This is a genomic window from Mycobacterium sp. 1165196.3, assembly GCF_001673415.1.
Classification (GTDB): Bacteria; Actinomycetota; Actinomycetes; order Mycobacteriales; family Mycobacteriaceae; genus Mycobacterium; species Mycobacterium europaeum_A.
Genome location: NZ_LZLU01000268.1, coordinates 1 through 53,026, shown reverse-complemented (window position 1 = coordinate 53,026; position 53,026 = coordinate 1). Strand labels below are relative to the sequence as shown.

58 protein-coding genes, 4 tRNA genes and 3 pseudogenes are annotated in these 53,026 nt (G+C 66.9%); 35 read left to right on the top strand and 30 right to left on the bottom strand.

The features are described from left to right. Positions 1 to 397, top strand: a pseudogene (locus A5659_RS27495) (glycosyltransferase family 2 protein); the annotation flags it as partial. Here the strand turns inward: A5659_RS27495 and A5659_RS25675 are convergent. From A5659_RS25675 to A5659_RS25660, 4 genes and pseudogenes are all read right to left on the bottom strand, one after another. Continuing rightward, positions 394 to 765, bottom strand: a pseudogene (locus A5659_RS25675) (glycosyltransferase); the annotation flags it as partial. The pseudogenes A5659_RS27495 and A5659_RS25675 sit on opposite strands and share 4 nt — an antisense overlap. Beyond that, a complete protein-coding gene (locus A5659_RS25670; protein ID WP_066873034.1) occupies positions 758 to 1,597 on the bottom strand; it encodes an ABC transporter ATP-binding protein in 840 nt (279 codons plus the stop codon). The gene A5659_RS25670 and the pseudogene A5659_RS25675, both read right to left, overlap by 8 nt. A gap of 20 nt (positions 1,598 to 1,617) precedes the next feature. Next, on the bottom strand, positions 1,618 to 2,073 hold the full coding sequence (locus tag A5659_RS25665) for a bacterial proteasome activator family protein (protein WP_231998015.1): 456 nt from the start codon (positions 2,071 to 2,073) through the stop codon (positions 1,618 to 1,620). 78 nt (positions 2,074 to 2,151) lie between these two features. Next, a complete protein-coding gene (locus tag A5659_RS25660; protein ID WP_067185174.1) occupies positions 2,152 to 4,149 on the bottom strand; it encodes a DUF6541 family protein in 1,998 nt (665 codons plus the stop codon). A gap of 117 nt (positions 4,150 to 4,266) precedes the next feature. Here A5659_RS25660 and A5659_RS25655 point away from each other — a divergent pair, with 117 nt between their 5' ends. Then, a complete protein-coding gene (locus A5659_RS25655) occupies positions 4,267 to 5,463 on the top strand; it encodes a cysteine desulfurase-like protein (protein WP_066882421.1) in 1,197 nt (398 codons plus the stop codon). Here A5659_RS25655 and A5659_RS25650 read toward each other — a convergent pair. After that, on the bottom strand, positions 5,460 to 6,428 hold the full coding sequence (locus A5659_RS25650; protein WP_067185177.1) for an NAD(P)H-quinone oxidoreductase: 969 nt from the start codon (positions 6,426 to 6,428) through the stop codon (positions 5,460 to 5,462). The genes A5659_RS25655 and A5659_RS25650 overlap by 4 nt on opposite strands. Positions 6,429 to 6,465: 37 nt before the next feature. On the opposite strand from A5659_RS25650, the gene A5659_RS25645 reads away from it, so the two are divergent. Next, positions 6,466 to 6,552: transfer RNA gene (locus A5659_RS25645), tRNA-Ser, on the top strand. A gap of 7 nt (positions 6,553 to 6,559) precedes the next feature. Here the strand turns inward: A5659_RS25645 and A5659_RS25640 are convergent. From A5659_RS25640 to A5659_RS25625, 4 genes are read right to left on the bottom strand one after another with little or no spacing between them, the layout of a single operon-like run. Continuing rightward, positions 6,560 to 7,678 carry a hypothetical protein gene (locus tag A5659_RS25640; RefSeq protein WP_067185171.1) on the bottom strand — a complete coding sequence of 373 codons (1,119 nt, stop codon included), beginning with the start codon at positions 7,676 to 7,678 and terminating at the stop codon, positions 6,560 to 6,562. A gap of 37 nt (positions 7,679 to 7,715) precedes the next feature. Further along, complete coding sequence (locus tag A5659_RS25635) at positions 7,716 to 7,904, bottom strand: hypothetical protein (protein WP_066873023.1); 189 nt, start codon at positions 7,902 to 7,904, stop codon at positions 7,716 to 7,718. 28 nt (positions 7,905 to 7,932) lie between these two features. Next, positions 7,933 to 9,171: a lipase LipE gene (lipE, locus tag A5659_RS25630; protein ID WP_067024055.1), complete on the bottom strand. Its 1,239-nt coding sequence runs from the start codon at positions 9,169 to 9,171 to the stop codon at positions 7,933 to 7,935. Between the two features lie 25 nt (positions 9,172 to 9,196). Further along, positions 9,197 to 10,021: a crotonase/enoyl-CoA hydratase family protein gene (locus tag A5659_RS25625; RefSeq protein ID WP_067185166.1), complete on the bottom strand. Its 825-nt coding sequence runs from the start codon at positions 10,019 to 10,021 to the stop codon at positions 9,197 to 9,199. 23 nt (positions 10,022 to 10,044) lie between these two features. Here A5659_RS25625 and A5659_RS25620 point away from each other — a divergent pair, with 23 nt between their 5' ends. Beyond that, the gene (locus tag A5659_RS25620) at positions 10,045 to 10,629 is read left to right on the top strand and encodes a TIGR03086 family metal-binding protein (protein ID WP_197498216.1); all 585 of its coding nucleotides are present in this window, start codon (positions 10,045 to 10,047) and stop codon (positions 10,627 to 10,629) included. Positions 10,630 to 10,783: 154 nt separating this feature from the next. Here A5659_RS25620 and A5659_RS25615 read toward each other — a convergent pair whose 3' ends face one another. Together A5659_RS25615 and hisC are read right to left on the bottom strand one after the other, a co-directional pair. Continuing rightward, entirely contained in the window at positions 10,784 to 11,245 is a 462-nt protein-coding gene (locus A5659_RS25615) for a DUF4334 domain-containing protein (RefSeq protein ID WP_066873011.1), read from the bottom strand. A 10-nt stretch (positions 11,246 to 11,255) separates the two neighbouring features. Then, the gene (gene hisC, locus A5659_RS25610; protein ID WP_067185159.1) at positions 11,256 to 12,323 is read right to left on the bottom strand and encodes a histidinol-phosphate transaminase; all 1,068 of its coding nucleotides are present in this window, start codon (positions 12,321 to 12,323) and stop codon (positions 11,256 to 11,258) included. A gap of 83 nt (positions 12,324 to 12,406) precedes the next feature. Here hisC and A5659_RS25605 point away from each other — a divergent pair. From A5659_RS25605 to A5659_RS28865, 3 genes are all read left to right on the top strand, one after another. Then, positions 12,407 to 12,495: transfer RNA gene (locus A5659_RS25605), tRNA-Ser, on the top strand. A gap of 43 nt (positions 12,496 to 12,538) precedes the next feature. Then, positions 12,539 to 12,611, top strand: a tRNA-Arg gene (locus A5659_RS25600). Positions 12,612 to 12,703: 92 nt separating this feature from the next. Then, entirely contained in the window at positions 12,704 to 12,832 is a 129-nt protein-coding gene (locus A5659_RS28865; RefSeq protein ID WP_255361718.1) for a hypothetical protein, read from the top strand. A gap of 96 nt (positions 12,833 to 12,928) precedes the next feature. On the opposite strand, the pseudogene A5659_RS29070 reads toward A5659_RS28865, so the two are convergent. From A5659_RS29070 to A5659_RS25585, 4 genes and pseudogenes are all read right to left on the bottom strand, one after another. Beyond that, positions 12,929 to 13,399, bottom strand: a pseudogene (locus A5659_RS29070) (N-acetyltransferase family protein); the annotation flags it as partial. Positions 13,400 to 13,408: 9 nt separating this feature from the next. Continuing rightward, a complete protein-coding gene (locus A5659_RS25595) occupies positions 13,409 to 13,897 on the bottom strand; it encodes a hypothetical protein (protein ID WP_066882429.1) in 489 nt (162 codons plus the stop codon). 19 nt (positions 13,898 to 13,916) lie between these two features. Further along, positions 13,917 to 14,915 (bottom strand): phosphotransferase family protein, encoded by a 999-nt coding sequence (locus tag A5659_RS25590; protein WP_369827526.1) that lies wholly within the window; start codon positions 14,913 to 14,915, stop codon positions 13,917 to 13,919. Between the two features lie 39 nt (positions 14,916 to 14,954). Continuing rightward, complete coding sequence (locus A5659_RS25585; RefSeq protein WP_067185156.1) at positions 14,955 to 15,314, bottom strand: nuclear transport factor 2 family protein; 360 nt, start codon at positions 15,312 to 15,314, stop codon at positions 14,955 to 14,957. Positions 15,315 to 15,438: 124 nt separating this feature from the next. Here A5659_RS25585 and A5659_RS25580 point away from each other — a divergent pair, with 124 nt between their 5' ends. From A5659_RS25580 to A5659_RS25560, 6 genes are all read left to right on the top strand, one after another. Further along, entirely contained in the window at positions 15,439 to 16,383 is a 945-nt protein-coding gene (locus A5659_RS25580) for a class I SAM-dependent methyltransferase (protein ID WP_067185152.1), read from the top strand. A 63-nt stretch (positions 16,384 to 16,446) separates the two neighbouring features. After that, entirely contained in the window at positions 16,447 to 16,857 is a 411-nt protein-coding gene (locus A5659_RS25575) for an MmcQ/YjbR family DNA-binding protein (protein ID WP_067143805.1), read from the top strand. A 104-nt stretch (positions 16,858 to 16,961) separates the two neighbouring features. After that, entirely contained in the window at positions 16,962 to 17,201 is a 240-nt protein-coding gene (locus tag A5659_RS25570; RefSeq protein WP_066873162.1) for a hypothetical protein, read from the top strand. A gap of 24 nt (positions 17,202 to 17,225) precedes the next feature. Beyond that, positions 17,226 to 17,381 (top strand): DUF6131 family protein, encoded by a 156-nt coding sequence (locus tag A5659_RS27985; protein ID WP_007771976.1) that lies wholly within the window; start codon positions 17,226 to 17,228, stop codon positions 17,379 to 17,381. Between the two features lie 150 nt (positions 17,382 to 17,531). Further along, positions 17,532 to 18,236, top strand: a complete 705-nt coding sequence (locus A5659_RS25565) for a response regulator transcription factor (RefSeq protein ID WP_064880192.1) — start codon at positions 17,532 to 17,534, stop codon at positions 18,234 to 18,236. Next, positions 18,214 to 19,725, top strand: coding sequence for a cell wall metabolism sensor histidine kinase WalK (locus A5659_RS25560; protein WP_066872985.1), 1,512 nt, complete (start codon positions 18,214 to 18,216; stop codon positions 19,723 to 19,725). The genes A5659_RS25565 and A5659_RS25560 overlap by 23 nt, the downstream gene beginning before the upstream one ends. 1 nt (position 19,726) lies before the next feature. Here the strand turns inward: A5659_RS25560 and A5659_RS25555 are convergent, their stop codons facing one another. Further along, positions 19,727 to 20,194, bottom strand: a complete 468-nt coding sequence (locus A5659_RS25555; RefSeq protein WP_066882439.1) for a lipoprotein LpqH — start codon at positions 20,192 to 20,194, stop codon at positions 19,727 to 19,729. Between the two features lie 177 nt (positions 20,195 to 20,371). Here A5659_RS25555 and A5659_RS25550 point away from each other — a divergent pair, with 177 nt between their 5' ends. Further along, a complete protein-coding gene (locus tag A5659_RS25550; protein ID WP_067185149.1) occupies positions 20,372 to 22,246 on the top strand; it encodes an alkyl/aryl-sulfatase in 1,875 nt (624 codons plus the stop codon). A 7-nt stretch (positions 22,247 to 22,253) separates the two neighbouring features. Here A5659_RS25550 and A5659_RS25545 read toward each other — a convergent pair whose 3' ends face one another. From A5659_RS25545 to A5659_RS25520, 6 genes are read right to left on the bottom strand one after another with little or no spacing between them, the layout of a single operon-like run. Further along, complete coding sequence (locus A5659_RS25545; RefSeq protein WP_067143800.1) at positions 22,254 to 23,222, bottom strand: NADPH:quinone oxidoreductase family protein; 969 nt, start codon at positions 23,220 to 23,222, stop codon at positions 22,254 to 22,256. Next, positions 23,222 to 23,845 (bottom strand): TetR/AcrR family transcriptional regulator, encoded by a 624-nt coding sequence (locus tag A5659_RS25540; protein WP_066882445.1) that lies wholly within the window; start codon positions 23,843 to 23,845, stop codon positions 23,222 to 23,224. Before A5659_RS25540 ends, A5659_RS25545 begins: the two co-directional genes overlap by 1 nt. Further along, on the bottom strand, positions 23,826 to 25,109 hold the full coding sequence (locus A5659_RS25535) for an acyl-CoA dehydrogenase family protein (RefSeq protein WP_067185145.1): 1,284 nt from the start codon (positions 25,107 to 25,109) through the stop codon (positions 23,826 to 23,828). Before A5659_RS25535 ends, A5659_RS25540 begins: the two co-directional genes overlap by 20 nt. An 18-nt stretch (positions 25,110 to 25,127) precedes the next feature. Then, positions 25,128 to 25,892: an SDR family NAD(P)-dependent oxidoreductase gene (locus tag A5659_RS25530; protein WP_067185143.1), complete on the bottom strand. Its 765-nt coding sequence runs from the start codon at positions 25,890 to 25,892 to the stop codon at positions 25,128 to 25,130. 1 nt (position 25,893) lies between these two features. After that, positions 25,894 to 27,012 carry a phosphotransferase family protein gene (locus tag A5659_RS25525; RefSeq protein WP_067185139.1) on the bottom strand — a complete coding sequence of 373 codons (1,119 nt, stop codon included), beginning with the start codon at positions 27,010 to 27,012 and terminating at the stop codon, positions 25,894 to 25,896. A gap of 13 nt (positions 27,013 to 27,025) precedes the next feature. After that, positions 27,026 to 27,697, bottom strand: a complete 672-nt coding sequence (locus tag A5659_RS25520) for a class I SAM-dependent methyltransferase (protein WP_067185136.1) — start codon at positions 27,695 to 27,697, stop codon at positions 27,026 to 27,028. Positions 27,698 to 27,773: 76 nt separating this feature from the next. On the opposite strand from A5659_RS25520, the gene A5659_RS25515 reads away from it, so the two are divergent. Beyond that, a complete protein-coding gene (locus A5659_RS25515) occupies positions 27,774 to 28,412 on the top strand; it encodes a histidine phosphatase family protein (RefSeq protein ID WP_067024052.1) in 639 nt (212 codons plus the stop codon). A gap of 63 nt (positions 28,413 to 28,475) precedes the next feature. Continuing rightward, complete coding sequence (locus tag A5659_RS25510; RefSeq protein WP_066882456.1) at positions 28,476 to 29,522, top strand: phosphotransferase family protein; 1,047 nt, start codon at positions 28,476 to 28,478, stop codon at positions 29,520 to 29,522. On the opposite strand, the gene A5659_RS25505 is transcribed toward A5659_RS25510, so the two are convergent. Then, complete coding sequence (locus A5659_RS25505; RefSeq protein WP_066872956.1) at positions 29,519 to 29,869, bottom strand: lipopolysaccharide assembly LapA domain-containing protein; 351 nt, start codon at positions 29,867 to 29,869, stop codon at positions 29,519 to 29,521. The genes A5659_RS25510 and A5659_RS25505 overlap by 4 nt on opposite strands. 99 nt (positions 29,870 to 29,968) lie before the next feature. Here A5659_RS25505 and A5659_RS25500 point away from each other — a divergent pair, with 99 nt between their 5' ends. From A5659_RS25500 to A5659_RS25480, 5 genes are read left to right on the top strand one after another with little or no spacing between them, the layout of a single operon-like run. Next, the gene (locus A5659_RS25500) at positions 29,969 to 30,916 is read left to right on the top strand and encodes an ABC transporter substrate-binding protein (protein ID WP_067185133.1); all 948 of its coding nucleotides are present in this window, start codon (positions 29,969 to 29,971) and stop codon (positions 30,914 to 30,916) included. Between the two features lies 1 nt (position 30,917). Beyond that, positions 30,918 to 32,030 carry an ABC transporter ATP-binding protein gene (locus A5659_RS25495; protein ID WP_067185129.1) on the top strand — a complete coding sequence of 371 codons (1,113 nt, stop codon included), beginning with the start codon at positions 30,918 to 30,920 and terminating at the stop codon, positions 32,028 to 32,030. A 3-nt stretch (positions 32,031 to 32,033) separates the two neighbouring features. After that, on the top strand, positions 32,034 to 32,720 hold the full coding sequence (locus A5659_RS25490) for an ABC transporter permease (RefSeq protein ID WP_067143785.1): 687 nt from the start codon (positions 32,034 to 32,036) through the stop codon (positions 32,718 to 32,720). After that, complete coding sequence (locus tag A5659_RS25485; protein WP_066872945.1) at positions 32,717 to 33,433, top strand: ABC transporter permease; 717 nt, start codon at positions 32,717 to 32,719, stop codon at positions 33,431 to 33,433. The genes A5659_RS25490 and A5659_RS25485 overlap by 4 nt, the downstream gene beginning before the upstream one ends. Beyond that, the gene (locus A5659_RS25480; RefSeq protein ID WP_066872942.1) at positions 33,434 to 34,033 is read left to right on the top strand and encodes a putative glycolipid-binding domain-containing protein; all 600 of its coding nucleotides are present in this window, start codon (positions 33,434 to 33,436) and stop codon (positions 34,031 to 34,033) included. Here A5659_RS25480 and A5659_RS25475 read toward each other — a convergent pair. Next, a complete protein-coding gene (locus A5659_RS25475) occupies positions 33,996 to 34,940 on the bottom strand; it encodes a prephenate dehydrogenase (RefSeq protein ID WP_197498218.1) in 945 nt (314 codons plus the stop codon). The genes A5659_RS25480 and A5659_RS25475 overlap by 38 nt on opposite strands. A 129-nt stretch (positions 34,941 to 35,069) precedes the next feature. Between A5659_RS25475 and A5659_RS25470 the strand changes: the two genes are divergently transcribed. The 6 genes from A5659_RS25470 to A5659_RS25445 all read left to right on the top strand — a co-directional run bounded on the left by A5659_RS25470 (position 35,070) and on the right by A5659_RS25445 (position 38,735). Continuing rightward, complete coding sequence (locus tag A5659_RS25470) at positions 35,070 to 35,591, top strand: tRNA adenosine deaminase-associated protein (RefSeq protein WP_066872937.1); 522 nt, start codon at positions 35,070 to 35,072, stop codon at positions 35,589 to 35,591. 38 nt (positions 35,592 to 35,629) lie between these two features. After that, positions 35,630 to 36,088: a nucleoside deaminase gene (locus A5659_RS25465; RefSeq protein WP_066882509.1), complete on the top strand. Its 459-nt coding sequence runs from the start codon at positions 35,630 to 35,632 to the stop codon at positions 36,086 to 36,088. Positions 36,089 to 36,117: 29 nt separating this feature from the next. Next, a tRNA-Ser gene (locus tag A5659_RS25460) sits at positions 36,118 to 36,207 on the top strand. A gap of 143 nt (positions 36,208 to 36,350) precedes the next feature. After that, positions 36,351 to 37,067: a cutinase family protein gene (locus A5659_RS25455; protein WP_067185122.1), complete on the top strand. Its 717-nt coding sequence runs from the start codon at positions 36,351 to 36,353 to the stop codon at positions 37,065 to 37,067. 87 nt (positions 37,068 to 37,154) lie between these two features. Next, the gene (locus A5659_RS25450; RefSeq protein WP_067185118.1) at positions 37,155 to 38,159 is read left to right on the top strand and encodes a glycoside hydrolase family 6 protein; all 1,005 of its coding nucleotides are present in this window, start codon (positions 37,155 to 37,157) and stop codon (positions 38,157 to 38,159) included. Between the two features lie 99 nt (positions 38,160 to 38,258). Then, positions 38,259 to 38,735, top strand: coding sequence for a CAP domain-containing protein (locus A5659_RS25445; RefSeq protein ID WP_197498215.1), 477 nt, complete (start codon positions 38,259 to 38,261; stop codon positions 38,733 to 38,735). Positions 38,736 to 38,816: 81 nt separating this feature from the next. On the opposite strand, the gene A5659_RS25440 is transcribed toward A5659_RS25445, so the two are convergent. The 4 genes from A5659_RS25440 to A5659_RS25425 all read right to left on the bottom strand — a co-directional run bounded on the left by A5659_RS25440 (position 38,817) and on the right by A5659_RS25425 (position 42,932). Further along, on the bottom strand, positions 38,817 to 39,338 hold the full coding sequence (locus tag A5659_RS25440) for a hypothetical protein (RefSeq protein ID WP_156749067.1): 522 nt from the start codon (positions 39,336 to 39,338) through the stop codon (positions 38,817 to 38,819). Between the two features lie 24 nt (positions 39,339 to 39,362). Further along, complete coding sequence (locus tag A5659_RS25435) at positions 39,363 to 41,000, bottom strand: DUF4185 domain-containing protein (RefSeq protein WP_067185115.1); 1,638 nt, start codon at positions 40,998 to 41,000, stop codon at positions 39,363 to 39,365. Between the two features lie 136 nt (positions 41,001 to 41,136). Further along, entirely contained in the window at positions 41,137 to 42,270 is a 1,134-nt protein-coding gene (locus A5659_RS25430) for a cellulase family glycosylhydrolase (protein WP_067143772.1), read from the bottom strand. A gap of 230 nt (positions 42,271 to 42,500) precedes the next feature. After that, complete coding sequence (locus A5659_RS25425) at positions 42,501 to 42,932, bottom strand: TM2 domain-containing protein (RefSeq protein WP_066868781.1); 432 nt, start codon at positions 42,930 to 42,932, stop codon at positions 42,501 to 42,503. 130 nt (positions 42,933 to 43,062) lie between these two features. Here A5659_RS25425 and A5659_RS25420 point away from each other — a divergent pair, with 130 nt between their 5' ends. The 5 genes from A5659_RS25420 to A5659_RS25400 all read left to right on the top strand — a co-directional run bounded on the left by A5659_RS25420 (position 43,063) and on the right by A5659_RS25400 (position 47,544). Then, positions 43,063 to 43,449 (top strand): DUF2237 family protein, encoded by a 387-nt coding sequence (locus tag A5659_RS25420; protein ID WP_064953898.1) that lies wholly within the window; start codon positions 43,063 to 43,065, stop codon positions 43,447 to 43,449. 97 nt (positions 43,450 to 43,546) lie between these two features. After that, complete coding sequence (locus tag A5659_RS25415; RefSeq protein ID WP_067185112.1) at positions 43,547 to 44,818, top strand: sulfotransferase; 1,272 nt, start codon at positions 43,547 to 43,549, stop codon at positions 44,816 to 44,818. A 15-nt stretch (positions 44,819 to 44,833) separates the two neighbouring features. Next, complete coding sequence (locus A5659_RS25410; RefSeq protein ID WP_067185108.1) at positions 44,834 to 46,072, top strand: MBL fold metallo-hydrolase; 1,239 nt, start codon at positions 44,834 to 44,836, stop codon at positions 46,070 to 46,072. Then, positions 46,069 to 46,560, top strand: coding sequence for a VOC family protein (locus A5659_RS25405; protein ID WP_067185105.1), 492 nt, complete (start codon positions 46,069 to 46,071; stop codon positions 46,558 to 46,560). Before A5659_RS25410 ends, A5659_RS25405 begins: the two co-directional genes overlap by 4 nt. Positions 46,561 to 46,572: 12 nt before the next feature. Next, the gene (locus A5659_RS25400; protein WP_067185101.1) at positions 46,573 to 47,544 is read left to right on the top strand and encodes an LLM class flavin-dependent oxidoreductase; all 972 of its coding nucleotides are present in this window, start codon (positions 46,573 to 46,575) and stop codon (positions 47,542 to 47,544) included. Between the two features lie 361 nt (positions 47,545 to 47,905). On the opposite strand, the gene A5659_RS25395 is transcribed toward A5659_RS25400, so the two are convergent. Continuing rightward, positions 47,906 to 48,556: a GntR family transcriptional regulator gene (locus A5659_RS25395; RefSeq protein WP_067143766.1), complete on the bottom strand. Its 651-nt coding sequence runs from the start codon at positions 48,554 to 48,556 to the stop codon at positions 47,906 to 47,908. 67 nt (positions 48,557 to 48,623) lie between these two features. Here A5659_RS25395 and A5659_RS25390 point away from each other — a divergent pair, with 67 nt between their 5' ends. The 3 genes from A5659_RS25390 to A5659_RS25380 are packed head-to-tail and all read left to right on the top strand — an operon-like array spanning position 48,624 to position 52,099. Next, positions 48,624 to 49,988, top strand: a complete 1,365-nt coding sequence (locus A5659_RS25390) for an LLM class flavin-dependent oxidoreductase (protein WP_066882483.1) — start codon at positions 48,624 to 48,626, stop codon at positions 49,986 to 49,988. Continuing rightward, positions 49,981 to 51,165: a CaiB/BaiF CoA-transferase family protein gene (locus A5659_RS25385; protein WP_067185096.1), complete on the top strand. Its 1,185-nt coding sequence runs from the start codon at positions 49,981 to 49,983 to the stop codon at positions 51,163 to 51,165. Before A5659_RS25390 ends, A5659_RS25385 begins: the two co-directional genes overlap by 8 nt. A gap of 16 nt (positions 51,166 to 51,181) precedes the next feature. Then, positions 51,182 to 52,099, top strand: coding sequence for a CoA ester lyase (locus A5659_RS25380; RefSeq protein ID WP_067143762.1), 918 nt, complete (start codon positions 51,182 to 51,184; stop codon positions 52,097 to 52,099). Here the strand turns inward: A5659_RS25380 and A5659_RS25375 are convergent. Continuing rightward, positions 52,096 to 53,026: biotin/lipoyl-containing protein (locus A5659_RS25375; RefSeq protein WP_304441600.1), on the bottom strand; the 931-nt coding region annotated here is incomplete at its 5' end. The two genes, A5659_RS25380 and A5659_RS25375, sit on opposite strands and share 4 nt — an antisense overlap.

Here is a 53,026-nt window from a genome sequence, read left to right as displayed (position 1 = left end):
GGATACGGGCGTGCTGGCCACCCTGCTGGCGTGTGCCGAGAAGTACGGCCTGGCCGAGGTGTCGCCGATGGTGTGCAACATGGCCGACCCGGAGCGGCTGGCGTTCCCGTTGCGTCGCGGTCTGGTATGGCGCAGGCGCACAAGCGAATTACGCACCGAGGCGGGCCAGGACCTGCTGCCCGGGATCGCGTCGCTGTTCAACGGCGCGTTGTTTCGGGCCGCCACCCTGGACGCCGTCGGTGTCCCGGATCTGCGGCTGTTCATCCGCGGCGACGAGGTGGAACTGCACCGCCGGCTGGTGCGATCCGGCCTGCCGTTCGGGACCTGCCTGGACACCGTCTACCTGCATCCCTGCGGATCCGATGAGTTCCGGCCGATCCTGGGCGGCCGGATGCACACCATCGGCGACACCTCGGCCAGGCCGTACTTCTCGGCACACGCCAGCAGGGTGGCCAGCACGCCCGTATCCTGCGGGCGCCCGTCGTCGTCGGCCAGCCACACCCAATCGGCGCCCTGGGCCAGCGCGTGCAGCATGCCGAGTGCGAAACCCCCTGCGCCGCCCAGGTTTCGGCGCGAAGCCAGATAGGTGGTGGGGATAGGCTGGCCGGCCACCAGGTCGCGCACCCGGCCGTCGCCGGAAAAATCGTTGTCCACCACGATCAGGTGATCGGGCAGCCGGGTCTGCGTGCTCAGGACATCGAGCGACTTGGCCAGCTCGTCGGGGCGCCGATGGGTGACGACGACGGCGAAGACGGTCTCACTCATCCCCGGATGCTCTTTGGGCCAGGGGTGTCTCGACCCGACTCGCTTGCTGCGTCTCTTCCAGCACCTCGCGGACGTGCCGGGCCGCGTCTTCGCCTTCGTACGCGCGCACCACGTCCTCGATGCCGCCCGACATGCGGATGACGCCGTGATCGATCCACATCGCCGTCTTGCACAACCGGGCCAGGAATTCGTTGGAATGGCTGGCGAACACCAGGATTCCGGAGCGCTCCACCAGACTCTGCAACCGCGACTGCGCCTTCTTCAAGAAGTCGGCGTCCACCGCGCCGATGCCCTCGTCGAGCAGCAGGATCTCGGGGTCGATGCTGGTGACCACGCCCATCGCCAGCCGAACCCGCATGCCGGTGGAATAGGTGCGCAGCGGCATCGACAGGTAGTCGCCCAGTTCGGTGAACTCGGCGATCTCATCGACCTTGGACAGCATCTGCTTTCGCGTCTGGCCCAGGAACAGGCCGCGAATGATGATGTTCTCGTAGCCGGAGATCTCGGGGTCCATGCCGACCCCGAGATCGAAGACCGGCGCGACCCGGCCGGTGACCGTCGCCCATCCGCGGGTGGGTTCGTAGATGCCCGAAAGTAGGCGCAGCAGAGTCGATTTGCCCGCGCCGTTGTGGCCCACCAGCCCCACCCGGTCGCCCAGCTCGAGGGACATGGTGATGTCGCGCAACGCTTCGACCACAACGACGTTGGAGCTGTTGCGGCCGATCGTGCCGCCGGCCTTGCCGAGGAAGGCCTTCTTCAACGAACGCGACTTCGCATCGAAGATGGGAAATTCCACCCATGCGTTGTGCGTCTCGATGTGAGGACCCGACACCGTCAACTACTCGAGTTCGCTTACAGGTACTGACCGTGCCCGGGCGCGCCGCCCGGCTTACCCATGCCCGGCGGCAGCGCGCCCTGGCGCATCTTTTCCAGCTGCGCGCGGGCGGCCATCTGCTGGGCGAACAGCGCGGTCTGGATGCCGTGGAACAGTCCTTCCAGCCAGCCGACCAACTGTGCCTGCGCGATCCGCAATTCGGCGTCGGACGGCGCCGCGTCCTCGTTGAAGGGCAGGGTCAGGCGGTCCAGCTCCTCGCGCAGCTCCGGTGCCAGGCCCTCCTCCAGTTCCCGGATGCTGGTCGCGTGGATCTCGCGCAGCCGGTTACGGCTGGCCTCGTCGAGCGGTGCGGCGCGCACCTCCTCGAGCAGTTGCTTGATCATGGTCCCGATCCGCATCACCTTGGCGGGCTGCTCGACCAGATCGGTCAGGGAACGCTCGTCGGCGCCGTCGTCCTCGGCCAGTGCCATCATCCGCGGGTCGACGCCCCCGATGATCTCGACGCCGTCGTCATCGTTGCGGGTACTCAACTCTTCACCATCCTTTGTGGACTATGAGTGGGGCGTCGCGCCGTTTCCGCGCCATTCATAAATTCGGGCACCGCCATTGTCGTAGATCAGCGCCCACGACTTCGACTTATCCAGTGACACTAGTCCTTCGGGTACGGCGAACCCCCGGACAGTCGGCGAGCTCGTGTAGATGTACCGAATATTGAGCGCTTTAATCGCCTCGAGGACCCGCGGATCTGAATCGCCTTTGCGGGCCGAGGTCCAGAAAATGTACCGGTTGGGACCCGGGCCCATCTGTTGCGGGTAGTCGTAGTGCGTCCACAGCGGATGCAGATCGGCGACGGCGTACATCCAGGCCGTGCCGTCGGTGTTGGCGTTGCCGATCAACGTCTCGTGCGCACCGGGCAGCTTGGCCAGATAGGCCATCGCCATCAGATCGCGCTGGTCGATCATCACCGAGTCGTACTTGTCGCCGAACAACACGATGTGCCGATAGAGGTAGTGACGCCCGGTGAGCACGGTGGCCACCACCAGCAGCGCCGCGGTGGCGGCGATCCACACCGGGACCGGCCCCAGGCGCCGATCGCTGGCCAGGGACGGTCTGACCCGGGCGGCCACTCGTTTCGCGACGCCCACGACGCCGACGACGATCGTGAACAGCGCGACGCCGGCCATCGGCTCGAGCAGCAGGGTGATGGCCGCCGAGATCCGGCGCGGATCTTTGTAGAAGAACTCGCCGAACATCCCGGCCACCGCGCCGACCGGACCGCCGAGCGGCGTCCCGGCGTCGACGTCGACCACCACGAGCAGCAGCCAGACCGCCAGTGGCCACCAGATCCTCTTGTAGGCGAAGAGCAGTCCGCCGAGGATCGCGAGCGCCATGAGCCCGTACTGGTACGGGAAGTCGTTGAGGTGCCGGGAGTGCTGGAAGACCGCGTCGAACAATCCCCGCTTCTTGCTGAGGTGGGTCAGAAACGAGTGCCCGGCGATGATGTCTTCCTGTCCCTGGACGCTGATGAACTGCGGCAGCAGGATCAGTCCGGTCAGCACCGCGACGCAGGCCAGCGCGATGAAATCGGCCAGCCTGCCGCGCACCGGATGCCACAACACGTCGATCACCCACCAGGCCACCAGGAACAACAACACGATCACGCCGCCGGTGATGTGCACGGACATGACCCCCACCCAGGCCAGCACGGCCGCCGGGATGCGGTCGCGGTGTCGCAGCGTGGAGGTGATCAGGACGAACGCGGGCACCGCGACCCCGTAGGCGGCCAGGTTGGGCATCGCGGCGACGCCGAATTCGACGTAGGGGATCGCGGTGAACGACGCCGACAGCGCGGCCGCGGTGGCCGCCGCCCCGGCGCAGCGCCACTCGGTGGTGCGCGCCCGCAGCAGATGCCAGGTCAGCATCGCCGCGCTGGTGGGAAACAGCCACACCGATGCGGCAACCGAGCTCAGCGTGTAGCCGGTCGTGGGCGCCGCCCCGGTCAGCTGGCAGAACACCGCGATCAGCGCGTGGAACACCGACGGGTAGTACAGCGTCTTGTGGGTCTCGACGTTGCGCAGCTCGCCCATGTGCGTCGACGACGCCTGGCCGGTGTCCAGGATGAACCGCACCTCGTTGGCGTGCCAGACGGCGTCCCAGGTGCTCGGGATGGTCTGCCAATGGGCGGCCAGCCCGCGGTAGGCGGCCCACATGACGAGCAGGGATCCCAGCGCCACCCCGGCCCCCACCGTGATGGCCGGCCACCGGCTGATCGCGCGGGCCTCGGCGTCGCGGTCGCGGTAGCGGGCGAGCAGCAGCGCTAAACCGGTCATCAGCAGGCACACCACCACCAGCGCCGCCAGCGCCGTCCACCCGTTCCACGGAATCCCGATGGCACCAAACGGAATAATGGCAAGGGCGACCATGCCGTAGGTCAGTGCCGGGCCGACCGCGACAGCGACGGGCCACGACAACTGACTGATACGTGCGATGATCGCCCCGGGCGCTATCAGCAAGAACAATGCAATGAGCGTTCCGAACCAGAGCCCCACTCGACTAGTATGGCTGGCCGGGTGCCCTGGCTCGGGAGGCCACCGACTGGCCGGAACGTCTGTGGCACCCGCTACCGTCACAGTTTCGCAAAAAGCGGAAGCTTTAAGGTGGCCCACATGGCATACGACGTCGCCCGGGTGCGCGGACTACATCCGTCGCTGGGTGACGGGTGGGTACACTTCGACGCCCCGAGCGGGATGCTGGTTCCCGATTCCGTCGCGACGACCGTGTCGACCGCCTTCCGCCGGTCCGGTCCCACCACCGTGGGCGCACACCCGTCGGCGCAGCGCAGTGCTGCCGTTCTCGAGGCGGCGCGGGCGGCGGTGGCCGATCTGTTCAACGTGGAACCCGCCGGCGTCGTGCTGGGCGCCGATCGGGCGATCCTGCTCTCAGCGCTGGCCGAGGCGTCGTCGTCGCGGGCCGGCCTGGGCTACGAGGTCATCGTCAGCCGCCTGGACGACGAGGCGAACATCGCCCCGTGGCTGCGCGCGGCGCACCGCTACGGCGCCAAGGTCAAGTGGGCCGAGATCGACATCGAGACGGGTGAGCTGCCGACGTGGCAGTGGGAGGGCCTGATCGGCAAGTCGACCCGGCTGGTCGCCGTCGCCTCGGCCTCCGCGACGCTGGGCACGGTCACCGACCTGCGCGCGATGACGAAGCTGGTGCACGACGTCGGCGGCTTGGTGGTGGTCGACCATTCCGCCGCGGCGCCCTACCGGTTGCTCGACGTGAAGGAGACCGACGCCGACGTGGTGGCGGTGAACGCCGCGGCGTGGGGCGGTCCGCCGATCGGGGCCATGGTGTTCCGCGATCCGGCGCTGCTCAACTCGTTCAGTTCCATCTCGCCGGATCCCAAGGCGACGGGGCCGGCGCGCCTCGAGATCGGTGCGCACCAATTCGGTCTGTTGGCCGGGGTGGTGGCCAGCATCGAGTACCTGGCCTCGCTCGACGAGTCCGCCCGCGGCAACCGGCGCGAACGCCTGGCGGTGTCGATGCAATCCGCCACGGCGTACCTGAACCGGATCTACGACTACCTGATGGTGTCGTTGCGCTCGCTGCCGTTGGTGATGGTGATCGGCCGTCCCGAGGTGCGCATCCCGGTGGTCAGTTTCGCGTTGAACGGCGTGCCCGCCGAACGCGTCGTGCAGCGGTTGGCGGACAACGGAATTCTGGCCGTCACCAACGAAAGTTCCCGCGCGCTCGACGTATTGGGCGTCAACGACGTTGGCGGCGCGGTCACCGTCGGCCTGGCGCACTACTCGACGACGGCCGAAGTCGACCAGTTGGTCCGCGCGCTGGCCTCGCTGGGCTAGACCGTCAGGACGACCTTTCCGGTCACCTTGCTCGACGTCAGCTGTTGGTGTGCCTCACCGGCTTGCTGGATGGGCAGGCGGGCGCCGATGATCGGCCGGACCCGGCCGTCGGCGATCATCGGCCACACCTTGGCCGTCACGGCCGCGACGATCTCGCTCTTGCTGTTCGGGCCGCTGACTGGCCGCCCGCGCAGCGTGGTGCCGATGACGTGCGCCCGCTTGGCGAGCAGCTTGCCGATGTTGAGCTCGCCCTTGATGCCGCCCTGCATGCCGATGATGACGAGCTGCCCATCGGTGGCCAGGGCGTCGATGTTGCGGTCCAGATAGGAGGCGCCCATGATGTCGAAGATCACGTCGGCGCCGCCGTGCTCCTGCAGCCGGGCGACGAAGTCCTCGTCGCGGTAGTTGATGGTGATCTCGGCGCCCAGGTCGCGGCAGGTCTGCAGCTTTTCCTGCGATCCGGCGGTGACGGCCACCCGCGCACCCAGCGCCCGGGCGATCTGGATCGCGTGCGTTCCGATGCCGCTGGCCCCGCCGTGCATCAGCAGCAGCTGGCCCTTGCTCAGGTGGGCGGTCAGCACCAGGTTCGACCACACCGTGCAGGCCACCTCGGGCAGCCCGGCCGCGTCCACCAGATCGACGCCGTCGGGAATCGGCAGCAGCTGGCCGGCGGGGACGGCGACGTACTCGGCGTAACCACCCCCGGCGAGCAGCGCGCAAACCTCTTGTCCGACAGACCATCCCGTCACGTCGGCGCCGACCTCGCTGATGACACCGGACACTTCCATGCCGATGATCTCGCTCGCCCCCTGCGGGGGCGGGTACTTGCCGGCCGCCTGCAGTAGGTCGGCGCGGTTCACGCCGGCGGCGGCGACCTTGACCAAAACCTCACCGGTCCCGGCGGAAACGTCGGGCACATCCTGCCAGGAGAGTTGATCGGAAGATTCGGCGACGATGGCGCGCATGGTGGCCACGCTACCGAGTCCCGCTACCCTGATCAGCGGTGGCGTGGCAGAGCGGCCTAATGCACTCGCCTTGAAAGCGAGAGACGGCTAAAACCGTCCGGGGGTTCAAATCCCTCCGCCACCGCTCCTGATCACTCAACGCTCTGGTGCAGCGTGGGTGCGTAGCGCAGCACCGCGCCCACCCCGTCGGCGGGGGAGATGCGCTCGTCGGTGCGCACCAGGGCGGCGCCCACCGAGATCGCCGAGAACGGCAGCGCCTCGTCGACCCGCAGCGTCTTGGCGGGAGCGGCGCCCTGCTCGGACAACACGTTCTCGTTGGGAGCGAGCGTCGTCAGGCCTTCGTCGGCGACGACGGTCGCGTCGCCGATGTCACCGATGATCAGCGTCTCCACGGCGCCCTGACGCAGCGCCGAGCAGACCGCGCCCAAGCCCTCGGCCGCCAGCCCGGACTGCCGCCCGATCTCGGCGGTGAAGCGCTGCGCGGCGTTGTCGATGGTGCGCAGCTGGCGCTTGACGAACTCAGCTTCGATGGCCTGCTCGATCTCACCGAAGTCGTGCCCGCTGTGCCGGGCTCCCACCTCGAGTGCCACCGTGCGCTCGCGTAACCGTTCCGGCAACTCGGCCAGCAGATCGGATCGCGAGCGCACCTCGCCCACCACAAAGATCACCTCGATGGCCTTGCCGTCGGCCAGTTCGGCGACGCGGTCGGCGACGGCGCGCAGGTTCTTACGTGCGGCCTCTTCGGTGCGCAACTGGGGATCGCCGTAGCCCGCGGTCTCCGCACCGGCGGCTTTATGCACGGGATGACCACCGCCGTCCACGGTCTCGTCGCGCAGCGTTCCGCCGATGTGGGTGGTGATGTCGGCACCGCTGTGATCGACGACCGCCAGCACATAATCGGGATGATCGAAGCTTTGCTCGAGAATCGGTACCAGATAAGGCAATTCGGATACCCGGACGACATCGGTCGCGGCGGGGCGGGCCAAATGTTCGTTGATCACCACGCCGTCGGCGCTGGCGATCACCGCCCGCCCGCTGCGGCCGATCGGCGGCCGCAGGTTCTTGATCGCGTCCTCGATCTTGTCGACGACCGTCGCTGCGGCGTGTAAACGTTCCAGTTCTTCTTTGATCGCCCGCCACTTGAGCTCGAGTTGCGCCTCGGCGTCATGGGTGTCATGTGAGTCATCGAAGTAGACCGAAGCGAACGGCCCCGGTGCGTCCAGCAGCTTGCGGAAGCGTTGCGAGTCCATGCGTTGTTGGTTGCCCCGCCAGCCGGGGGACAAACACCTAGCTTCGGTCGCCCTCGGTGTCGTCGAAGAAATGCCACTCGCCGTCGTGTTCGACTTCCATGCGCCAGCCGAGCTCGCTGTTGTCGGCCTTCTGGTCGACGAACCACGCGTGTGCGTCGTCGGCGCTTTCGATGTCTTTGGTCGCGACGACCTCGCCCTTCGGGTCGAGCACTCGATAGGTAGCCATGAGGGCAGTGTTCCCACTGCCGTCGTCGTCAACCGGATGGGATTTCGGCGGTGATCGTGTCCAGCAGGGCGGTGTACCGGCGGGCCTCGGGATCGCGCCCGGGTTTGCCGCTGCTCACCACGCCGGCCGACAGGCCGCGCGCGGGGTCGGCCCAGATGGCGATGTTAACCAGGCCCAGGTTGCCGAACGCGTGCGGCGCGTTACGCCCGAACGGCCCCCACCGGTTGGTGCCGAGGATGTAGCCGGTACCCCAGCGGGCCGGCTGCAGCCCGACCGCGAAATCCGGTCGTAGCCTTCGGCATTGGGTCACCGCGCCGTACATGGTCTCCGGGCTGATCACCCGCACACCGTCGAGTTCGCCTCCGCGGCGCCATATCTCGGCGAAACGCGACATCTCCTGCGCGGTCGACACCGTGTTGGACGACGGAATGATGGTGGTCAAGAACATCGGCGAATTCGTGTACGGGATCATCTCGTGCACGGTCCCGCCGATCGCCTTGCGGAAGATCTGGGCGACCACCGGCGGGAGTGTTCGCCCGGTGGCGTGGCTGGGCGCGACCAACGGGACGTCCTGCTTGGCGACGCCGAAGTTGGTCCAGCGGAAGCCGAGTGGGTCGAGGATCTCGGTGGCCAGGATCTCGCGAATCTCCTTGCCCGTTGCCGCGTAGACGATCTCGCGCACCAGCGGACCCCAGGTCAGCGCGTGGTACATGTGCATCAGCCCCGGACGGTAGAGGGGCCGCAACTCGCTTAGCTTCTGCTGCGCGTACTCGTGGTCGTCGGCGCGAGTGACGTCGGGTCGGGGCCCGGTGGGAAAGGGCAGTCCGGCGCTGTGCGTCAGCACGTGCCGGATGGTGATCCGGTGCTTGCCGTGGCTGGTGAACGTCGGGATGTATTCGCACACCCGGTCGTCGAGCGAGAACACGCCGCGCTCGACGAGCATGTGCACGACGGTCGCCGCCATGCCCTTGGCCGCCGAATACACACAAAACGGTGTGTCGGGGGTGACGACGATCTTCTCCGCGTCGGGCGGGTCGCTGGGGGCGTTGCCCCAACCGTGGCCGATCGCCCGGTTCAGCACGACGCGGCCGTGCCGGCGGATGCACAGCTGGATGGCGGGGTGGAAGCCGGCTTGGTACCAATGCCGGGCGGCCTGCCAGATCCGGTCGACGGCGGCGCTGTCGATTTCGGAGTGGTCCTCGGCGCCGATCGTCGTCACGGAGTCCAGGTCGGCCGGGAGGCGGATCTTGCCGTCTGGTGTCGTCACCTCAGCGAGGGTACGTGGCGCGGGACTACTCGCCGGTGAACTGCGGCGGCCGCTTTTCGAAGGTCGCCGAGATGCCCTCGGTCAGGTCCTTCGACGGCAGGAAGGCCGCGTTCCAGGCGGCCACGTACCGCAGGCTCTCCGAGACGGCCGCGGTTCGTTGCTGGTCGAGCACGTCCTTGATGCCGTGCACGGTCAGCGGGGGATTGGCGGCGATCTCCGCGGCGGTGGCGTGTGCGGCGGCCAGGGTGGCGTCGGCGTCGGCGTACACGTCGTTGACCAGACCGATCTTCTCGGCGCGGGCCGCGTCGATGTCCTTGCCGGTCAGCGCCAGCTCGCGCAGGTGTCCGTCGTTCAGGATCATCGGCAGGCGGGCCAGGCTGCCGACGTCGGCGACGATGGCCAGCTTGACCTCACGTACCGAGAACTTGGCGTCGGCGCTGGCGTAGCGGATGTCGACCGCCGAGATCAGGTCGACGCCGCCCCCGATGCACCAGCCGTGCACCGCGGCGATGGTCGGGGTCCGGCAGTCGGCGACCGCGGTGATGGCGCCCTGCATGCGCTTGACCTCCCGATGGAAGACCGCGCGGGGACCGGCCAGCGCGTCGCCGGACAGCAGCGGGGTGAACGAGCCGCCCATCGCCGGCACGTCCAGGCCGTAGCTGAAGTTGCGGCCCGAGCCGGTCAGCACGATGGCCCGCACCTCGGGGTCGGCGTCCAGCGCGGCGAACAGTTCGGGCAGCTCCGACCAGAACGCCGGTCCCATCGCATTGCCCTTGCCCGGCCCGATCAGCGTCACCTGGGCGACGTGGTCTTTCGTCTCGACGGTGACGGATTCGTATGCTTGCGCCATATCGAGACCGTAGCGTGGCGAATATGGCTCCTGACTTGCGACCCGGACCGCATTCCCCGCCCACCGACGAGCTACACAGCGCCGAGGACACGCTGGGGGTGCTGCAGCGCGTGGTGCACACCATCGCCGCCGACGATCTGTCGCGACGGACGCCGTGCACGGAATTCGACGTCTCAGCGCTGACCGGGCATCTGCTGAACTCGATCTCGGCGCTCGGGGGCATGGTCGGCGCCCAGATCCCGGAGCGCGACGAGGGCGATTCGGTGGAGCGTCAGGTGATCGCCGCGGCCCGGCCCGCGCTGGACGCCTGGCACCGCCACGGCCTGGACGGCTCGGTCCCGTTCGGCAAGGGCGAGATCCCCGCCAAAAGCGCGTGCGGCATCCTGTCGGTCGAATTCCTGGTCCACGCTTGGGATTACGCCGCCGCGGTGGGGCACGACATCAATGCGCCCGAGCCGTTGTCTGAATACGTGCTGGGCCTGGCGCGCCAGATCATCAGGCCGGAGCTACGCGGTCAGGCCGGATTCGACGACCCGGTCGACGTCCCCGAGGACGCCGGTGCGCTCGAACAATTGGTCGCGTTCACGGGTCGCAACCCGGCGGGCTAGCTCGGGCTGCCTAGCCCTTTAGCCACCGACTGTGAAGCCTGGGCATTGAGTGTGAGGCCACGGCGGGTTCGCACGGCGCGTCGCCGCCCTGGATGCACACTCAACGCCGTCAATTCACACTCTGCGGCACGAAGGCACACTCGAGCGCCCAGACCTACTCGCGTTCCAGGTAGAAGTAGTAGTACTTGCCGTTATCCCGGACGCCCTTGCCGTTCATGATGCCCATCACGGCGTCGTCGTCGATCTTCTTGAAGTGGTCGTGCACCGGCTGGCCGTCGTAAACCATGGTGGCGGTGACCTCTCCGCGGAAGTCCTCCAGCCACAGGCTCGCCTCGCCCTTACCCATCTCCACGTTGGAGAACTTGTTGCCGTCGGCGTCCAGGCAGACCAGCGGCTGCACGTCGCGGGCGGACTTGAAGGTCTTGCCGTACCAGCCGGCCTTTTCCAGCTGGCCGTTCATCTTGTGGCCGGTCTGGAATTCGCCGCCCTTCCATTCGCCGAGCATGCCCTCGATGGTCGCGGGTGCCAGTTCGGCCCAGAAGTCGTCGAGCTCGGAATCCGCGATGTCGCCGCTGCGCTCTTTGAACTCGGTGAACTTCTTCCGCGCAAGGTCCACGGGCGACTCCTTACGATTCGGTGCGGGCAATCCAATCGCGGGCAAAATGCAGCAGGGCGTCATTTTCCTCCGGCGCACCAATGGTGACACGCACGCCCTCGTCAGCAAACGGCCGCACCACCAGGCGCGCCTCCGCGGCCTGCTCGGTGAAGTCGGTGGTGCGCTCACCCAGCGGCAGCCAGACGAAGTTGGACTGCGACGCGGGTAGCTCGAACCCGGCCTCGCGCAATCCCGCGCTGACCCGGGCGCGCTCGAGGACCAGCGCATCAGTGCGGGCCATCAGCTCGTCGGAGGCCTCGAGCGACGCGATGGCGGCCGCCTGCGCGACGTTGGTGACCGCGAACGGCATGACGACCTTGTCCAGCGCGGTGATCAGGTCCGGATGGGCTACCGCGTAGCCGACCCGCAGGCCCGCCAACCCGTAGGCCTTCGAAAAGGTCCGCAGCACAACGACATTGCTGTGGGTCAGGGCCAGCTCCAGGCTGTTGGGCAGCAGGCCGTCGCGGATGTATTCGGCGTAGGCCTCGTCGATCGCGATCAGGACGTGCGGCGGCACGGCCTCGACGAAGCGCGTCAGTGCGTCCGGATCGACGACGGTGGACGTCGGGTTGTTCGGGTTGCACACGAAGATCAGCCGGGTGCGGTCGGTGATCGCGGCGAGCATCGCGTCGAGGTCGTGCGTGTGGTCGGTCAGCGGCACCTTGACGGTGGCCGCGCCGGACACCTGAATGATGGGCAGGTAGCACTCGAAGCTGCGCCAGCCGATCATCACCTCGTCGCCGGCGGCCGAGGTGATCTGAACCAGCTGCTGGCACAGCGTGACCGAACCGCTGCCGACCGCGATGTGCTCGGGCGCGACGTCGGAACCCAGGTGCATGGCCAGCGCGGCCTTGAGGTCGACGCTGGCGTTGTCGGGGTAGCGGTTGACGACGGCTACCGCGCGTTCGATGGCGGCGTGCACGCTGGGCAGCGGCCCGTGCACGGTCTCGTTGCTGGCCAGTTTGATCGAGCCCGGCACGTTCTTGCCGGGCACATACACTGGCAGTCCGGCCAGTTCGTTGCGCAGGCGGGCAGTCACTTCGACAGTTTACGTGTCAGCTGTGTACAGTATGGCCGGTTCCGCGAGACCGGAAAGGGGTCGGTACCCTCAGAAAGTCCAAGGGAGGCGTGCCAGAGCGGCCGAATGGGGCTCACTGCTAATGAGTTGTCCCCCTCAAAGGGGACCGGAGGTTCAAATCCTCTCGCCTCCGCTAGATCCTTTAGCGGCAACACGGAACGACAACTGAAGAACAGGCGCCCGTAGCTCAACGGATAGAGCATCTGACTACGGATCAGAAGGTTAGGGGTTCGAATCCCTTCGGGCGCGCTCACTAGCTCAGGGTTGGGCAACCCGAAATGATTCGAATCGTTCAGACCCAGTTTCTTGTCGGCGCGGTTTTCCGTCGATACCTTCCGCCCATGACAATCAGCATTGAGCAAATCGGTGGTGGCGCCGGCGGCGGTTTCCTGGGTGGCGGCGGTGCCGGTGGTTTCGTCGGTGGCGGCGGCGCGGGTGGCTTCCTGGGCGGTGGCGGCGCCGGCGGCTAGGCCCCCGACTCGCGCCCGGCCCGGCGAGACGATGGGGCCGGGTGGCTCATCCGGCGCGGTGCCGGGCTTCAGGTCCAGCTGCATCCACGCGACGTCGTGCCAGTCGCCGTGCTTCCATTCGACGCGGCGGTACAGGCCCGCGTCGATAAAGCCGAACGCGCGGTGGAAGCAGGTGCTGGCCTCGTTGGGTTGGGTGATGCCGGCGAATGCCTGCCGGTAGCCCCGCTCGGTGAGCCTGCGCAACAGCTCGGTGTAGAGCGCGCGGCCCCCGCCGGTGCGGCGATGGCCGGCCTCTAAGTAGATCCCGGTCTCGGTCGACCACCGGTACGTGGCAAGGCGATTGAACGCGTGCCCGTAGGCGAAGCCGATCACCCGGCGATCGCGTTCCAGCACAAGCCATTCGTGGCTGGCCTGCGCGGCGGCGATGCGCGCGGCCATCTCGGTTTCGGTCGGGACGTCGATCTCCCAACTGATGACCGTGTGCTCGACGTACGGCCGGTAAATGGCAAGGCACGCGGCCGCATCCGGCGCAGCTGCCGGCCGGACCAGGCCGGCGCTCGCGTGCATGTCGCCGCGCTAGGGGCGGGGCTGGAAGGGTCCGCCGAACGGTCCCCGTCTGGGCGGTTCGGTCACGGTCTGCGTGACCGTGCTGGTTTCGGTGCTCGGCGAAACGGTGACGGTGCTCGGTGGCTCCGTCGTCGTGGGAGTGTCCGTGCTGGGCGGCGGGGCCGTTTCGGTCACCGTCTCGGTGGGCGCGCCGCCACCGCCGCCGTGGTGCCGCGGCGCGTGCGTCGTGGTGGTCACCGGCGCGGTGGTGGACGGGACGGCCGTCGTGGTGGTCGCGGGGCTGGGCGCCGGTGAGCCGCTGGTCAGCTTGACCACCGCGAACACCAGCGCGGCCAGCAGGATCACCCCGAGCGCGCCGGCCGCGACCAGCGCCGCCGGACGGCGATACCAGGGCGTCGGCGGCTCGGGCGGTGGGGCCTCGGGCTCGTAATATCCGCCGTACCGCGCGGCCGCGGTGGGCTCGGAGTAGAAATCCGGTTCCTCGGGATAAGGCGGCACGAGAGGAGATGTTAGTGGGTCAGGCCGCGCTGGAGATGAGGCCCAGCGCCCGCTCGAACAGATGCACCGTGGCCGCGTGCAACTGGTCGCCGACCTCCTTCTCCGCCTTCCCGGCGCACGCCCGGGCCAGCGTCCCCTCGATCACGATCCCCAGCTTGAAGCAGGCAAGCACGGTGTACCAGGTGATGTGGGACAGGTCGCGGGTGGTGTTGGCGGCGTAGCGCTCGAAGAGCTCATCGGTGCTGGCGAGCCCGTCCTGGCCGCCCAGGGCGTGACTGAACACGCTGGAACCGTCGGGCTGGCGCCAGGTGGCCAGCAGCCAGCCCAGGTCCAGCAGCGGATCCCCGATCGTGGACATCTCCCAGTCGACGATCGCGACCACCTCTGGCCCGGTCCGGGAGAACATCACGTTGGCGGCGTGATAGTCGCCGTGCATGATGCCCGGGGTCCAATTGGCCGGCCGATGCCGTTCCAGCCAGGTGGACACCTCCTCGATGCCGGGGATGTCGGGCCCGGGGTAGCCCTCGTACTCGTTGTAGGACTCCAGCTCCGAAAGCCAGCGTGGCACCTGGCGTTCCAGGAAACCCTCCGGCTTGCCGAAGTCGGCCAGCCCCACCGCGACGTGGTCGACGGCGCCCAGCTTGGCCAGCGCGTCGGCCATCGACAGGCCCATCCCGTGGCGCACCTTGGCGTCGCCGGCGTGCAGCGGCGGCAGGCCCTCGCCCGCGTTGAAGCCGTCGACCGGGTCCATCAGGTAGAAGACGGCGTCGCCCAGCACGCTCGGGTCCTCGCAGGCGGCGATCAGGTGCGGATGCGGGACATCGGAACCGGCAAGTGCGGCAAGGACTTTCGTCTCCCGCAGGATCACGCTGTTGCTGCGCGGGCGCAAGTGCCGTGGCCCGCGCCGCAGCACGTATTGCCGGCCGGCCCGGGTGAATCGCAGCATCACGTTCTGGGTGCCGCCGGTGACGTTGGAAACGTCCTGCAGGGGCCCCTCACCGAGCCCCTGCCCGGACATCCACTGCGCTACGGCTTCCAGGTTCACGGGTTCCACTCGTCAGCCCTTCGGGTGCGGCGTGTATCGGACGGTTTGCGCTCGGATCATGCCATCACGGAACACGAAGGTGTCCACGCCGTCGTCGACCCGGTTGACGGCCGAATCGGCGGTCCACACCAGGAACAGCACGTCTTCGTGGTAAAGGCGAGTTCTCAAGTCCCACTGCGCATTCGGCAGGTCGGCGAGCAACTCCTCGAACACCTGGCGGATGGCCTGCGTGCCGCGGGCGATGCCGGCGGGGCTGATCACCACGGCATCCTCGGCGTAGTCCGCGGCGATCTCGTCGAGGTCGCCCGCGGCCAGTGCGGCGCCGTGGTGGGCGAACACCTCCTGCGGCGTGCGCGGCGGGATGGGCGTCATGGCACTCCCTTGCAACCTGTGGACCGTCTGGGAAAAAGACTAGGACAGCGGCGACGGGCGGCCCCGGGCGGCGGGGGCTGGAAGAATAGTGTGCGTAACTTACTTTCTGGGGAAGGAACTGGCCATGCCGCGGACCGACGATGATTCCTGGGAGATCACTCAAAGCGTGGGCGCCACCGCGCTGGGTGTCGCCGCGGCTCGCGCGGCCGAGACCGAGAGCGAGAACCCGCTGATCAGCGATCCGTTCGCGCGGGTGTTCGTCGACGCCGCGGGGGAGGGGATGTGGAGCATCTACGCCAACCCCGCGCTGCTGGCCAAGGCCGGTGACATCGAGCCGGATCTGCGCGACCGGCTGCAACTGATGGTCGACTTCATGGCCACCCGGACGGCGTTCTTCGACGAGTTCTTCCTCGGCGCCGCCGACGCCGGCGTTCGGCAGGTGGTGATCCTGGCGGCCGGCCTGGACGCCCGCAGTTGGCGGCTGCCGTGGCCCGACGGCACGGTCGTCTACGAGCTCGACCAGCCCAAGGTGCTGGATTTCAAGTCCGAGACACTGCGCGCGCACGGCGCGGAACCGAAGGCGCGGCTGGTCAATGTTCCGATAGATTTGCGCCAGGATTGGCCGAAAGCGCTGCAGGAGGCGGGGTTTGACGCGTCGGCGCCGGCCGTCTGGTCGGCCGAGGGCCTGGTTCGCTACCTGCCGGCGCGGGCCCAGGACCTGCTGTTCGAGCGGATCGACTCGCTGAGCGTCGCGGGCAGTTGGCTCGCCTCCAACGTGCCCGACTCGCGGTTTACCGACCCCGGGCGGGTCCAGCGGCAGCGCGACGACATGCGACGGATGCGGGCGGCGGCCGCCGAGCTGGTCAACGCCGAGATCACGGACTTCGACGACCTGTGGTACGCCGAGGAGCGCACGCCGGTCGACGCCTGGCTGCGCGAGCGCGGCTGGGATGTCACGACGGCGTCGTTCGCGGAGTTGATGGCGCGGTATGACCGCAGCGTGCCGCAGGGTTCGGAGGACTCCATGCCGCCCACCCTCTACGTGTCCGCGCAGCGAACGGCGGGGTAAATCAAATCCCCTTAGGGGCAACGTCTCTCACCACCGGCGCCGGCCATCGGTACGCTCGCGGTCATGGCTGCCCGACGCGCCCGGCTCAGCGACGTGCACGAGATCGCCGCCGCGATGCCGCACGTTCAGCGCCTGGAGGGGCCCAAGGGCAACGCCATTTACCAGGTGGGCGGGAAGTCGTTCGTCTTTTTCCGCACGCCCCGGCCCGACGCGACCGATCCGGACACCGGCGAACGCTATGCCGACGTGATCATGCTCTGGGTGGAATCGGAGAGCGACAAGTTGGCGCTGGTTTCCGATCCCGAATCGCCGTTTTTCACCACGAACCACTTCGATGGGCACCCCTCGGTCCTGGTGCGGGCCAGTCGGTTGGGCGAAATCAGCAGAACCGAATTAGCTGAGCTGATCCAGGACGCCTGGCTGTCCCGTGCGTCGAAGAAGCGGGCCGCGACCTGGCTCGCTGATCACCTCTGACGCGGCGAGTTGTGCCGACAAGCACTGCCGCATAACCCATTGCATGTTTAGACATAAGTCGAATGGGTAACTTCACGTCCACGAGAAACTTCTTCTCGTCCACATTGGAGGTCGCGATGCGTGGCAGCGGGATCATCGGAACGGTTGCGTTGGTGTGGTTGCTGATCGGAGTCTTCGCGGCGTGGCAGCGCGACTACTTCAAAAACGACAACACATCATGCGCCTCGGCGGGCACGGTTGCGGTGACCGTGATCGCCGGACCCTTGAATTACTTCGGTGTCAATCCGAAAGTCACGGATTGCCATCTGCCGCAACCAAGTTCAATGCAATCGATCAACCTCTAACCGCTCACTCAAAAGGAAGTTGACATGGTTATCTTAGGGATTGTCCTGCTTATTCTCGGATACTTTTTCCACGTACCGATCCTGACCACGCTGGGCATCGTGCTGCTGGTCATCGGAGCGATCCTGTGGATCCTGGGCTCGGTCGGCCGCCCGGTCGCCGGCCGGCGCTATTGGTATTAACGGCTTGACTGAAGAACGAATCGCGCGACTGCTGAGCAGTCGCGCGATTCGTTTCACAGGCTACGCATAGGTTTGGCATAGCCGCGGCTCAGCCGTCGGCGGATACTGGAACTTGTGACGCAGCCCCGAGCCTCGGTAGAGCGGGTTGTCATGTGCCGTGCGGACGGCAACCCCATCAACGTTTTGGTCGTCGACGACGAATCCGTCCTGGCCGACATGGTGTCAATGGCACTGCGGTACGAGGGCTGGAACATCTCCACCGCCGGTGATGGCGCGTCGGCCATCGCTTCGGCCCGCTCGCAGCGGCCCGACGTGGTGGTTCTCGACGTGATGCTGCCCGACATGAGCGGGCTCGACGTCTTGCACAAACTGCGCGAGGAGAACCCGCAGCTGCCGGTGCTGCTGCTCACCGCCAAGGACGCGGTCGAAGACCGCATCGCCGGCCTGACCGCCGGTGGCGACGACTACGTCACCAAACCGTTCAGCATCGAAGAGGTCGTGCTGCGGCTGCGGGCGCTGTTGCGCCGCACCGGGGTCACCACGGTGGACAGCGGCGCACAGCTGGTGGTCGGGGACCTGGTGCTCGACGAGGACAGTCACGAGGTCACCCGCGCCGGCGAACCAATTTCGTTGACCTCCACCGAGTTTGAGCTCCTGCGCTTCATGATGCGCAACTCCAAGCGGGTGCTGAGCAAGGCCCAAATCCTGGACCGGGTATGGAGTTACGACTTCGGCGGCCGATCCAACATCGTCGAGCTCTACATTTCCTACCTGCGCAAGAAGATCGACAACGGCCGAGAACCGATGATCCACACGCTGCGCGGCGCGGGTTATGTCCTCAAGCCGGCCCGCTGACACGCGGCGGGTCTGGTCGCTGCGGCTGCGGCTGCTGGTCGGACAGATCGTCGTGCTGGCCATCGTCTGCGTGGGCATCACCGCGGCGACCGAGCTGGCGTTGCTCCACCACCTGGTGGCACAGCTCGACGGACAGCTGGCCGGCACCTCCTATCGCTCGGCGCTGATGTATCCCGAGCCGCCGCATTCGGGCTGGCGGCATCAGCACGTCTATCCACGGCCGGGCCCCGGTCCGCGGTTCCTCGATGCCCCGGGCCAGCCGGCGGGCATGGTGGCGGCGGTGGTCAGCCACGGCAACACGGTGGACGCCGGTTACACCACGAGCAGCGGCGACCGGGCCGAGCTGAGCCCCACCGCCCAGCAGCAGCTGTCCGCGATCGCCGACCGTCGCAAGCCGGTGACGCTGAACCTGGACGGGCTGGGCCGCTACCGGGTCGTCGCCGCCCCGAGCCGAAACGGCGGCGACGTCATCGTCACCGGCCTGTCGATGGCCAACATCGACACCACCCTGATGCGGATGCTGGTCATCTTCGCCATCGTGACGGTCATCGCGCTGGTCGCCGCCACCACGGCCGGCGTGATCATCATCCGGCGGGCGCTGGCGCCGTTACGCCGCGTCGCGCAGACCGCGAGCAAGGTAGCCGGCTTGCCGCTGGCACGCGGTGAGGTCGAACTGCCGGTGCGCGTGCGTGAGTCCGACGCCAATCCCTCCACCGAGGTGGGGCAACTCGGCGCCGCCCTCAACCAGATGCTCGACCACATCGCCGCCGCCCTGTCGGCGCGGCAGGCCAGCGAGACGCGGGTCCGCCAGTTCGTCGCCGATGCCAGTCACGAACTGCGCACGCCGCTTGCGGCGATCCGCGGCTACACCGAACTGACGCAGCGGATGGGCGACGATCGCGAGGCGGTGGCGCAGGCGATGAGCCGGGTGGCGTCCGAGACCGAGCGGATGACGCGCCTCGTCGAAGACCTGCTGCTGCTGGCCCGGCTGGATTCGGGCCGGCCGTTGGAACGCGAACCGGTGGATCTGTCGCGGTTGGCCGTGGACGCGGTCAACGACGCACACGTCGCCGGACCCGATCATCAGTGGGAACTCGACCTGCCCGAAGAACCGGTGGTCGTCACCGGGGATGCGGCGCGGCTTCACCAGGTGCTGACCAATCTGCTTGCCAACGCCCGCGTCCACACCGGGGCGGGCACCGTTGTCACCACGCGGTTGAGCACCGAGCCGTCGCACACCGTGCTGCAGGTCATCGACAACGGCCCCGGCATCCCGGCGGCGCTGCAATCCGAGGTCTTCGAGCGGTTCGCCCGCGGCGACTCTTCGCGCTCGCGCAAGGGCGGTAGCACCGGGCTGGGTTTGGCGATCGTCTCCGCGGTTGTCAAGGCGCACAACGGGACGATCGAGGTGGACAGCGCGCCGGGCCGGACCGAGTTCACGGTGCGGTTGCCACCCAATGGATGGCAACCGCCCGCCCACGATTCTTAGCTCAGGAGCAAGTCGCGTCGATTTCGAACGGCTTGTTCACCTGTTGCATCGGGTTGGCCATGTCGACGCCGCTGGCGGTGCCGGTGACCTTGTAGGTGTTGCCGTCCTTGGTCGCCGAGGCGTTGCCCTGGCTACCTTGCGCGTACTGAAGCGTCACGCCGTTGACATTGCCGAGCTGGACCGCCTTCACTGCGAGCGGATTGGCGTCGGCGAGCACGACACTGATCCCGGTCTGGTTCCCACCGACCGCGATTGAGATGTTGCCGCCAGCCTTGGTGCAGACAGTGGTGCCTTGGACGTTCTGGTCCTTGCCGTCGATGATGACCTTCGACGAGTTGTTACCGCCGGCAGACACGGAGCCTCCCGGCACCGAGGTCGAAACGCCATTTGATTTGCTACTCGAACAGCCCGAAATACCCGCGGCAAGAATGGCCGCTCCAGCAAGCGCGACCGTCAGTTGACGCTTCACCTGTTCTCCTTTGCCCGATAGTTGCGGTCCTCGGCATTGAGGGCCGTCTGGGCAGTATGCGGGTTAACTGAGTCGGGATCCAGAACCCGCAGAAATTGTTGCTGTGTTCATTAATTGGACGGCGAAAAGCCGCCCGAACCACCTTGATCGAGGCCGCTTTGATGGCAAGGTACGACCGTGGACCACAAGCCTCCCAGCGCAGTCATCGAGTCGGCCCATCGCGACCACGATCTGCCATTGCATGACCAAACGGACTTCGCCGACGCCGACCGCGGATTCATCGCCGCCCTGTCTCCGTGCGTGATCACAGCGGCCGACGGGCGGGTGGTGTGGGACAACGACGCCTACTCGTTTTTGAGTGATGCCGCCCCGACATCGGTTCATCCCAGCCTCTGGCGGCAGTCGACGCTGGCCGCCAAGCAAGGACTCTACGAAGTGGTGCCCGGCATCTATCAGGTTCGCGGACTGGACATCTCCAACATCACCTTCGTGGAGTCCGACGGCGGCATCATCGTCATCGACCCCCTGGTGTCCACCGAGGTGGCTGCGGCCGCGCTCGCGTTGTACCGCAGCCAGCGTGGCGGTGACCGTCCCGTGGTGGCGGTGATCTACACCCACAGCCACGTCGACCATTTCGGCGGCGTACTGGGCGTCACCTCGCAGGCGGAGGTGGATTCCGGTGCGGTGACGGTGTTGGCGCCGGACGGCTTCGTCGAGCACGCGGTGTCCGAAAACGTCTATGCCGGTCCGGCGATGCTGCGACGCGCGACGTACATGTACGGCGTGACGCTGGAGCGCGGACCGCAGGGCCACGTGGGTTGCGGGCTCGGGCAGGCCACGTCCACGGGCGAGGTGTCCCTCATCGTGCCGACCGTCGACATCCGCGAGACCGGTGAGAAGCACACCATCGACGGCGTGGAGATCGAGTTCCAGATGGCGCCCGGAACCGAGGCGCCCGCCGAAATGCATTTCTATTTCCCGCGTTTCCGCGCGTTGTGCATGGCCGAGAATGCGACGCACAACCTGCACAACCTGCTGACCCTGCGGGGCGCGCTGGTGCGCGATCCGCACGCGTGGTCCGGTTACCTCACCGAAGCGATCGACACCTTCGCCGAGCGTGCCGACGTGGTCTTCGCTTCGCATCATTGGCCGACCTGGGGACGGGACAGCATCGTCGAATTCCTGTCACTGCAGCGCGACATGTACGCGTATTTGCACGACCAGACACTGCGCTTGCTGAACCAGGGCCACACCGGCGTCGAGATCGCCGAAATGTTCCAGATGCCACCGACTCTCGAGCGGGCCTGGCACACACACGGGTATTACGGATCGGTGAGCCACAACGTGAAGGCGATCTACCAGCGCTACATGGGTTGGTTCGACGGCAACCCCGGCCGGTTGTGGCCTCATCCGCCCGAAGCGTTGGCGCCGCGGTACGTCGAGGCGATGGGCGGAATCGACCGAGTGGTCGACCTCGCGCGGGATGCGTTCGCGGCCGGCGACTTCCGTTGGGCCGCGACGCTGCTGGACCACGCGGTCTTCACCGACGCCGAGCACGCCGGCGCGCGAGATCTCTATGCCGACACCCTCGAGCAGCTGGCCTACGGGGCCGAGAACGCGACCTGGCGCAACTTCTTCCTGAGCGGGGCAACGGAATTGCGCGACGGAACCTTCGGCACCGCGGGCCAGGTCACATCGCCCACCCTGCTGTCCCAACTGACGCCGGAGCAGATCTTCGACAGCCTGGCGATCCGCGTCAACGGACCGCGCAGCTGGGATCTGGACATCGCCATCGACATCGCCTTCGCCGACACCGCGGTCAACTATCGGCTCACCCTACGCAACGGGGTGCTGGTTCGGCGCAAGGCGGCGCCCGATCCCGCCACCGCCACCGTTACCGTCAAGCTGGCAAACAAGATTCGGCTGCTCGCCGTGGCAACGGGGGATTTCAGCTCACCGGGCCTGGAGCTATCCGGGAATCAGGGCGCGCTGCAGGCCCTGCTGAGTGTGCTCGACGACCCGGATCCGAATTTCAACATCGTCACGCCATGACACCGCGTCACGCGACGTCGATCACCACCTTGCCGAGCACCTTGCGGTCGGCCACATGCCGTAACGCCGCCGCGGTCTCCGAGAGCGGGAATCGCGCGCCGATGTACGGCCGCACCGTGCCGGCGGCGAACATCTGCGCCAACTCCGCCAGGTCGCGCACGGCGTCGTCGGGCCTGTCGGCCATGAAGGTCCGGATCTCCATGCCACGCACGCAGATGTCTTTCAGCAGAATGAGATTGAGCGGAATCGCCGGGATGGAGCCCGCGGCGTAGCCCAGCGTGACGAAGGTGCCGCCACGCGCGAGACCGCGCAGCGCCGGCTCCGAATACGGTCCGCCCACCGGGTCCAGCACCACGCGGGCGCTGTCCCCGGTGAGTTCACGGATGCGGGTCTTCAGGTCCTCGCGGTCATAATCCACGGTCACCTCCGCCCCGCGGCGCCGGCACAGCTCGAGCTTCTCCGGGCTCGACGCCGCCGCCAGCACCCGAGCCCCCATCGCGACCCCCAGGTCTACCGCGGCCAGCCCCACGCCGCCGGCGGCCCCGAGCACGACCACCCAATCGCCCTGCGTGACAGCGGCCGTCGAGCGCAGCGCGTGGTAGGCCGTGCGGTAGGTGACGCCGAAGGCGGCGGCCGAGGCGAAGTCGGCGTCGTCGGGCATGAGCTCGGCCTGGCTCGCGTCGAGCAGCGCCTGTTCGGCGAACGCCCCGAAGGTGGTCCCGGAAACACGCTGCCCCGGACGGAACGGCGCACCCTCGCCGACGGCGATGACCTCCCCGGCGATCTCGTTGCCGGGTATGAACGGGGGCGGGATTTTGACCTGGTACTTGCCGGCGATGAACAACACGTCGGGAAAGTTGACCGCCGCGGCGCGCACCCGCACCAGCAGTTGGCCGGGAGCCGCAACGGGATCGGGCACGTCGTCGATCACCAGGTCCTCGGGCGTGCCATAGGAACGACAGATCACCGCGCGCATCAACTGACCCCCAATCCCCGTAAACAGAACCGCACCACGTGGGCGATGTCGTCGGCGCCGGGCTGCTCGACCGAACCCACGTAGCGACGCATCGTTGCCGCGGTGCAGCTGAACACCGCCTCGACATCCCGCTCGATGTCGGTACTGCCCAGCGCCGCAATGGGTTCGACGAGCAGCTCGCGAAGCGGCCGCATCATCTCCTGATCGGCCGCGCGCCAACTGGTGCCGGCCGACATCTGGCCGGCCGCCGCACGGGTCATGCTGATCAGGTGCGGGTCGGCCACCTGCGCCAGCGTGCCCTCGATCCACCGCATGACCTTGTCGCGCGGATGCGATTCCTTGGCCATCTGGTGCTCGAGATAGGACACCACGATCGCCACCCCGCGTTCCATCACCGCCAAAATCAGGTCGTCCTTGCCGGCGAAATAACGGTAGAACGCCTTGTTCGATGAGCCCGCCTCGGCGACGATGTCGCTGACGCGGGGCGGTTCGGGCGCGACGCGTTCCATGACGCGCACCGCGGCGGCCAGGATGCGTTCCACCTCCTCGGTGGCCCCGCGCTGGCGGTCGTCGAGCGCCCGCTCGACCGCCGCGGTCACGCGGTCAGAGGTCAACGAGCTCACCGTATTTGGCGCGCGCCGCAGCGCGCCGCACATCCAGCATCTCGCTGGGCCAGTCGCCTTCCTCGGCCTCGTAACCCTTGAGCAGCATTCGGGCCAGGTTCACCTTGTGCACCTCGGTGGGCCCGTCGGCCAGGCCCAGCGCGATGCCGCCGAGCAGGACGTTGACCAAGGGCAGTTGATCGGTGAGCCCCAGCGCCCCGTGCACCTGGATCGCGCGCAGGGCAATCGATTTGAGCACCTGCGAGGCCAGGATCTTGCATGCGGCGATCTCCGCCCGGGCGGCGCGCTCGTCACCCTGGTCGATCAACCACGCCGCGTGCAGCACGGTCAGCCGGAACGGTATCAACTCGGTGTAGGAGTCGGCGACGAATTCCTGGACCAGTTGTTTGTCGGCCAGCAGGCTGCCTTGGGTGAAGCGGCTTTTCGCCCGGCGCGACATGATCTCGACGGCGCGTTGCGCCATCCCGATGGAGCGCATCGCGTGGTGCAGCCGCCCACCGGCCAGCCGGGTCTGCAATATCAGGAAGCCCTGTCCGGGCTCTCCGAGCAACGCGTCGGACGGCACTCGCACGTCGTTGTAGTGCACCAGGGAATGGCCCGGCTCGTGCGGGTCGGCCCCGACCAGATGGTGGTTGGCCTCCAACACCAGTCCCTCGGTGCCGGCGGGGATCAGGAACGTCGACGCGCCGGTATGCACCGGCACGTCGGGGTCGGTGATCGCGACGACGATGAAAAAGGAGGCGACGGAGGCGTTGGAGGAGAAGTACTTTCGCCCGGTGATCACCCAGTCGTCGCCGTCGCGCACCGCCCGGGTGGTGAAGACCCGCGGATCGGCGCCGCCCTGCGGCTCGGTCATCGAGAAACACGAGAAGATCTCACCGGACAGCAGGCCCGCCAGGTAACGGTCCTTTTGCTCCTGGGTGCCGAAGCGGGCGATGATCTCGGCGTTGCCGGTGTCGGGCGCCTGCGTCCCGAACACGATCGGCGCCCAGGGGCTGCGGCCGAGGATCTCGTTGATCAGCGTCAGCTTGACCGCGCCGAAGCCCTGCCCACCCAGTTCCGGCCCCAGATGCGGTGCCCACAAACCCTTGTCGCGCACCTGCTGTTTGAGCGGGTCGACGATGCGGCGCCGCTCGTCGTTCAGCGGCAGAAACTCACACCCGGGAAACAGCACCTCGAGCGGTTCCACCTCGTCGTGAACGAACCCGCGGATCCATTCGAGCTTCTCCTCGAACTCGGGCTCGGTAGAAAAGTCCCAGGGCATGGCCCAACCTCCTGCTCGCTAGGGGATCCCGCCGTCGGCCCGCAGAATTGAGCCGGTGGTGAAGCTGGACGCATCGGATGCCAAAAACAATGCGGCGCCGACGATTTCGCCGGGGTCGCCCGCGCGCTCCAAGGAAAGGTGCTGGAACGGATTCTGATGTGCCGCATCCAGATGCCAGGCCTTGCTGACATCGGTGAGAAACGGCCCGGCCATTAGGGTGTTGACCCGCACCACCGGTCCGAACGCCTTCGCCAACGCCTCGGTCATGGCGTTGAGCCCGGCCTTGGCCGCGGCGTAGGGGATGATGTCTGGTGTCGGCCGCAACGATCCGGCCGTGCTCACGTTGATGATCGAACCCCGACCGGCCGCCACCATGCGCTCACCGACCAACGCCGACAACCGGAACGGCCCCTTGAGGTTGAGATTGACCACGGCGTCGAACAATTTCTCGGTCACGTCGGTGAGTTTGTCGTACAGCGGCGACATGCCCGCGTTGTTGATCAGCGTGTCGACTTTGCCGAACCGCTCGTAGGTCTTCTCCACCAAGCCGTCCAACTGATCCCAGCGCCCCACGTGCACCTGATACGGCATGGCCGCACGGCCGGTCACGGCCTCGATCTCCTTGGCGGTCGAGACGCAGTTGTCGAGGTTGCGGCTGGCGATCACCACGTCCGCGCCGCAGCGGGCCGCACCGAACGCCATCTCACGTCCAAGTCCGCGGCTGCCGCCGGTGATCAGGACTACCCGGTCGGTGAGGTCGAAAAGCTCTTCGGCATAACCCATTTCAGGACACCTTGTGAGATCGGGCCAGCTCGGCCGCGGTGGCGATGAGCTGCAGGATCATCGGGCCGAACGCGTCGGTGATCTTCGGGTCGACTCCTCCTTTTTGCGAGCCGGTCCTTGCCCCGGCCGCGTAGGTCTTTTCCAGCACGATGCCCAGCTTCCAGTTGGCCAGCACCAGGTAGTAGTCGATGTTTTCGGTAGACAACCCGCTGACGGATTCGTAGTGCCCCAGTAGCTCGCTGCGCGTGGGCATCCCGCGCATGTCGAGATAAAACCCGTCCTCGCGCGGTTTCTCGCCGTCGTAGCCCAGCAGGCACCACGCCAGGTCGAGCAGCGGATCACCGACCGTGGTCATCTCCCAGTCCACGATCGCGGCCAACCGCGCCGGCTCGCCATGGGCGAACATCACGTTGGCGAACTGATAGTCGCCGTGCATGATGCCCGCCCGGTAATGCGCCGGACGGTTGCGGCGCAGCCAGTCGGAGGCCACGTCCAGGCCGGGCAGCTCGCGGACCTTGTACGCGTCGAGGAACGCCAGCCAGCGATCGACCTGCCGCTCGTGGAATCCATCCGGGCGGCCGAAGCCTTCGAGTCCTTGTTTGCGCCAATCCACTCGGCCCAGCTTGGCCGCGCCGTCGACCAATTGGAAGGCCAGGCCGCGCCGTGCCTCGAGGTCGGTGTCGAACGGCGATTGCCACCCGCCGTCCATCGGGCTCCACCCGTCGATCGCCTGCATGACGTAGAACGGCATGCCGAGCACGTCGCCGGTGTCGTCGGCGGCGATCAGCGCCGCGTGCGGGACATCGGTGCCGGACAGCGCCCGCACCAGGCGGATCTCCCGCAGCAGCCCGTCGATGCGGGCGGCGTCGGCGCGCGCGCCGGGCATCCGCAACACCATCCTCGTCGGCGCCTCCGACGGGCCGCGCTCGATCAGGTAAAGGGTGTTCTGCGAGCCGCCCTTGAGCTGGGTCAGCCGCGGTTCCTCGCCGCCACCCGGGGCGTTGTTTGCATCCAGCCAGCGGGCGAGGACGCCCGCGTCGAGTCCCGGTTCGCCCACGCGAGTCACCGTCCAACCATCGCCGCACACCCCAATCTCCGTATGGAGAATAGCATTCTCCATGGCCGCAGCCCGGTCAGTCCGGTTTGTGCGCGCTCAGCAGGAACCCTGGGGCCATGAAGTGGCCCTCGCCGTCGTGCTCCAGGTGGGCCAGTGGACCATCCGACGACCCGCCGGTGTCGTCGTTGCCGTACACCTTCGCCGCGCGCAGGTCGTCGACGCGCCACAGCGTCGCGACCGCGTCGTGCAATTCGGATTCGGTGAAGCCGCGCGGGCCCGGCCGGTCCGAATGGGCGTCATCCAGCGCGCCGGCCGCGAAGGCCAGGATGTAGAGCGCGGCTCCCGGCGCGGCGGCCCGAAAGATGGACTGGATGTAGTCGTGGCGCCGGTGGGGCGGCAGCGCGTGGAACAGGCCGCTGTCGAGAATCGTGGCGAAGCGGCCGTCATAGCCACCGAAGTCGGTGACGTCAGCCTGCGCGAAGGTCGCCGTGCTCAGTCCCCGCTCGGCGGCCGCGGCGGTGGCCGCCCGAATTGCGGTCGCGCTGGCGTCCAGGCCGACGACGGTGTAGCCGAGCGCGGCCAGGGTCAGCGAGAGCGCGGCATGCCCGCAGCCGGAGTCCAGCACCTCGCTGCGCACCTTGCCCTGATCGATGAGACGGGCCAGCTCCGGTTGGGGCCGGCCGATGCTCCACGGCGGCGGCACGGCCTGCCGGTAGGTGGCGTCCCAATCCCTGTCCGGTTCGGTCATCCGTCCTCCTCGAGATCGGCGTCGCCCGGCGCGGTGAGAAACTGGCGCTGCCCACCATCGAACGACGGGACGAAATATGCAAGTGCTTCTGGTCCGGCATGCGCTGCCGTTGCGCAGCGAACACGGCCAAGGTTCCGATCCGGACCTGTCCGAGGAGGGGCTGGCCCAGATCGAACGACTCCCCAAGGCGCTCGCCAGGTTTCCCATTTCGCGGGTGGTGAGCAGCCCGCAGCGCCGGGCCATCCAGACCGCCGAGCCGGTCGCGGCGGATCGCGGGCTCAGCGTCGAGATCGACGATCGCTTCGCCGAGTACGACCGCGACCTTCCGGTGTACATCCCGGTCGAGCAGATCCGCGCGGAGATGCCGGAGGAGTGGGCGCGCCTGGCGCAGGGGCATCTGCCGAGCGCGGTCGACGAGGACGCTTTTCGGGCGCGGGTGCGCGCCGCGATCGACGACCTCGTCGCGGCCGCCGATTCCGAAGACACGGTCGCGGTGTTCAGCCATGGCGGGGTCATCAACGTCCTGCTGCATGAAATTCTGGGTACCGCCCGCCTGCTGTCCTTCCCCGTCGACTACGCGTCGGTGACTCGGCTGTTGTTCTCCCGGTCCGGTCAAGCGACGGTGGCCGCGGTCAACACCACCGAACACGTCTGGGACCTGTTGCCGCGAAACCAGAGGTTGCTCGACGACGATGCGGGCCGTGGCAGCGCCTGAACCCCACGCCCGCAACTCGCAGGTGGTGCACCGCGTCGAGGTCGGCGGTGGTAGACAAGTTCGGTGACTTCAGCTGACCAACTCGAGGGGCTCGACCTGGCCTCGCTGGACTCCTACCTGCGTTCGCTGGGAATCGGGCGCGACGGCGAGTTGCGCGCGGACTTCATCTCCGGGGGTCGCTCGAATCTGACGTTCCGCGTCTACGACGACAGCACCAGTTGGCTGGTGCGCCGGCCGCCCCTGCACGGCCTGACCCCGTCGGCGCACGACATGGCCCGCGAGTACCGCGTCGTGGCGGCGCTGCAGGACACCCCCGTGCCGGTGGCGCGCACGATCGGGCTGTGCCAGGACGATTCGGTGCTGGGCGCTCCCTTCCAGATCGTCGAGTTCGTCGCCGGGCAGGTGGTTCGGCGCCGCGCTCAACTCGAATCGTTCAGTCACACCGTGATTGGGGGTTGCGTCGACTCGTTGATCCGGGTGCTTGTCGATCTGCACAACGTCGATCCCGACGCCGTCGGGCTGGCCGATTTCGGCAAGCCGAGCGGCTATCTGGAGCGTCAGGTGCGGCGGTGGGGCTCGCAGTGGTCGCTGGTCCGGTTGCCCGAGGATCGACGCGACGCCGACGTGGAGCGGCTGCATTCCGGTCTGGGCGAAGCCATTCCGCAGCAGAGCCGGACCTCGATCGTGCATGGCGATTACCGGATCGATAACACGATCCTGGACGCCGACGACCCGACGAAGGTGCGTGCCGTCGTCGACTGGGAGCTCTCCACGCTGGGGGATCCGCTGTCCGACGCCGCCCTGATGTGCGTGTACCGCGACCCCGCCCTGGATTTGATCGTCAATGCCCAGGCCGCGTGGACGTCACCGCTGTTGCCGACGGCCGACGAACTGGCCGACCGCTATTCGCTGGTGGCCGGTACATCGCTGGCCCATTGGGAGTTCTACATGGCGCTGGCCTACTTCAAGCTCGCGATCATCGCCGCCGGCATCGACTTCCGGCGACGCATGTCGGATCAGGCCCGCGGCGCCGACTCCGATCACGCACCGGAGGTCGTGTCGCCGCTGATTTCGCGCGGTCTGGCCGAACTGGCGAAGCTGCCGGGCTAGCGTGCGGCGGCCGCGTGCTGCCGTTTGGCCGCGCGGCGCAACTGCAGGATCCGTGCGGTGCCGACCGCAACGGTGATCAGCCCGCCGACCACGGCCGCCAGCAAGATCGCCACGCCCTTGGGCTGGCTCCAGTGCCAGCCCAAGAACTGGAAGTCTGTCGGTGTCGTGTTCTGGGTGATGAAGATCAGCAGCAGGATCAGGATCACAAAGCCGGCGATCAGCGAGGACCACAGTGCCCCGGCGCGGGTGAACCCGATAGCCGGTTCTCTGGCGGGTGCGCCGGTCTTGGCCGCAGGATCGGGCTTGGGGGGCGGCTGCCCGGGCGAGGCAGGGATGTGGCTGCTCATACTGCCATCTTTGCCCTATCCGACGCAGAATGAAACCGATTCACCGCCACCAATTCCGCAGGCCAGCGTCCGCGCGGTTCGGGCATTAGGGTCGGCGGTATGACGACGCTGCCGCGCCCGCGAGGCACGATCATGCGCGCGGCAGCCCTGCTGATGGCGATGTGCGTTGTTGCGGCGTGCAGCAATTCCGATCCGTTGGGAGCGCAGGTTCGAAGCCCCAACTCCATAGTCATCGGCTCCGGAGACTTTCCGGAATCGCAGATCATCGCCGAGATTTACGCACAGGCCTTGCAGGCCAACGGGTTTGAGGTGGGCACGCGGATGGGTATCGGCAGCCGGGAGACGTATATCCCTGCGCTCAAAGACCATTCCATCGACCTGGTACCGGAGTACATCGGCAATCTGCTGCTGTATTTCGCCCCGCAGTCCAAGGCCACCATGCTGGGTGCCGTCGAGGTGGAGCTGCACCAGCGCTTGCCCGGTGACCTGTCGATCCTGGCGCCCGCGCCGGCCACCGACACCGATACCGTCAGCGTCACCGCGCAGACGGCGAAGTCCTGGAGTCTGAAGACCATCGCCGATTTGGCCCCTCACTCACCGGACGTGCGATTCGGTGCCCCCTCGGCATTCGCGACCCGCCCCGCCGGGCTGCCGGGACTGCGGCAGAAGTATGGGCTCGACATCAAACCTGGCAACTTCGTCGCCATCGACGACGGCGGGGGCGCGGTCACCGTGCGCGCATTGGTCGGGGGAAGGGTGAACGCCGCCAACGTCTTCACCACGTCCCCGGCCATTCCGCAGAACCACCTGGTGGCCCTCGATGACCCCGAACACAACTTCATGGCCGGAAACATTGTGCCGCTGGTCAATTCGCAGAAGAAATCAGATCATCTCAGGGACGTGCTGGACGCTGTGTCGGCGAAGCTGACCACCTCCGGTGTTGCCGGACTCAACGCGGCGGTGTCGGGGAACTCGGGCATCGATCCGGACCAGGCCGCGCGAAACTGGATACGGGACAACGGCTTCAACCATCCGATCGGAGGATGACTTGATCATCTTCGACAAAGTCACCAAGGCCTTCGCCGACGGAACCACCGCCGTGCACCAGCTCAGCCTGAGCGTCCCGAACGGTGAGCTGACCGTGTTTGTCGGGTCGTCGGGCAGCGGCAAGACCACGGCGCTGCGCATGATCAATCGGATGATCGAGCCCACTTCGGGCGTCGTCACGATCGACGGGGTCGACGTGTCCACTCGCGACCCGGTGAAACTGCGCCTCGGGATCGGGTATGTGATCCAGCACGCCGGGCTGATGCCGCACCAGCGGGTGATCGACAATGTGGCAACGGTTCCCGTCTTACGGGGCCAGGCCCGCCGGGCCGCCCGCAAAGCCGCCTACGAGGTGCTCGAGCGGGTCGGGCTGGACGCCAAACTCGCGACCCGCTACCCCGCGCAACTCTCCGGCGGCGAGCAACAACGGGTCGGCGTGGCGCGCGCACTGGCCGCCGACCCGCCCATCCTGTTGATGGATGAGCCGTTCTCCGCCGTCGACCCGGTGGTTCGCCACGACCTGCAAAACGAAATACTGCGCCTGCAAGCCGAATTGCACAAGACGATCGTCTTCGTCACGCACGACATCGATGAGGCACTGCGGCTCGGCGATCGCGTGGCGGTGTTCAAGGGCGGTTCGTTGCAACAGTTCGACCAGCCCGCCGAGCTGCTGTCGCGGCCGGCCAACGATTTCGTGTCGAGGTTCATCGGCCTGGGCCGCGGCTACCGATGGTTACAACTCCTCGACGCGGCGGGACTGCCGCTGCACGATGTCGAGCGGGTCGCGGCCGAAAAGGCCACGCAGACAGAGCCGTTCGGCGGGTGGGCCGTGGTGGTCGATTCGGGCGGTGTGCCCATTGGCTGGATCGACGGCGCGGGAGTGCGTCGGCACCGCGACGGCGTGCCGTTGACGGACAGCATGAGCGGGCTCGGATCGCTGTTTCGGCCGCGGGGCAACCTGAGCCACGCGCTGGATGCGGCGCTGTCGTCGCCGTCGGGCATCGGGGTCGCCATCGATGACGACGGCAAGGTCATCGGCGGGGTGCTGGCCGACGACGTGCTGGCCGCGGTCCAGGCCCAGCGCCTGGGCTCGGCGGAACCCCCAGGGACCTAGCCGATGCACTATCTGCTCAGCCATCTCGACGACGCCTGGGGGCTGACCGTCGTGCATTTGCGGCTGTCGTTGGTGCCGGTGCTGATCGGGCTGGCGATCGCCCTGCCGCTGGGAATGTTGGTGCAGCGCACCCGAATCGCCCGCCGGCTGACGACCGCGGTCGCCAGCGTCGTGTTCACCATCCCGTCGCTGGCGCTGTTCGTGGTGCTTCCGATGCTCATCGGGACCCGCATCCTCGACGAGGCCAATGTGCTGGTGGCGTTGACGGCCTACACCGCGGCGCTGCTGGTGCGCGCCGTGCTCGAGGCGCTGGACGCGGTGCCCGCCCAGGTGCGCGACGCCGCCACTGCCGTCGGGTATTCGCCGGTCACACGGATGCTCAAAGTTGAACTGCCGCTTTCGGTTCCGGTGCTCGTCGCCGGACTGCGGGTGGTGGTGGTCACCAACATCGCGATGGTCTCCGTGGGTTCGGTCATCGGCATCGGTGGGCTGGGCAGCTGGTTCACCCAGGGCTACCAAACCGACAAGAGCGATCAGATCCTGGCCGGCATCATCGCGCTGTTCGTGCTGGCGGTGGTCATCGACGTGCTCATCGTCGTGGCCGGCCGGCTGGCAACACCGTGGGCGCACGCCACGCGGCGTACCGGTCGCCGCGCGGTCGTCGCGCCCGTGGTCGGTGGTGCGCGGTGAACTTCGTCGCGCGGGCGATCTCCTACGTGTTGACCGCCGACAACTGGACCGGCCCCGTCGGGCTCGCCGCCCGCATCCTCGAACACCTCGAGTACACCGCGCTGGCGGTGGCCGCCTCTGCGTTGATCGCGATTCCCGTCGGCATGATCATCGGGCACACCGGGCGGGGCACCCTGCTGGTGGTCGGCGCCGTCAACGGCTTGCGCTCCCTGCCGACGCTGGGCGTGCTGCTGTTCGGCACGCTGGTCTTCGGGCTGGGTCTGGGACCGTCGCTGGTGGCGCTGATGCTGCTGGGTGTGCCGGCGCTGCTGGCCGGTACCTATGCCGGGATCGCCAATGTCGAGCCCACGGTCGTCGATGCCGCCCGGGCGATGGGCATGACCGAGGCCCAGGTGCTGCTGCGCGTCGAGGTGCCGAATGCGTTGCCGTTGATCCTGGGTGGCCTGCGCAACGCCACGCTGCAGGTGGTGGCGACCGCGACCGTGGCGGCCTACGCCAGCCTCGGTGGACTGGGCAGATACCTGATCGACGGAATCAAGGAACGTGAGTTTCATCTCGCCCTGGTTGGGGCGCTGATGGTGGCCGCGCTGGCGCTGGTGCTCGACGGTCTGCTGGCGTTGGCGGTGTGGATTTCGGTGCCGGGCACCGGGCGGCTGCGGCGAACATACCGGGCACTTCCGCATCGCTTGGCGGGCACGTCTTACGGTAGATGAGTGAACGCAGCCCCCTCTGATCCGTCTCGCCGCGTGTGGCAGGCGATGCTCACCTGGCGCGCACAGGATGCTCCCCGCATGGAATCGGTACGAGTCCAGGTGTCCGGCAACAGAATCAAGGCCAATGGCCGCATCATTGCCGCCGCCACCGAAACCACCCCGGCGTTCGGCGCCTATTACGACCTGCTGACCGATGAGACCGGCGCCACCAAGCGGCTCGGCATGACCGTCACCCTGGCCGAGCGGGAGCGGGTCTTCTCGCTTGCCCGCGACGAGGAGAACATGTGGCTGGTCACCGACCACCAGGGCGAGCGTCGGGCGGCCTACAACGGTGCGCTCGATGTCGACGTGGAGTTCAGCCCGTTCTTCAACGCGCTGCCCATCCGGCGGCTCGGGTTATACGAGCGGCCGGCCTCGGTGACGCTGCCGGTGGTCTACGTGAACCTGCCGGAGATGTCCATCACGGCGGACACCGTGAGCTATAGCAACACCGGCGGCCCGGCCGAGATCAAACTGCGCTCGCCGATCTCCGACACCACGGTCAGCGTCGATGACGAGGGATTCATCGTCGACTATCCAGGCTTGGCAGAGCGGATCTGATCACCCCACCGGCCCGGCCCGCGGCGGCCAATTCCTGACGCCAGTTCTCCGCGCCGACGACGACGTGAAAGATGTCGCTGCGCGGGAAGCTGTCGTAGCGGATGCGCGCGGCATGGCCGGATTCGGTGAGGTCGGCGACCGAATTGTGCGCGGCCAGCGATTCGCGGGCGCGGCTCAGCAGCTCGAGGAGGCGGTCGACCGTGGGCACCAGCTGGTCGGAGTTGCCCTCGCACATCGCCCGGACCAGGTCCGGGGCGGTCGCCGCGACCCGGGTCCCGTCGCGGAACGAGCCGGCGGCCAACGCGAAGGCCAACGGCACGTCTCCGGCCACCACCGCCAGCGCCTCGGCGAGCAGGTGGGGCAGATGCGAGATGGCCGCCGCGGCGGCATCGTGCTCGTCGGATCGGGCCGGCACCACAACGGCGCCGCAGTCGAGCGCCAACGTCATCACCGTCGACCAGACCGCCGGGTCGACGTGGTCGTCGACGCTGACGACCCAGGGGGCCCCGGTGAACAACCCGGCATACCCGGCCGTCCACCCCGAATGCGCGGTGCCCGCCATCGGATGGCCCCCTACGAAGCGTTCCTGCAGCCCCGCCGCGACGACCTGATCGAGCACCGCCTGCTTGACGCTGGTGACATCGGTCAGCGGGCAGTGCGGGGCCGTCTCCTTGACGTGGGCGAGCATGCCCGCCATCGCCGGCATCGGCACGGCCAGCACGATCAGCGCCTCGGTGTCGGCGGCGCGAGACAGCGTCGCGGTCAGATCGGTGACGGCATCGAAGCCGTCGGCGGTCGCGGCCTGTGCGCCCTCGACCGAGCGGTTATAGCCGAACACGTCACGGCCGGCCGCGGTGGCGGCCCGCATTATCGAGCCGCCGATCAGCCCCAGCCCGAGCACACACACCGGTGTCTTTGAAGGAGGGCGTGCCACATTCCAAGGTTGGCACATCCGGTCGGGGGCGGTGCCGCCAGATGTCGAGGCCACCCGCCGCCATCTGGTCAGGGGCCTGGTCAGGGACTACCGTAAGCGGCCATGGGAGCACAACGGGCCTCTGCCCAGGGCCTGTCCGCGGACACGCCGGACGGTTTCGGCGTCGCGGTGGTGCGTGAAGAGGGCCAGTGGCGCTGCGCCCCGATGGCCCGTAAGTCGCTCACGAGCCTGTCGGCCGCCGAGACGGAGTTGCGTGAATTGCGCAGTTCCGGGGCGGTCTTCGGCCTGCTGGACGTCGACGACGAATTCTTCGTCATCGTGCGGCCGGCGCCGTCGGGGACGCGGTTGTTGCTCTCGGATGCCACCGCCGCGCTCGATTACGACATCGCCGCGGAAGTGCTCGACAAGCTGGACGCCGACCTCGATCCGGAGGACCTGGAGGACTCGGATCCATTCGAAGAGGGCGACTTAGGGTTGTTGTCCGACATCGGGCTGCCCGAGGCGGTCCTGGGCGTCATCGTCGACGAGACCGATCTGTACGCCGACGAGCAGCTGGGCCGCATCGCCCGCGAGATGGGCTTCGCCGACCAGCTGTCGGCGGTGATCGACCGCCTCGGTCGGTGATCGCAAGCGCGGCGGGTCGCCGCCATCAGGACCGGTCGGTGAGATCTGACGAAGACCTGATCCGGTCCGCGCTGTCGGTTGCCGCGACGGCGGGTCCTCGTGACGTGCCCATCGGTGCGGTGGTGGTCGGCGCCGACGGAACCGAGTTGGCCCGCGCGGTGAACGCCCGCGAGGCCCTGGGCGACCCGACGGCGCACGCCGAGATCCTGGCGCTGCGCGCGGCCGCCGAGGTGCTCGGCGACGGGTGGCGGCTGGAGGGCGCCACGCTGGCGGTCACCGTCGAACCGTGCACCATGTGCGCGGGTGCGCTGGTGCTGTCGCGCATCGCCCGCCTGGTGTTCGGGGCCTGGGAGCCCAAGACGGGGGCGGTCGGATCGTTGTGGGATGTCGTCCGCGACCGGCGGCTCAATCACCGCCCCGAAGTCCGCGGTGGTGTGCTGGCGCAGGAGTGTGCCGCGCCACTGGAGGCCTTCTTCGCCCGCCAGCGATTGGGGTGAGGGGCATGCCGTTCGGTAAGCTGCTCGGCGGTGGCGTGTCCGAGCGGCCTAAGGAGCACGCCTCGAAAGCGTGTGACGGCTAAAACCGTCCGAGGGTTCAAATCCCTCCGCCACCGCCAAGACTGCCCGGTCGTAAGCGGTTGCCAGATTTGCTGGAACCGGCTGATCGTTCCATGAGCGATTCTGCGCGCCGTCCCCGGCTCACGCCGGTCGGCGGCAGATGGCCGCGGTTTAAAAATCACGATTTTGGGCAAACAGCGGCATGAGCGCACGTCACGGCCCTTGTCTTGTTGCTTCAGCGGTAGCCGCGGCGTCGGGCGCCGCCGCTTCGGCCCTCGTGACCGCCATCCCCGCCGCAACCGCCCGTCCGTGCCCGGATGTGCAGGTCGTGTTCGCCCGCGGCACCGACGATCCGCCCGGCCTCGGTCCGACCGGGCAGGCATTCGTCGACTCGCTGCAGCCGCGCGTCGGCGCAAAATCGTTCGACGTCTACGCGGTCGATTACCCCGCCACGCATGACTGGACAAACGCGGGTGAGGCCGGCGTCAGAGACGCTGCCGCACACGTCGTGTCGATGGCGCACGACTGCCCCAACACCAAGATGGTGCTCGGCGGTTACTCCCAAGGGGCGGCCGTGATGGGCTTCGTCACCTCGCCCGTCGTACCTGATGGGATCGATCCCGCGAGCGTCCCCAAACCGCTGGATCCGGAAATCGCCAACCACGTCTCCTCGGTCGTGCTCTTCGCCTTGCCCAACGAGAAGGCGATGAACTTCTTCGGTGAGCCGCCGGTTGCCATCGGCCCGCTCTATCAGGCCAAAACCATCCAGGTATGCGCCGCCGAGGACCCGATCTGCTCCGACGGGATGAATTTCGCCGCGCATGACACGTATTCGACCAACGCCGCGGTGATCGACAAGGGCGCGACCTTCGCGGCCGGCCTGCTTGCCGGCGGTCCCGGCGGGCGCGGCTCGATGTAAGCGGAATGGCCGTAGCCGCCTCAATCGACTGACCGAGGGCCGGCGTCGATTGGCGCTCGATGCTTGCGAGCCACTAATTTTCCTCAGGTGAACTTCTCAGCTGCAGGTGCAGCCGCACGGTGGATCGTCCCCTTAATTACGGTTGCGGCCGTCGCCGGCATGGGCCTGGTTGCGGCCCCCGTGCAGGTCCGTCCCGCCCCGCCGGTGCAGCTGGCCGCCGACGGCGACCCGCTGGCCGGGGCGCCGTTCTACGTCAACCCGACATCGGCGGCCATGCGCGCCTCGCAGAGCGCCGATCCGCCGAGTCCCGAGCTGACCGCCATCGCCAACACGCCGCAGGCGTACTGGATCGTCCCGGGCGGGTCGGCAGGCACGGTCGGGAAGTATGTCGGTGACGCCAATGCCGCCGGCGCAATTCCGGTGCTGGCGATTTATGGCATCCCGCACCGCGACTGTGGCAGTTTCGCCGCCGGCGGCATGGGCTCGGCCGACGCCTACCGCTCGTGGATCGACGGCATCGCATCCGGTGTGGGGGCTTCGCGAGTGGCGATCGTCGTCGAACCCGATGCGCTGGCCATGGCCGACTGCCTGTCCGGTGATGCGCGCCAGGAACGCTTCGACCTGATCCGCTACGCCGTCGACACTTTCACCCGCGATCCGAACGCGGCCGTGTACGTCGACGCGGGTCACTTGCGTTGGCACAGCGCCGACGACATGGCCGCCCGGCTCAATCAGGCCGGCGTCGGCCACGCGCGGGGTTTCAGCATCAACACCGCGAACTTCTTCACCACCGAGGACGAAATCGGTTATGGCGAGGCCATTTCGGGCCTCACGAATGGCTCGCACTACGTGATCGACACGTCGCGCAACGGTGCGGGACCGGCCCCGGACTCCGACCTCAACTGGTGCAACCCCAGCGGCCGAGCACTGGGCACTCCGCCGACCGCCAGCACCGCGGGCGCACACGCAGACGCCTACCTGTGGATCAAGCGCCCCGGCGAATCGGACGGAACATGCGGCAAGGGTGATCCGCCGGCCGGCAACTTCGTGAATCAATACGCAATCGAGCTGGCCCGCAACGCCGGTCACTGAGCGCCGCGAATCGATTTGCGATTCGTGATCGTTCTTGGTTGAAAATGGGTAACATTTAGATACCAAAAACAGCAAAGCGAGCGCGCGACAAGAGGCATCATGGCCAGCAAAGTCGAGATCATCGCCGTCTTCGCGATCTGTACTGCCTTCATCACGGCTCCCGGCGCCCTGTCCGGATTCGTCGCGCACGCCGACGATTCGGGGACCGCGCTGTACAGCGGTATCAACCAGCTTCGCCCGGGATGCCCGCCGATCAGCGACGACCCGCGCTTGACCGAAGCCGCCCAGCGCCATGCCGATGACATGTTGCGCAACGGCGTCAGCGGCCACATCGGGTCGGACGGCTCATCACCGCAGGCGCGAATCACCGCTGCGGGTTATCGGAGCAGGTACTCGGGTGAAATCGTTTTCTGGGGAACCGGATCCGCCGCGACCCCGAAGGAAGCGCTCGACATGTGGATGCAGAGTCCACCGCACCGAGACATCATTTTGAACTGCGCGTATAACGCGGGCGGCTTCGCCACCGCCTGGGACGGCAACAAGATGACCGCCGTCGGGGATTTCGCGGCGTCGTAAAACCTTGTACCAAGCTTTTTTCGAGTCGTAACTTCTGTCGCTATGCCCGGCGACTGTGTTGCCGCCACGCTCGAGCGGTACTCACACGTGGGGCAGCCACCCAGATCCCTTCGGCGACAGCACGAAGCCACGGCCTTGCGGGTCCTTGCACGCGGTCGTGCCTGAGTTGTCGACCCCGCAGATGATGCCGTTCACCGTGATGGAATGGCCCGGAGGCAGCGTTTTGACTGGCTGTCCGTCGATCACGCGTGATGGTTCACCCTCATTCGTCTGCTTCAGCCCAGTGGTGGTTCCGATCCAATTGACTCCGGTGATTCCCGCGTCGGGATTTGAAGGCGCGGGAGGGATCCCGGGCAGGTTGTTGCCAGTGCACTGTGCTTGGTCGGGCATGTAGTTGCAGACGACCCCATCGGGAGTGAGGAAATACACCGTGGGCAGGGGCGGCCGGCCAGGGTTGGAAACGTCGATCGTGTAGTCGCGGACGTTCACTGGTGCGTCTGCGCTCAGATCGGGAAATCGAGGTGGGTCGGCGTGCGCCGTGCAGGCAACTAACAACGTAGCTCCGGCGAGTGTCGTGACGCCGACCAGTTTGTTGATGGCCATATGCATCCAATCGGTTCAGGCGGGTCAGTGATAGGGGCTAAGTTGAAACTCTCGGGTGTTATACGGAGTACCGAACGGCACGCCGTTCGCATCCTTAAGCGTATTCCATTGACTTCCAAATAATTTCAAATCGTCGAGCGTTGATCCGGGCAGGATATATCCACCGTACGGTTGTGGGATGAACTTCGGGCCTCCTGGGTCGCCATTCTGCGCAACGAGGGTTGTGGGCACGTTCGCACTAAACATTTCGGTCGGGTTGGCTCCTACCCGCACTTCAATACTTCCCATATGCGCGTCTACGTTAAAGCCAGATAAGACGGGCTTCCCGCCGATTTCTCGAAAGCTCAGCTCCCCGTAACGGTTCGGGGTTACCTGTACGGCCTGCTGTCCGGGCTTTCCCCAGTCGTTCCCGTTCCACGGCTGCCAGGTTGAACGATCGAACACGTTGCCGGGATCCGCGCGGTACATGGTGATGCCTCGGCTGCGGTCGAAGGAATCGGCGGCGATGTAGACCTTGCCGTCAGTACCCTTATAGCCGCTGACCTGTGTGGGCGCTTCGCCCGCGCCCCGAAACGACCCTGGCACCATGGCCCACCCCTTACCGGGGTCACCATTAACCTCGACCAGCCACGAAGCCACGGGTTTCAAGTCACCCTGAGTGCCCGTCACCATCATGTAGGTTTTGTCGCCGAGCGTGATCGTCCCAGCTGGCAGGGTGTCGGTAACCCCCTTCGCTTCCGTTGGGATGGGAAATAGCTCGCGACCGCTACCTTCTGCTCCCGTCAATGGCGCCCCGAAATGCGGGCGTCCATCGGCATCGAAGGTCACTGGAACGGCGACAGATCGATAGTGCTCGCCCTCACCGACCTTATTGCCGGAGAACGAATCACCAAAGATAGCGAGGTACTTCCCGGGCTGCCCGGGTACCTCGACGACTTCCCCCAAGTCGGCCGCCCCAATTCCTGGGATGCCGGGAATGCCGCCGGTGCCGGCGATCGGACCGAGATCTCTTACCTCACCGGGTTTCAGTGGGCTTTCGATCCAACCGTCTACGGCTTTCGGGATGTCGTAACCGTCGGCATGCAGAGCGCTCATCGATTTCCGTAAGGTGTCCGAGTAGGCGTTGCGAATTGAATTCATCTGCTTGACGGCTTCGCGGACGTCGTCCGCGGCCTGGGCGTGCGCAGCGTCCCTCAGCTTCTCTAATTTGTCGCGTTCCGACGCGGAGAGTTCGAATGTCAGGTCATGATTTATCGCGTGGATGAGTCTGTCGAGTCCCCGCAGCTCGCTGTCCAGCAGGGCGATCTCTTGAGCCCCTTGCTTTTGCGCATCGGCCAACGCGGCGGCGATGGATTCCAGATCGGCGCCGATCTTCGGTAGTCGCTCAGACTGTGCACCAAGGGATTTGGTGACTCGTTGGACTTCGTCGGAGTCATTGATCGGGTGACCACCGTCCTGGTGGTTCCAAGCGGCGGCAAAGCGTTTCTGCGCGTCTTCGAAGGCGTGGTCGGCTTCGGCGGTGTGCCGACCGGCACCGTGAAAGGCCTCCGCCAAACGGTCGATCTGAAACGGGCTGCCGGCCTGCAGGCTCTGATTGATCGCCCATGGATCGCCGCCGCCCGCCGCGATCAGTTCTGCTTCGGTGAAATTTTCCCACGTCATGACGCCGCCAGTAGCCGACCAACACCGACGACCATCGCCGCCCCCTTCTGAGCAGGTATAACCCTACTACCGGAAGGTCTGTGGCGGGCGAGCGTTGATCGACTTCAGCGAAGGGTTACCCCGGCCGCAACCCTGATCAGGTCTGGCTACCGGCCAGCTTTCGCACCGTCAGCGCTTCGATGTCTTGAAACGGGCGGCCCTCGGGCCGGATCAGGTCGTGGAACCACACCTTGGGGACCGAGGTGTACGGGTGATCCCATGAGTCCCAGGGGAAGTAGGTCTGCGTTTTGCCGGCCACCAGGCCCCAGTTGATGGCGCCGACGTTGTGGCGCTTGGCAACCGGCAGGATCGATTCGACGGTGCTGCCCTGGGGGCGCGCCATGTACTCCGTGCACAGGATCGGCCGGCCCAGCGGGGTGAGTTCGTTGATCCGATTTTCGAACCCCGAAGGCCCGGCGTAGGAGTGGAAGGTGATCACGTCGGCGTTGGCAAGCTGGATGTCGCTGATCGCGCTACGCCCCTGAGCTTGCCCCCAATCGCCCTGCCACACACCGCTTGTCAACGGCTGACTGGGATCCACCGCCCGGGCCCACCGAAACACCTGGGGCAGCAGATTGGTGACCAGTTGTTCCTTGTCGCTTCTTTCGACGCTGCGGTACTGGCGCGCGGGATTGTCGGGCTCGTTCCACAGGTCCCAGCCCAAAACCCGGTTGTCGTTGCGGAATTGGGTCATCACCGCGGTGACGTAGTCGCGCATGACCGGGACGTAGCGAGGGTCGCCGAGTCGTTCGGCGCCCGGGCTCTGCGCCCACCCCGAGTTGTGCACGCCGGGCCTGGGCGCGCGCTGGCGCCCCGCGCGTGGATGCGGATCCCAACAGGAATCGAAGAACACGAACAGCGGTTTGATGCGGTGGCGCGCGGCGATGTCAACGAATTGCCCTAGGCGCGTTTGGAAGCCACGCTGGTCGGCGGCCCACAGCTGATCATGAAGGAACACCCGCGCGGTGTTGTGGCCGTAGAACTGGGCCCAGCCGAGTTCGGTGTCGATGCGCCGCGGATCGAAGGTATCGGGCTGGAACATCTCGAGCTGGTTGATGGCGTTCGCCGGAATGTAGTTCGCTCCGACGAGCCAGCCCTGCGCTTGATACCAACGGCTCGCGCGCTCGGGTGACCACCGGCCCGCTTCCTCCGCGGAGGCCCGAGGTGCCCGGGCAACTGCGGCGCCCGCCGCCAGTAACAGGGGGAGTTTGAGGGCCGTACGTCGTTCCACGATGTGACGATAAGTTTTCGGGACGATTTCCCCGGGATTTGCTCAGCGCGTCGCGACAGGTTCGTTGTCGGCACCGTCGCACGGCCAAGTTCGCCCGCGATCGTGACCAATCCGTGACCACTACCACCGGCGCGCCCTGGATCGTGGCGAAGCCGTCCAGGTTAAAATCTGGGCCCAACGCAAGCCAAAAGTGTTGGCGGACAGTTGAAAACGTTGTCCAACTCAGGCGCCTAACGCAGCTTGCGACCGTACTTGTCTTTGACGCTGCCTGTGAAGATCATGATCGCGTCGACGATGGCCCAGACGGTGACGCCGAGCAGGACCGGAAATCCGAGAAAACAAAAGAGGCTGAAGAGAACCCCGAACAGCCCCAGGCACAGCTGCGCGACCGCGATCTGCGTCGAGTCGATATAGAAGCGGCCGATACCGAACACGCCGAAGAACAGCTGAAGTAAGCCGGCGGTGGTCGCAGACTTGTCGGACAGCGCCAGCCCGGTCACCGGATCGCGGCCGTACGGCGCCTGGGGGTCGCCGTATCCGGGATAGCCGGGATACCCCGGGAAGCCGGGGTAGGGCTGCGGGGGCGGATATCCCTGCGGAGGCTGCCATCCCCAGGGTGGCTCACCGGGCGGATTTCCGGGTTGGTTGGGCGGCGTCGACATCGATTCGAGTTAACACGCCCGATGCCCGGGCGTCCACACGGGCACCCGACGGGTCCGTCACGCGAAAACCCGACGAAGCAGTCGGCAGATTTTCTTCAAACTTCACCCTCGAGAGCGCAATACTGAACGGGTGCCAGATCGAAACGTGCTTGGCGGCCCGCTGGAACCGTGCGGCACGGACCCGCTGACCGGTTTTTATCGCGACGGCTGTTGCTCGACCGGTCCACAGGATCTCGGGCGGCACACGATCTGTGCGGTGATGACCGCCGAATTCCTCGAGCACCAGCGCTCGATCGGCAATGACCTGTTGACGCCGGTGCCCGAGTACAGGTTCCCCGGTCTGCTGCCCGGCGACCGTTGGTGCGTGACCGCGCTGAACTGGCTGCGCGCCCACCACGACGGTTGTGCCGCCCCGGTGGTGTTGGCCGCGACGCACGAGAGCACCCTCGAGGTGGTGCCCCTGGAGGCGCTGCAAGAACACAAGGTCGACGTCCCCGACGATCTGGCCAACCTCTAGCGCCGGCCGGGCGCGGCGAGGTGGATGCACGACGGATCTGCGCCGCGGCTAGCGTCTGTGTCGTCTTTCTCACCTGATGCGTCGGAGAGGGGTTGCGGTGGGTTCCGCGGTTGACGACATCGACTTCGACGACCTGACGGCGCCCCGACTGACCGACGTGCAGCGCCAGATCCTGGAATTCACCGAAGCCAAGCCCGTCGATCTGGACATCGATCGGATGCTCGCCGAGGCCATCGAGCAGACCGGCCTGCCGGCCGGAACCGCCGACCTCGACGACACCGACGGCTTCGCCGACCGGCTGCGGGCGCACGTCGGGGCCATCGAAGCCGACGACGCGCTGCGCCAGCTCACCCGCGGATCGCTGCGCCAACGTGTCGTGCGCCTGCTCCGCAACCGGCTATCGCTCACCGAACTCATCCGGCGCTATCCCGAAATAGAATCTATCCCGATCGAAAAACCGTTCATCGTCGTCGGGATGCCGCGTTCGGGCACCACCCATCTGGTGAATCTCATTGCCTCCGACCCGCGCCGGCGCGCGCTGCCGTATTGGGAGAGCCAGGATCCCATTCCCGCGCTGGGGCAGGGCCCCGACATCTTCGGCGTCGATCCCCGCTATGCCCGCGCGAAAGCGGAACATGATGCGCTGATGGCGAGTGCACCCGTGGTGGCCGCGATGCATGACCGTTTTCCCGAGGCGATCGAGGAGGAAGTGGAGCTTCTCGACCTCGACATGGCCTCGTACGTGCTGGAATGGCATGCGCGCGTGCCCGATTGGCGCGACTATTACTTGGGCCTCGACCAAACTCGGCACTACGCGTACATGAAGAAGGTGCTGCAGGCGCTGACCTTCCTGCGCGGTCCACGGACATGGGTGCTCAAGAGTCCCCAGCACTGCGAGCAGCTCGGCCCGTTGATGGCGACGTTCCCCGACGCGACGGTAGCCTTCACGCACCGCGACCCCGCCGCGGTGATCCAGTCGGCGACCACCATGATGGCGTACTCGGATCGGTTGCGCCGCAGCAGCATTGACCCGCAGTGGCTGCTGGACTATTGGACCGACCGCGTGTATCGACTCCTCAGCGCATGCGTGCGCGACCGCCATCTGGTGGCGCCCGAACGCAGCATCGACATCAACTTCCACCAGCTGGGCGGCAACGAGACGCCGGTGCTCGAAAAGCTGTACCAGCGCGCCGGCGTTGAGCTGCCGCCCAAGGTACGCGAACGGTTCCAGCGCTACCTGGACGGTAATCCACGGGGAAAACACGGCCGCATCCACTATGAACTGCAGCGGCACTTCGGCACCTCCGCCGACGAACTGCGCAGCCGTTTCGGCTTCTACCTCGATAAGTTCGACGTCCGTCCCGAATAAAAGGAGTCACCAGCGATGTCCGAACCGGTCTATCGGAGCCGGCCGGGCGCCGACTCGATGCGCCCGGCGTCCGCCGAGAGGGCCGAGGAGATCGCCCCGGGCCTGTGGTGTTCGCCGGGCCTGTCCAACTCGTATCTGCTCACCACGACCGAGGGTCGGGTGGTCATCAACACCGGGATGGGCTTCGAGGGGCCGGTGCATCGCGCCAACTTCGACGCCGTCGACCCGTCGCCGGTGCGCTACATCATCTTCACGCAGGGCCACGTCGATCACGTCGGCGGCCTGGACAGCGTGCGTGATCCCGACACGATCGTTGTCGCGCAGGCGAACTGGAAGAGCTGGCGCGACGACAACGACCGGCTGATCCCGTATCGGGCCAGCCGCAGCGCTTTCGCATTCAAAGACACGTTGGCCACCGGCATTCAGGCCATCCAACGGCGCCTGGGGACGTCGCGGCTGGCGGGCCAGAGCGTGCCGGTGGTCGACGTCGATTTCGAGGACACCCTGCGCCTGGAAATCGGCGGCCGGCGAATGGAACTGATTTCGGTGCCCGGTGGAGAGACCACCGACTCCCTCGTGGTATGGCTGCCCAACGAGCGGATCTGCCTGTGTGGAAACACCTTTGGTCCGCTGATCGGGCACATTCCCAACCTGGTCACCATGCGCGGCGATCGGTATCGGGACGCGTTGACGGCGATCGCGTCGGTGGACAGGGTGCGGGACCTGCAGGCCGACCTGCTGGTGACCGGGCACTTCGAGCCCGTCCAGGGCGCCGAGCGCATCGACCGAGAGCTCACGAGGCTGCGAAACGCCATCCAGTACATCCACGACCAAACCGTTGACGGGATGAACGCCGGCAAGGATGTTCGCACGTTGATGCGCGAAATCACGCTTCCCGCGGAATACGAAGTGGGACAGGGCTACGGCAAAGTCGCCTGGGACGTGCGGGCAGTCTGGGAGAACTACTCCGGCTGGTTCCACCACGAATCGACCACCGAGCTTTACCCCGTCGGGTTCGATTCCGTCGCCGCCGACGTGGTCGAACTGGCCGGCGCCGATGCGCTGCTGGAGCGTGCCCGGGCTCATTTGGCAGCCGATCGCGCGCTGCAGGCCATCCACCTGGCCGAGATTGTTCCGGGGGATCATCCGGGGGCTCGCGCCGTGTTGCGCGACGCCCATGAAAAACTTCTCGCCAGCAGCACGAACTTCTGGGAGAGTGCCTGGCTGCGCAACCAGATAGCGAGGAACACATGACGGCATTCGCGTTACGGCCCGAGGACTTCTACCACACCGGCATCATCGTGCCCGACCTCGACGCGGCGATGGCAAGGCTGAGCGCGCTGGCCGGTTACCGGTGGATCACCCCGGTGAGCTACACCTTGCCCTTTCGCACGGCCGGCGGAACCCAAGAGATCACTTCGACTTTCGTCTATTCGCTGCAGGCGCCGCACGTCGAACTGATCAAGGAGGTACCCGGGACGGCCTGGACGGCGGCACCCGGCAACGCGATCCACCACCTCGGCTACTGGACCGACAACCTGGCCGAGAGTGCAAAGATGCTGGAAGACAACGGCTTCAGCTTCGAAGCCACCGCCGACACCGCGGACCCGTCTTCGAACGGCGATCTGGCGGTCTTCGCCTACTACGTCGACGACGCGGGAACCCGCATCGAGATCGTCGACCGCGCGCTGTTCCCGGACTTTCCGGGTTTCCTGCAGGCGGCGGCCGGCCCGGAAGCGTAGCAAGGCGCGCAGATGCTGTTGACGGTGCTGCGCTTCAATTTCGCCTCCCCGCAAGGCGATCCACGCACGCAGGGCAAGCTCCTATCCGCGGCGCTCGAGCTGGGACAGTGGGGAGAGTCCCACGGCATCACGTCCGTCAGCGTCGACGAGCATCACGCGACCGGACACGGGTGGAGCTGCAATCCGATCATGGCCGCGGCGATGTTTTTGGCCCGGACCTCGAAGCTGATCGCGAGCGTCGATTGCGCGTTGGGGCCATTGTGGAATCCGGTGCGACTTGCCGAGGACATCGCCCTCGTGGACAACATGAGCCGCGGACGTCTGCACACAACGGTGGGCCTGGGCTACCGGACGGCCGAATATGACGCTCTCGGAGCCGATTTCAGCCGGCGCGGTGCACTGATGGATGCCCTGCTGGAACGAATGCTCGCCGTGTGGTCGGGTACTGATCCGGAACACGGAATCTGCACCGGCACCTGGTCGCGGCCGCATCCCCCGCTGTACGTCGGGGGTGGCGCACGTGCCACGGCGCGGCGCGCGGCCCGGTTCCGGCTGCCGCTCAGTTTGGCGGACCACCTGCCCGATATCGCCGACTATTACCGCGAGCTGTGTGCGGAGGCGGGCATGTCGCCGTTCATCCTCATGCCGGGGCCGGTCAACCGCGGAATGATCTACCTGCACGAGGACCCCGACCAGGCGTGGGCGGAGCTGGGACAGCATATCCTTTGGGAGGCAGTGACTTACGGCCGGTGGTCCACCGACCAGCGTTCGCTCATGCACCTGCCCGGTGTTCAAACGCTGGACCAGGTCAGGGCGTCGGGACGATACCGCTTCCTCACCCCGGAGCAGCTGATCACGGAGGTGCGCGATGCCGACAACTATGGGCCCCTCGTGATGCACCCCCTGGTCGGCGGCATGCCGGTCGACGAAGCGTGGAAGTCGGTCCAGTTGCTCACCGACCAGGTCTTGCCCGCACTCAGCTGACCGCCTCGAATCGTCAACGCGCGATTGCAAAACCGGAATGCGGGTATGTGAGCTCGAAGCCATGCTCACAGACGAAAAGGGGAGATCCGTTGAGATCTGAGGCGATGATGACGATGACCCTGCTAGGTGGTACCGCCCTGGTGGCGCTGGCGGTCGGTTGTGGTGCGGGCGCGAGTGCAGCGGCAACTCTTCCCGAGGCGCCGCCGACGCCGACATCGTCCAGTCCGGCTCCACCTGCGCCCGCTCCGCAGCAAGTGCCCTACGGCGGCAGCGGCGAAAGCCCCCCGGCGGGCGGGGGTGGTGCCGCGGGTGGCGCAGGCGGAGGAGCCGGCGGCGGCTGACAGTTGACCGGCGCCCGCGGTTAACCGTCGCGGCGCTGCTCCAGCCAGTCGGCCAGCGAGCGGCCCGCGTCCAGGACATGTCGTTCGGCAATGGCGCGCGCACGCTCGGCGTCTTTGTCGCCGAGCGCGTCCAATAGCTCCTGGTGCTCGTCGAGTGAGTGCTTCTCGTGCTCGGGGAACAGGGTGAGGAAATTGCTCGGCACCACCCGGGCGGCCTGTTTGATCTGGTTCATCAGCCGGGGCGAGTGCGCGGCGCGGTGGATCATCTGATGGAAATGCCAGTTCGCCTCGCCGATGCTGTCGTCACCGGATCGAGCGACGACGTCGGCCGCGAGTTCGCGCAGTGTCTCCAGCTCCGGTCGCTCGATCCGTGCGGCCGCCCACGCCGCGGCCTGCCCGGTCAGCACACCGAGGATGGTGAAGCTGTCCAGGACGTCGTCCGGGCTGATGCCGAGCACGGTCACGCCGCTGCGTGGGGCGACCTGGACCAGGCCCTCGAAGGACAGCTCCAGCAGCGCCTCTCGCACGGGGGTGCGGCTGGTCGCGAATTCCGCCGTGATCGCATCGAGGTCGACCCGCGCCCCGGCGGGCAGTGCGCCGGTGAGAATCCGGTCGCGTAGCTCGCGCGCGGCGCGCTCACGGACGGTTCCGGAAATATCGATCCTCGCCACCTGCGCACAATACCAAACGGCACATCTAGCGTTTGATATCTGAAATATCAGATGTTACGTTTCAAAAATGCGCACCGACAAGATTGCCCTCGTCGCCTTCATGCAGGCCGGCAGCACTTCCGTCTACGCGGGCTCCTGGCGGCATCCCGCAACCGAGCACCGATACCTGGACGCCTCCTACTACGCCAAGATCGGCCGCCAGCTCGAAGAGGGCTGCTTCGACCTGATGTTCTTCGACGACCGTCTGGCGATGCCCGGCGTCTACGGCGGCTCGGTGGGCGAGGCCGTCCAGTACGGCGCCCGCCCGGTCAAGCTGGACCTCAGCGTGATCCTCGGCGTACTCGCACAGGCCACCTCCAGGATCGGGCTGGGCGCCACCTACTCGACGACCTACTACCAGCCGTTCCACGTCGCGAGAACGTTCGCCTCGCTGGATCACCTGTCGGGCGGCCGCGCCGCATGGAACGTGGTCACCTCGGTCAACGACAGCGAGGCACAGAACTTCGGCGTCGACGCCCACCTCGGCCACGACGAACGTTACGACCGAGCCGACGAATTCATGGACGTGGTAACCGGGCTGTGGGACACCTGGGAGGACGGCGCCGTTCTGCACGACCGGGTGTCGGGGCAGTACGCGGATCCCACCAAGGTGCACGAGTTGGGCCACGTCGGCCGATTCTTCTCCACGCGCGGGCCGTTGACGGTGCCGCGAACCCCGCAGGGCCGCCCGGTCATCATCCAGGCCGGTTCGTCGGGACGGGGACGCGAATTCGCCTCGCGGTGGGCGGAATTGATCTTCACCGGTGATCCCGGGATCGACGTGGCGCGCAGCCACTACACCGATCAGAAGGACCGCATCGCCGACGCCGGCCGCGATCCCGCCGCGGTTCGCATCTGCCCCATGGCATACGCTGTGGTCGGCGAGTCGGAAGCCCACGCCAAGGAGCGCGAAGCCATGTTCCTGGATGATCTGGTTCATCCGATGGCATCGCTGACGCTCTTGTCGGAATTGATGAATTACGACTTCGCCCAACACGATCTCGACGATCCGGTCACCGACGAACTGCTGGCCTCCGTCTCCGGAATCCGCGGTCTGGTGCAGAACCTGCGCACCCATATCGGCGGGGAAGCGGTCACGCTGCGCGACCTCGCCAACCATCGCGCCACCCTGCTGCAGGGCCCCCGTTTCGTGGGTACCGGCCCCCAGGTCGCCGATCAGATGGCGGACTGGTTTCAAACCGGAGCCTGCGACGGATTCGTGCTGGCCGCAACGCATCTGCCCGGGGCGTTCGAAGACGTTGTGCGCATGGTGGTTCCGGAGCTGCAGCGCCGGGGGCTGTTCCGCACCGAGTACGAGGCGTCGACGTTGCGGGAACACCTTGGGCTGCAGCGCCCTTCGTGCGCGCGGGTGGCTGCCGGTGCCAATGCTTGACGGGCTGCGGGTACTCGACCTCGCCACCCTGGCCGCCGCACCCCTGGTGGCGACCTACCTGGGCGAGTTCGGCGCCGACGTGATCAAGGTGGAACAACCCGGGCACGGCGACCCGATCCGCGGCTGGGGCAATCAGCGCGACGGAGTCGGGTTGATGTGGAAGTCGATTTCGCGCAACAAGCGTTCGATCACGCTGGACTTGCGCTGCGCCGAGGGCCAGGCGTTGGTGCGCCGTCTGGTGGCGCGCGCCGACGTCGCCATCTTCAACACCCGTCCCCAGACATTGCGCAAGTGGGGGCTGGACTATGAGAGCCTGCGTGCGGTCAACGACCGGATCGTGATGCTGCACATCACCGGTTACGGATTGAGCGGGCCGAAGAGTGAGCGCCCGGGGTTCGGCACGCTCGGTGAGGCGATGAGCGGATTCGCGCATATCACCGGCCAGGCCGGCGGGCCTCCCACCCTGCCGCCGTTCATGCTGGCCGACGGTGTCGCCTCGCTGAACGCGGCCTACGCGGTGCTGATGGCGCTCTATCACCGTGACGTGCGCGGCGGGCCCGGGCAGTTGATCGACGTCAACCTCATCGATCCGCTGGCCCGGCTGCTGGAGCAGACGCTGCTGGGCTACGACCAGTTGGGTCTGGTGCCCGAGCGATCGGGCAACAGATGGGATATCTCCGCGCCGCGCAACACCTATCGCACCGCCGACGACAAGTGGCTGGCAATGTCGGGCAGTTCACCGGCGTTGGCCCTGCGGGTGTTCCGGGCGATCGGCCGCAACGACCTGCTGGCCGACGCGGACTTCTCCGACCCGCAGCGACGGCTGGCCCGGGCCCGGGAGGTCGACGCGGTGGTGGCCGATTGGGTTGCCACAAAGACTCTTTCGGAAGCGATGGCCATTTTCGACGCCCACGAGGTGGCCGCGGCCCCCGTCTATGACATCGGCGATCTAATCGCCGACGAGCAACTGGCGCATCGGGAGGTGTTCATCACCGTCGAGGACGCCCAGCTGGGAGCCATGAAGGTGCAGGCACCCGTGCCGCGGTTCTCCTCGGCGTCCGGCACGGTCGAGCATCTCGGACCTCGCCTCGGCGAACACAACGCCGAGGTCTATGGCGAACTACTCGGGCTGACCGCCAACGACATTGACGACCTGCACGCCCGCGGCGTGCTGTGACAGAAGGACCTCACTGGTGACCGATCTGCTCCGTCGTTCCGAACTCGCGGTACCCGCGAGCAACGACAACATGTTCGAGAAGGGCGCCCGTTGCGGCGCCGACCTGGTGTTCCTCGATCTCGAAGACGCGGTGCCCGTGGCGTTCAAGGAGGAGTCGCGCGCCAAGGCGATCGCCGCCCTCAACGACATCGACTGGGGCCACACCGCCCGTGCCATCCGGATCAACGGGCTGGACACCCCGTGGTGCCACGACGACGTCGTCGAGGTGGTGACCAAGGCCGGCCAGAACCTGGACACGATCATCATTCCGAAAGCCCGCAGGGCCCGCGATGTGTGGTGGGTGGACGTGCTGCTCACTCAGCTGGAGGCCAAATTCGGCCTGAGCAACCGCATTCGGCTCGAGGTCCTCATCGAAGAGGTCGAAGGCCTGGCCAACGCCGAAGAGATCGCGGCGGCCAGCCCTCGGCTGGATGCCTTGATCTTCGGCGTGGGTGACTTCTCGCTGTCGCAGGGCGCCCGGGTGGACACCAACTTCGTCCCACTCGGCGAATATCCCGGCGAATTCTGGGCTTACGCGCGCAACAAGGTGATCGTGGCCGCCCGCATCGCCGGCATCGACGCGATCGACGCGCCGTATCCCGACTACCGGGACCTGTCGGGCTACGAACGCGACGCGCGGCGCGCGTCGCTGCTCGGCTACACCGGCAAGTGGGCCATCCATCCCGACCAGGTTCCCGTCGCCAACGAGGTCTACGCCCCGACCGCCGACGAAATCGCCCGGGCCGAAGCCAATGTCGCCGCCTACCGGGCGGCCGAGGCCAAGGGCCGCGGTGCCGTCGGGGTGAACGGCGTGCTGGTCGACGCCGCCCACGTGAAGCAGGCCGAACAGACCCTGGCGCGCGCTGCCCTGATCAAGAGCAGCCTCCGGCGCTAGTCGATCACCACCAGAAGGTCGCCGCCCTCGACCTGTGCCGTTTGCGAGACCGCGATTCGCGCGACCTTGCCGGCCTTCGGCGTGGTGACGGCGGCTTCCATCTTCATCGCTTCGATCGTCGCGATCGTCTGGCCGGCTTCGACTTCCTCGCCGACGTCGGTGGTCACCGTCACGACCCCGGCAAAGGGAGCCGCGATGTGGTCCGGGTTGGCGCGGTCGGCCTTTTCGGCCGCCGGCACGTCGGAGGCGATGCTGCGATCGCGCACCACGACCGGGCGTAGCTGACCGTTGAGGATGCACATCACCGTGCGCATGCCACGTTCGTCGGCATCCGAGACGGCCTCTAGGCCGATCAACAGCTCCACACCGCGCTCCAGCTCGACGCGATGCTCGTCGCCGTGGCGTAATCCGTAGAAGAACTGGTTGGCGCTCAGCCGAGAGGTGTCCCCGTACTGTTCGCGATGGTCCTCGAGTTCTTTGGTGGGCCCGGGGAACAGCAGCCGGTTCAGCGCCGCCTGGCGGTCGGCGCCCGGGGTGGCCAACGCCCTATCGTCGTCGGCCGACAGCTCCTGTTCAGGCTTCGCCGGGCCGCGTCCTTCTAATGCCTTGGTGCGCAACGGTTCGGGCCAGCCGCCCGGTGGGTCACCGAGTTCTCCGCGCAGGAAGCCGATGACCGAGTCCGGGATGTCATAGCGGGCGGGGTCCTCGGCGAAGTCCTGCGCGCTGACCCCGGCGCCCACCAGCGCCAGCGCCAGATCACCGACCACCTTGCTGGACGGAGTGACCTTGACGAGGTGCCCCAGGATGGCATCGGCTCCGGCGTAGGCGTTTTCGATGTCCTCGAACCGGTCACCAAGCCCCAGGGCGATGGCCTGCTGGCGCAGATTCGACAACTGGCCACCGGGGATCTCGTGGTGATAGACGCGT

Excerpts from the sequence above, each read along its gene's own strand:
- A5659_RS25665 (WP_231998015.1), bottom strand. The coding sequence starts at position 2,073 with ATGATGGCACTGGCCGAGGACGACGGCGCCGACGAGCGTTCCCTGACC.
- A5659_RS25655 (WP_066882421.1), top strand. The coding sequence starts at position 4,267 with ATGGCATACGACGTCGCCCGGGTGCGCGGACTACATCCGTCGCTGGGT.
- A5659_RS25650 (WP_067185177.1), bottom strand. The coding sequence starts at position 6,428 with ATGCGCGCCATCGTCGCCGAATCTTCCGATCAACTCTCCTGGCAGGAT.
- A5659_RS25640 (WP_067185171.1), bottom strand. The coding sequence starts at position 7,678 with ATGGACTCGCAACGCTTCCGCAAGCTGCTGGACGCACCGGGGCCGTTC.
- A5659_RS25635 (WP_066873023.1), bottom strand. The coding sequence starts at position 7,904 with ATGGCTACCTATCGAGTGCTCGACCCGAAGGGCGAGGTCGTCGCGACC.
- A5659_RS25625 (WP_067185166.1), bottom strand. The coding sequence starts at position 10,021 with ATGGCGCAAGCATACGAATCCGTCACCGTCGAGACGAAAGACCACGTC.
- A5659_RS25620 (WP_197498216.1), top strand. The coding sequence starts at position 10,045 with ATGGCTCCTGACTTGCGACCCGGACCGCATTCCCCGCCCACCGACGAG.
- A5659_RS28865 (WP_255361718.1), top strand. The coding sequence starts at position 12,704 with ATGACAATCAGCATTGAGCAAATCGGTGGTGGCGCCGGCGGCGGTTTC.
- A5659_RS25590 (WP_369827526.1), bottom strand. The coding sequence starts at position 14,915 with ATGTCCGGGCAGGGGCTCGGTGAGGGGCCCCTGCAGGACGTTTCCAAC.
- A5659_RS25585 (WP_067185156.1), bottom strand. The coding sequence starts at position 15,314 with ATGACGCCCATCCCGCCGCGCACGCCGCAGGAGGTGTTCGCCCACCAC.
- A5659_RS25580 (WP_067185152.1), top strand. The coding sequence starts at position 15,439 with ATGCCGCGGACCGACGATGATTCCTGGGAGATCACTCAAAGCGTGGGC.
- A5659_RS25575 (WP_067143805.1), top strand. The coding sequence starts at position 16,447 with ATGGCTGCCCGACGCGCCCGGCTCAGCGACGTGCACGAGATCGCCGCC.
- A5659_RS27985 (WP_007771976.1), top strand. The coding sequence starts at position 17,226 with ATGGTTATCTTAGGGATTGTCCTGCTTATTCTCGGATACTTTTTCCAC.
- A5659_RS25565 (WP_064880192.1), top strand. The coding sequence starts at position 17,532 with ATGTGCCGTGCGGACGGCAACCCCATCAACGTTTTGGTCGTCGACGAC.
- A5659_RS25560 (WP_066872985.1), top strand. The coding sequence starts at position 18,214 with ATGTCCTCAAGCCGGCCCGCTGACACGCGGCGGGTCTGGTCGCTGCGG.
- A5659_RS25545 (WP_067143800.1), bottom strand. The coding sequence starts at position 23,222 with ATGCGCGCGGTGATCTGTCGTTCCTATGGCACGCCCGAGGACCTGGTG.
- A5659_RS25535 (WP_067185145.1), bottom strand. The coding sequence starts at position 25,109 with ATGCCCTGGGACTTTTCTACCGAGCCCGAGTTCGAGGAGAAGCTCGAA.
- A5659_RS25530 (WP_067185143.1), bottom strand. The coding sequence starts at position 25,892 with ATGGGTTATGCCGAAGAGCTTTTCGACCTCACCGACCGGGTAGTCCTG.
- A5659_RS25525 (WP_067185139.1), bottom strand. The coding sequence starts at position 27,012 with ATGGAGAATGCTATTCTCCATACGGAGATTGGGGTGTGCGGCGATGGT.
- A5659_RS25520 (WP_067185136.1), bottom strand. The coding sequence starts at position 27,697 with ATGACCGAACCGGACAGGGATTGGGACGCCACCTACCGGCAGGCCGTG.
- A5659_RS25515 (WP_067024052.1), top strand. The coding sequence starts at position 27,774 with ATGCAAGTGCTTCTGGTCCGGCATGCGCTGCCGTTGCGCAGCGAACAC.
- A5659_RS25505 (WP_066872956.1), bottom strand. The coding sequence starts at position 29,869 with ATGAGCAGCCACATCCCTGCCTCGCCCGGGCAGCCGCCCCCCAAGCCC.
- A5659_RS25500 (WP_067185133.1), top strand. The coding sequence starts at position 29,969 with ATGACGACGCTGCCGCGCCCGCGAGGCACGATCATGCGCGCGGCAGCC.
- A5659_RS25490 (WP_067143785.1), top strand. The coding sequence starts at position 32,034 with ATGCACTATCTGCTCAGCCATCTCGACGACGCCTGGGGGCTGACCGTC.
- A5659_RS25470 (WP_066872937.1), top strand. The coding sequence starts at position 35,070 with ATGGGAGCACAACGGGCCTCTGCCCAGGGCCTGTCCGCGGACACGCCG.
- A5659_RS25455 (WP_067185122.1), top strand. The coding sequence starts at position 36,351 with ATGAGCGCACGTCACGGCCCTTGTCTTGTTGCTTCAGCGGTAGCCGCG.
- A5659_RS25445 (WP_197498215.1), top strand. The coding sequence starts at position 38,259 with ATGGCCAGCAAAGTCGAGATCATCGCCGTCTTCGCGATCTGTACTGCC.
- A5659_RS25440 (WP_156749067.1), bottom strand. The coding sequence starts at position 39,338 with ATGGCCATCAACAAACTGGTCGGCGTCACGACACTCGCCGGAGCTACG.
- A5659_RS25435 (WP_067185115.1), bottom strand. The coding sequence starts at position 41,000 with ATGACGTGGGAAAATTTCACCGAAGCAGAACTGATCGCGGCGGGCGGC.
- A5659_RS25425 (WP_066868781.1), bottom strand. The coding sequence starts at position 42,932 with ATGTCGACGCCGCCCAACCAACCCGGAAATCCGCCCGGTGAGCCACCC.
- A5659_RS25410 (WP_067185108.1), top strand. The coding sequence starts at position 44,834 with ATGTCCGAACCGGTCTATCGGAGCCGGCCGGGCGCCGACTCGATGCGC.
- A5659_RS25405 (WP_067185105.1), top strand. The coding sequence starts at position 46,069 with ATGACGGCATTCGCGTTACGGCCCGAGGACTTCTACCACACCGGCATC.
- A5659_RS25400 (WP_067185101.1), top strand. The coding sequence starts at position 46,573 with ATGCTGTTGACGGTGCTGCGCTTCAATTTCGCCTCCCCGCAAGGCGAT.
- A5659_RS25390 (WP_066882483.1), top strand. The coding sequence starts at position 48,624 with ATGCGCACCGACAAGATTGCCCTCGTCGCCTTCATGCAGGCCGGCAGC.
- A5659_RS25385 (WP_067185096.1), top strand. The coding sequence starts at position 49,981 with ATGCTTGACGGGCTGCGGGTACTCGACCTCGCCACCCTGGCCGCCGCA.